The 57,671-nt window shown below is 55.4% G+C and carries 51 protein-coding genes and 2 tRNA genes (2 of these 53 cut by a window edge); 36 read left to right on the top strand and 17 right to left on the bottom strand.

Annotation, left to right across the window (positions count from 1 at the left end; all coding sequences use genetic code 11):
• The 3 genes from gpmA to ABID47_RS26825 all read left to right on the top strand — a co-directional run.
• Window positions 1–344 carry the 3' end of a 2,3-diphosphoglycerate-dependent phosphoglycerate mutase gene (gene gpmA, locus ABID47_RS26835; protein ID WP_263882113.1) on the top strand. The gene continues 406 nt to the left of window position 1, outside the view, so the window shows 344 of its 750 coding nt (coding positions 407–750); its start codon lies beyond the left edge, outside the window; it ends in the stop codon at window positions 342–344.
• A gap of 159 nt (window positions 345–503) precedes the next feature.
• The gene (locus ABID47_RS26830) at window positions 504–854 is read left to right on the top strand and encodes a DUF1904 family protein (protein ID WP_089548421.1); all 351 of its coding nucleotides are present in this window, start codon (window positions 504–506) and stop codon (window positions 852–854) included.
• A 128-nt stretch (window positions 855–982) separates the two neighbouring features.
• Entirely contained in the window at window positions 983–1,912 is a 930-nt protein-coding gene (locus ABID47_RS26825; protein WP_354501358.1) for a manganese-dependent inorganic pyrophosphatase, read from the top strand.
• A 158-nt stretch (window positions 1,913–2,070) separates the two neighbouring features.
• On the opposite strand, the gene ABID47_RS26820 is transcribed toward ABID47_RS26825, so the two are convergent.
• On the bottom strand, window positions 2,071–2,253 hold the full coding sequence (locus tag ABID47_RS26820; RefSeq protein WP_163881492.1) for a hypothetical protein: 183 nt from the start codon (window positions 2,251–2,253) through the stop codon (window positions 2,071–2,073).
• A gap of 240 nt (window positions 2,254–2,493) precedes the next feature.
• Here ABID47_RS26820 and ABID47_RS26815 point away from each other — a divergent pair, with 240 nt between their 5' ends.
• The 3 genes from ABID47_RS26815 to ABID47_RS26805 all read left to right on the top strand — a co-directional run bounded on the left by ABID47_RS26815 (window position 2,494) and on the right by ABID47_RS26805 (window position 4,962).
• Window positions 2,494–3,030, top strand: coding sequence for a GNAT family N-acetyltransferase (locus tag ABID47_RS26815; RefSeq protein WP_354501356.1), 537 nt, complete (start codon window positions 2,494–2,496; stop codon window positions 3,028–3,030).
• Window positions 3,031–3,194: 164 nt separating this feature from the next.
• Window positions 3,195–3,950 carry a class I SAM-dependent methyltransferase gene (locus ABID47_RS26810; protein ID WP_354501354.1) on the top strand — a complete coding sequence of 252 codons (756 nt, stop codon included), beginning with the start codon at window positions 3,195–3,197 and terminating at the stop codon, window positions 3,948–3,950.
• Between the two features lie 19 nt (window positions 3,951–3,969).
• Window positions 3,970–4,962 carry an MBL fold metallo-hydrolase gene (locus ABID47_RS26805; protein ID WP_354501352.1) on the top strand — a complete coding sequence of 331 codons (993 nt, stop codon included), beginning with the start codon at window positions 3,970–3,972 and terminating at the stop codon, window positions 4,960–4,962.
• A 152-nt stretch (window positions 4,963–5,114) separates the two neighbouring features.
• Here the strand turns inward: ABID47_RS26805 and ABID47_RS26800 are convergent, their stop codons facing one another.
• On the bottom strand, window positions 5,115–5,693 hold the full coding sequence (locus tag ABID47_RS26800) for a phosphatidylglycerophosphatase A family protein (RefSeq protein WP_105446124.1): 579 nt from the start codon (window positions 5,691–5,693) through the stop codon (window positions 5,115–5,117).
• Between the two features lie 223 nt (window positions 5,694–5,916).
• Between ABID47_RS26800 and ABID47_RS26795 the strand changes: the two genes are divergently transcribed.
• From ABID47_RS26795 to ABID47_RS26780, 4 genes are all read left to right on the top strand, one after another.
• A complete protein-coding gene (locus tag ABID47_RS26795; RefSeq protein WP_354501350.1) occupies window positions 5,917–6,993 on the top strand; it encodes a GerMN domain-containing protein in 1,077 nt (358 codons plus the stop codon).
• An 83-nt stretch (window positions 6,994–7,076) separates the two neighbouring features.
• The gene (gene rph / locus ABID47_RS26790) at window positions 7,077–7,838 is read left to right on the top strand and encodes a ribonuclease PH (RefSeq protein WP_354501348.1); all 762 of its coding nucleotides are present in this window, start codon (window positions 7,077–7,079) and stop codon (window positions 7,836–7,838) included.
• 1 nt (window position 7,839) lies between these two features.
• Entirely contained in the window at window positions 7,840–8,463 is a 624-nt protein-coding gene (locus ABID47_RS26785) for an XTP/dITP diphosphatase (protein WP_116234185.1), read from the top strand.
• Between the two features lie 241 nt (window positions 8,464–8,704).
• On the top strand, window positions 8,705–9,574 hold the full coding sequence (locus ABID47_RS26780) for an endonuclease/exonuclease/phosphatase family protein (protein ID WP_354501345.1): 870 nt from the start codon (window positions 8,705–8,707) through the stop codon (window positions 9,572–9,574).
• 86 nt (window positions 9,575–9,660) lie between these two features.
• On the opposite strand, the gene ABID47_RS26775 is transcribed toward ABID47_RS26780, so the two are convergent.
• A complete protein-coding gene (locus ABID47_RS26775) occupies window positions 9,661–10,866 on the bottom strand; it encodes an SLC45 family MFS transporter (protein WP_354501343.1) in 1,206 nt (401 codons plus the stop codon).
• Between the two features lie 172 nt (window positions 10,867–11,038).
• Between ABID47_RS26775 and fucU the strand changes: the two genes are divergently transcribed.
• A complete protein-coding gene (fucU, locus tag ABID47_RS26770) occupies window positions 11,039–11,467 on the top strand; it encodes an L-fucose mutarotase (protein ID WP_076174215.1) in 429 nt (142 codons plus the stop codon).
• Window positions 11,468–11,591: 124 nt separating this feature from the next.
• Here the strand turns inward: fucU and ABID47_RS26765 are convergent, their stop codons facing one another.
• Window positions 11,592–12,497: a serine hydrolase domain-containing protein gene (locus ABID47_RS26765; RefSeq protein WP_354501341.1), complete on the bottom strand. Its 906-nt coding sequence runs from the start codon at window positions 12,495–12,497 to the stop codon at window positions 11,592–11,594.
• Window positions 12,498–13,046: 549 nt separating this feature from the next.
• On the opposite strand from ABID47_RS26765, the gene ABID47_RS26760 reads away from it, so the two are divergent.
• The 7 genes from ABID47_RS26760 to ABID47_RS26730 all read left to right on the top strand — a co-directional run bounded on the left by ABID47_RS26760 (window position 13,047) and on the right by ABID47_RS26730 (window position 24,523).
• Window positions 13,047–13,811: an alpha/beta hydrolase gene (locus tag ABID47_RS26760; protein WP_354501339.1), complete on the top strand. Its 765-nt coding sequence runs from the start codon at window positions 13,047–13,049 to the stop codon at window positions 13,809–13,811.
• A gap of 14 nt (window positions 13,812–13,825) precedes the next feature.
• Entirely contained in the window at window positions 13,826–14,785 is a 960-nt protein-coding gene (locus ABID47_RS26755; RefSeq protein ID WP_116234189.1) for an ABC transporter permease, read from the top strand.
• An 18-nt stretch (window positions 14,786–14,803) separates the two neighbouring features.
• The gene (locus tag ABID47_RS26750) at window positions 14,804–15,706 is read left to right on the top strand and encodes a carbohydrate ABC transporter permease (RefSeq protein WP_076174223.1); all 903 of its coding nucleotides are present in this window, start codon (window positions 14,804–14,806) and stop codon (window positions 15,704–15,706) included.
• A 55-nt stretch (window positions 15,707–15,761) separates the two neighbouring features.
• Window positions 15,762–17,360: a type 2 periplasmic-binding domain-containing protein gene (locus tag ABID47_RS26745; protein ID WP_116234190.1), complete on the top strand. Its 1,599-nt coding sequence runs from the start codon at window positions 15,762–15,764 to the stop codon at window positions 17,358–17,360.
• A 392-nt stretch (window positions 17,361–17,752) separates the two neighbouring features.
• Entirely contained in the window at window positions 17,753–19,912 is a 2,160-nt protein-coding gene (gene bglX / locus ABID47_RS26740; protein ID WP_354501336.1) for a beta-glucosidase BglX, read from the top strand.
• 156 nt (window positions 19,913–20,068) lie between these two features.
• Window positions 20,069–23,434 carry a GH36-type glycosyl hydrolase domain-containing protein gene (locus ABID47_RS26735; protein ID WP_354501334.1) on the top strand — a complete coding sequence of 1,122 codons (3,366 nt, stop codon included), beginning with the start codon at window positions 20,069–20,071 and terminating at the stop codon, window positions 23,432–23,434.
• A gap of 99 nt (window positions 23,435–23,533) precedes the next feature.
• Complete coding sequence (locus tag ABID47_RS26730; RefSeq protein ID WP_354501332.1) at window positions 23,534–24,523, top strand: LacI family DNA-binding transcriptional regulator; 990 nt, start codon at window positions 23,534–23,536, stop codon at window positions 24,521–24,523.
• An 86-nt stretch (window positions 24,524–24,609) separates the two neighbouring features.
• On the opposite strand, the gene asnB is transcribed toward ABID47_RS26730, so the two are convergent.
• Window positions 24,610–26,454, bottom strand: coding sequence for an asparagine synthase (glutamine-hydrolyzing) (asnB, locus tag ABID47_RS26725; RefSeq protein WP_354501330.1), 1,845 nt, complete (start codon window positions 26,452–26,454; stop codon window positions 24,610–24,612).
• Between the two features lie 267 nt (window positions 26,455–26,721).
• Between asnB and ABID47_RS26720 the strand changes: the two genes are divergently transcribed.
• A complete protein-coding gene (locus tag ABID47_RS26720; protein WP_076174234.1) occupies window positions 26,722–27,036 on the top strand; it encodes a hypothetical protein in 315 nt (104 codons plus the stop codon).
• A gap of 37 nt (window positions 27,037–27,073) precedes the next feature.
• Window positions 27,074–27,421 carry a hypothetical protein gene (locus ABID47_RS26715; protein WP_116234196.1) on the top strand — a complete coding sequence of 116 codons (348 nt, stop codon included), beginning with the start codon at window positions 27,074–27,076 and terminating at the stop codon, window positions 27,419–27,421.
• A gap of 278 nt (window positions 27,422–27,699) precedes the next feature.
• On the opposite strand, the gene ABID47_RS26710 is transcribed toward ABID47_RS26715, so the two are convergent.
• Window positions 27,700–27,993: a DUF4870 domain-containing protein gene (locus ABID47_RS26710; protein ID WP_076174239.1), complete on the bottom strand. Its 294-nt coding sequence runs from the start codon at window positions 27,991–27,993 to the stop codon at window positions 27,700–27,702.
• 141 nt (window positions 27,994–28,134) lie between these two features.
• On the opposite strand from ABID47_RS26710, the gene ABID47_RS26705 reads away from it, so the two are divergent.
• Window positions 28,135–28,208 (top strand) — tRNA-Arg (locus tag ABID47_RS26705).
• 73 nt (window positions 28,209–28,281) lie between these two features.
• Complete coding sequence (locus tag ABID47_RS26700) at window positions 28,282–28,746, top strand: hypothetical protein (RefSeq protein WP_145029180.1); 465 nt, start codon at window positions 28,282–28,284, stop codon at window positions 28,744–28,746.
• Window positions 28,747–28,913: 167 nt separating this feature from the next.
• Here the strand turns inward: ABID47_RS26700 and ABID47_RS26695 are convergent, their stop codons facing one another.
• From ABID47_RS26695 to ABID47_RS26665, 7 genes are all read right to left on the bottom strand, one after another.
• Complete coding sequence (locus ABID47_RS26695) at window positions 28,914–29,906, bottom strand: MraY family glycosyltransferase (protein WP_116234197.1); 993 nt, start codon at window positions 29,904–29,906, stop codon at window positions 28,914–28,916.
• A gap of 455 nt (window positions 29,907–30,361) precedes the next feature.
• Window positions 30,362–31,180 (bottom strand): sugar phosphate isomerase/epimerase family protein, encoded by an 819-nt coding sequence (locus ABID47_RS26690; RefSeq protein ID WP_354501326.1) that lies wholly within the window; start codon window positions 31,178–31,180, stop codon window positions 30,362–30,364.
• Window positions 31,181–31,211: 31 nt separating this feature from the next.
• A complete protein-coding gene (locus ABID47_RS26685) occupies window positions 31,212–32,195 on the bottom strand; it encodes a Gfo/Idh/MocA family protein (RefSeq protein ID WP_354501324.1) in 984 nt (327 codons plus the stop codon).
• A complete protein-coding gene (locus ABID47_RS26680) occupies window positions 32,192–33,226 on the bottom strand; it encodes a Gfo/Idh/MocA family protein (protein ID WP_354501322.1) in 1,035 nt (344 codons plus the stop codon). The genes ABID47_RS26685 and ABID47_RS26680 overlap by 4 nt, the downstream gene beginning before the upstream one ends.
• A 61-nt stretch (window positions 33,227–33,287) precedes the next feature.
• Window positions 33,288–34,121 (bottom strand): carbohydrate ABC transporter permease, encoded by an 834-nt coding sequence (locus ABID47_RS26675; RefSeq protein ID WP_145163120.1) that lies wholly within the window; start codon window positions 34,119–34,121, stop codon window positions 33,288–33,290.
• A gap of 24 nt (window positions 34,122–34,145) precedes the next feature.
• Window positions 34,146–35,093: a carbohydrate ABC transporter permease gene (locus tag ABID47_RS26670; protein ID WP_145029706.1), complete on the bottom strand. Its 948-nt coding sequence runs from the start codon at window positions 35,091–35,093 to the stop codon at window positions 34,146–34,148.
• A 55-nt stretch (window positions 35,094–35,148) separates the two neighbouring features.
• On the bottom strand, window positions 35,149–36,408 hold the full coding sequence (locus ABID47_RS26665; RefSeq protein WP_076174264.1) for an ABC transporter substrate-binding protein: 1,260 nt from the start codon (window positions 36,406–36,408) through the stop codon (window positions 35,149–35,151).
• A 424-nt stretch (window positions 36,409–36,832) separates the two neighbouring features.
• On the opposite strand from ABID47_RS26665, the gene ABID47_RS26660 reads away from it, so the two are divergent.
• From ABID47_RS26660 to ABID47_RS26645, 4 genes are all read left to right on the top strand, one after another.
• Window positions 36,833–38,035, top strand: a complete 1,203-nt coding sequence (locus ABID47_RS26660; protein WP_354501947.1) for an ROK family transcriptional regulator — start codon at window positions 36,833–36,835, stop codon at window positions 38,033–38,035.
• Between the two features lie 163 nt (window positions 38,036–38,198).
• Window positions 38,199–38,870 (top strand): phosphatase PAP2 family protein, encoded by a 672-nt coding sequence (locus tag ABID47_RS26655; protein WP_354501319.1) that lies wholly within the window; start codon window positions 38,199–38,201, stop codon window positions 38,868–38,870.
• Between the two features lie 169 nt (window positions 38,871–39,039).
• Complete coding sequence (locus ABID47_RS26650; protein ID WP_354501317.1) at window positions 39,040–39,720, top strand: FadR/GntR family transcriptional regulator; 681 nt, start codon at window positions 39,040–39,042, stop codon at window positions 39,718–39,720.
• A 25-nt stretch (window positions 39,721–39,745) separates the two neighbouring features.
• Complete coding sequence (locus ABID47_RS26645; protein ID WP_435530673.1) at window positions 39,746–40,963, top strand: CynX/NimT family MFS transporter; 1,218 nt, start codon at window positions 39,746–39,748, stop codon at window positions 40,961–40,963.
• Between the two features lie 55 nt (window positions 40,964–41,018).
• Here the strand turns inward: ABID47_RS26645 and ABID47_RS26640 are convergent, their stop codons facing one another.
• Window positions 41,019–42,101: a glycosyltransferase family 8 protein gene (locus tag ABID47_RS26640; protein WP_354501315.1), complete on the bottom strand. Its 1,083-nt coding sequence runs from the start codon at window positions 42,099–42,101 to the stop codon at window positions 41,019–41,021.
• A gap of 79 nt (window positions 42,102–42,180) precedes the next feature.
• Window positions 42,181–43,089 (bottom strand): UTP--glucose-1-phosphate uridylyltransferase GalU, encoded by a 909-nt coding sequence (gene galU / locus ABID47_RS26635; protein ID WP_354501313.1) that lies wholly within the window; start codon window positions 43,087–43,089, stop codon window positions 42,181–42,183.
• A gap of 284 nt (window positions 43,090–43,373) precedes the next feature.
• Between galU and ABID47_RS26630 the strand changes: the two genes are divergently transcribed.
• The 7 genes from ABID47_RS26630 (at window position 43,374) to ABID47_RS26600 (ending at window position 53,927) form a co-directional block, all read left to right on the top strand.
• Complete coding sequence (locus ABID47_RS26630; RefSeq protein WP_435530672.1) at window positions 43,374–45,128, top strand: ABC transporter ATP-binding protein; 1,755 nt, start codon at window positions 43,374–43,376, stop codon at window positions 45,126–45,128.
• A complete protein-coding gene (locus ABID47_RS26625; protein ID WP_145141973.1) occupies window positions 45,121–46,941 on the top strand; it encodes an ABC transporter ATP-binding protein in 1,821 nt (606 codons plus the stop codon). Before ABID47_RS26630 ends, ABID47_RS26625 begins: the two co-directional genes overlap by 8 nt.
• Before the next feature lie 382 nt (window positions 46,942–47,323).
• Entirely contained in the window at window positions 47,324–49,153 is a 1,830-nt protein-coding gene (locus tag ABID47_RS26620) for a sensor histidine kinase (RefSeq protein WP_354501309.1), read from the top strand.
• On the top strand, window positions 49,134–50,708 hold the full coding sequence (locus tag ABID47_RS26615; protein ID WP_354501307.1) for a response regulator transcription factor: 1,575 nt from the start codon (window positions 49,134–49,136) through the stop codon (window positions 50,706–50,708). The genes ABID47_RS26620 and ABID47_RS26615 overlap by 20 nt, the downstream gene beginning before the upstream one ends.
• A gap of 97 nt (window positions 50,709–50,805) precedes the next feature.
• Entirely contained in the window at window positions 50,806–52,131 is a 1,326-nt protein-coding gene (locus ABID47_RS26610; RefSeq protein ID WP_354501305.1) for an extracellular solute-binding protein, read from the top strand.
• 30 nt (window positions 52,132–52,161) lie between these two features.
• Window positions 52,162–53,037: a carbohydrate ABC transporter permease gene (locus tag ABID47_RS26605; protein ID WP_354501303.1), complete on the top strand. Its 876-nt coding sequence runs from the start codon at window positions 52,162–52,164 to the stop codon at window positions 53,035–53,037.
• A gap of 17 nt (window positions 53,038–53,054) precedes the next feature.
• Window positions 53,055–53,927 carry a carbohydrate ABC transporter permease gene (locus ABID47_RS26600; protein ID WP_354501301.1) on the top strand — a complete coding sequence of 291 codons (873 nt, stop codon included), beginning with the start codon at window positions 53,055–53,057 and terminating at the stop codon, window positions 53,925–53,927.
• A 96-nt stretch (window positions 53,928–54,023) separates the two neighbouring features.
• Here ABID47_RS26600 and ABID47_RS26595 read toward each other — a convergent pair whose 3' ends face one another.
• Complete coding sequence (locus tag ABID47_RS26595; protein ID WP_105446150.1) at window positions 54,024–54,842, bottom strand: helix-turn-helix domain-containing protein; 819 nt, start codon at window positions 54,840–54,842, stop codon at window positions 54,024–54,026.
• Window positions 54,843–54,980: 138 nt separating this feature from the next.
• Here ABID47_RS26595 and ABID47_RS26590 point away from each other — a divergent pair, with 138 nt between their 5' ends.
• Window positions 54,981–55,754: a sugar phosphate isomerase/epimerase family protein gene (locus tag ABID47_RS26590; protein WP_116234211.1), complete on the top strand. Its 774-nt coding sequence runs from the start codon at window positions 54,981–54,983 to the stop codon at window positions 55,752–55,754.
• 41 nt (window positions 55,755–55,795) lie between these two features.
• Complete coding sequence (locus ABID47_RS26585; protein ID WP_076174298.1) at window positions 55,796–56,815, top strand: Gfo/Idh/MocA family protein; 1,020 nt, start codon at window positions 55,796–55,798, stop codon at window positions 56,813–56,815.
• A 430-nt stretch (window positions 56,816–57,245) separates the two neighbouring features.
• Here ABID47_RS26585 and ABID47_RS26580 read toward each other — a convergent pair.
• A tRNA-Arg gene (locus ABID47_RS26580) sits at window positions 57,246–57,319 on the bottom strand.
• Window positions 57,320–57,580: 261 nt separating this feature from the next.
• Between ABID47_RS26580 and ABID47_RS26575 the strand changes: the two genes are divergently transcribed.
• Window positions 57,581–57,671 carry the start of a hypothetical protein gene (locus ABID47_RS26575; RefSeq protein WP_354501941.1) on the top strand. 851 nt of this gene lie beyond the right edge of the window, so the window shows 91 of its 942 coding nt (coding positions 1–91); it begins with the start codon at window positions 57,581–57,583; its stop codon lies beyond the right edge, outside the window.

The following is a 57,671-nucleotide window of genomic DNA, read 5'->3' as shown; positions in this document are numbered from 1 at the left end:
AGCGCTACGGCAACTTGACGAAGCAGGAGATTCCGCTGGGAGAAAGCCTGAAGGACACGATCGCACGCGTGCTCCCTTACTGGGAAGCGGAGATCGTGCCGCAGATCAAGGCGGGCAAGAAGGTGCTCGTCGTCGCGCACGGGAACAGCCTGCGGGCCTTGATGAAGGTGCTGGAAAATATCAGCGAGGAGGACATCGTGGATCTGAACATCCCGACCGCGGTGCCGATTCTGTACGAGCTGGACGACGATTTGAAGCCGCTGAACCGCCATTTTCTGGGGAGCCCGGAGCGCGTGCAGGAGAAAATCGACGTCGTCGCCAACCCGGCAAAAATTATGGAATAACGGCGTCAGGCATCGGATTTGGGTATCAGCAATATCCATTGGCATTGAGGAGTGATCTCTTGGGGAGGTGACTCCTTTGCCGTTTTTATGGTAGGTTAGTAATGCCGATATATTAGATCGGGCACAGCTTTAGAAAGAAAGAGAAAGAAGGGAACGGCTTTGCCTTTTGTCAGATTTACAGGTTTTGAAAAGAATGTGGTGGAGACCGCCGCACCGGCCATTATCGAATGCATTTCAGGAATCGCCAACATCCCGGAAGAAATCGTCAAAATTGAGCTTTTACATGTGGAAAAAATCACAAACAGCCCCCGGTCCGTGGAAATTTTCATGTTCCCGCGCGAGGAAGAGAAGCATCATGCGATCGCCGAGAACATCAACCGGATCCTCGAGAACCTCGGATGCCCGCATACCCATATTTTCTATGTGCTGCTGAATCCGTCGCTGTATTATAAAGAGGGCCAGCCGCTGAAGCGGATTCCGGCCAAGACGCCTCCCGAAATCAGGCTGTAATCAAGCCTTCAGGAATAAATCTCTGTAAAGGAATTGGAATATAGCCCAATTCCCGCTATAATCGTATGTAGATTACGGCATGAACCAAGTCTTCATTTATTCCAAACGATAAAGGAGCAGTTGAAACCATGGCAAAAACATTGATTTTCGGGCATAAAAACCCGGACACGGACACGATCACATCGGCGATCGTATACTCTTACCTCAAAAATAAGCTCGGCCATAATACGGAGCCGGTTCGTTTGGGCGCCGTCAACGGCGAAACGCAGTTTGCGCTGGATTACTTCAAAGCCGAGGCCCCTCGCCAAGTGGAAACCGTGGCTAACGAAGCAAGCGAGGTTATTCTCGTTGACCATAATGAGCGTCAGCAAAGCGCTAGCGACATCGATCAGGTGCGCGTGAGCGAGGTCATCGACCACCACCGCATCGCGAATTTCGAGACAAGCCATCCGCTGTACTACCGCGCAGAGCCTGTAGGCTGCACGGCAACGATCCTGAACAAGCTGTTCAAGGAAAAGGGCGTTGAAGTTACGCCGCAAATCGCCGGTCTGATGGTATCCGCGATCGTATCCGATACGCTCCTGCTGAAATCCCCGACCTGCACCGAGGAGGACGTAGCTGCTGCGCGCGAGCTCGCCGACATCGCCGGAGTCAACCTGGAGCAGTACGGACTGGACATGCTTAAAGCGGGTGCCGATGTCAGCAGCAAGACGATTGCCGAGCTGATCTCCCTGGACGCCAAAGAATTCCAAATGGGCAGCAGCAAAGTGGAAATCGCCCAAGTGAACACGGTAGATCCTAACGACGTCCTGAACCGTCAGGCTGAACTGGAGGACGCCCTGAACGCGATCATCAGCGAGAAAGGTCTCGATCTGTTCGTGTTTGTCGTAACGGATATCCTGAACAACGATTCCGTGGCGCTGGCTCTCGGAAAATCCGCTGCTGCGGTTGAATCGGCTTATAACGTGAAGCTTGAGAACAATACGGCCGTATTGAAAGGCGTTGTGTCGCGTAAATCGCAAATCGTTCCGGTGCTGACCGAAACGCTGAGCAAATAATTACATTGAATGGCTGAACAGGAGCAGGCTGATTCCTTGAAATGGGAGGACGGCCTGCTCGTTCTATTTTTGCGATCGAAATCAAAAAACCTGTTCATCGCTGAACAGGTCTGTTGGATTAGCTTCTGTGTATCTGGGAGAAGGGATTGTGTTGCCAGTTAAGCTTCTTCGTCGTCTTCTTCATCGTCGGCTTCTTCGTCTTCGTCCTCATCCGCCTCTTCTACGAATTCGGATTCTTCCTCGTCTTCCGCCTCTTCATCTTCTTCTTCGATGTCGTCGATCTGCTCTTCCTGTTCTGCTTCTTCGTCAGCCATCAAGATGTCCAATTCCAAATGTTCCATATCTAATCCCTCCAATTTTTAAAACACTATGATTAGTGCATATTTACTATATCACCAGTCTGGTAAAAGGTTTGTCGCAATATGGGCCGGGTTCCGCATTATTTTCCGCTATATTTCGGCAAATGATGCCGGCTGTGGCAGCTCTCCTAATGCTCTTCATTTAAGGGGGTCGACACCGAAAGGCAGATGGATTAATCTGGATTCAATTCATTCAATTCGGTTCGAAGGAGGAGACATAAAATGAGGCTGGAGACAAACAGGCTGGTCATCCGCGAATTTGTGCCGGAAGACTGGGAGAGCGTACACCGTTACGCATCAGATCCCAAAGTTACCCGTTATACCCTTTGGGGTCCGAATACCGAGGAAGAAACGAAGGACTACGTCGCAGGCATGAAGGCGATGCAGCAGAAAGAGCCCAGGACCCATTACGAGTGGGCGGTAACCCGCAAATTGGACGGAGAGCTGATCGGCGGCTGCGGAATCAACGTCTCGGGCTCGAACGGAGAAATCGGCTATTGCTTCCATGCGGATCATTGGGGCCAAGGCTATGCTTCGGAATGCGCGAAGGCGATGCTGGAATTCGGCTTCCGGCAGCTGGGAGTACACCGGATTTATGCGACCTGCCGTCCGGAAAATATCGGGTCCGAGCGGGTCATGCAGAAGATCGGCATGCAAAAAGAAGGCTATCTCCGCGAGCATTTGCCGACGAATAAAGGAGGCTTTGCGAATTCCTGGCTGTATTCGATTCTGTCGCATGAATATGTGCCTGAGTCGTAAACCGGACCAGTCCTATATCGGCTCGATTCATACAAACCCATGGCGCGTCGAATCCTATACTGCATACGGCGGGCACAGGCTGCCAGCGGGCTGGTTTCAACCGTCCTTTTTGAATGTAATAATTCATGGAACCGACTCACATACACAGGAGGATGACGCAGAGGATGAAGGATTGGTATGAAAAAAGCTTTGGAGAGGATTATCTCCTGGTATATAAGCACCGTGACATCGAAGGGGCAGCCCGGGAGGTCAAGACGATGATCTCCTGGCTGGACCTGCCGCCAGGGGCGCAGGTGCTCGACTTGTGCTGCGGAACAGGCAGGCACTCCCTCGCGCTGGTGGACGCGGGCTACCGCGTCACCGGGGTTGACCTCTCCGACGTACTGCTGCGGGAAGCCCGGAAGCTGGACACGAAGGAGCGGGTGGACTGGCGGCAGGCTGATATGCGCGAACTTCCGCTGAAAGGCGGGTTTGATGCGGTCGTTAATCTGTTTACGTCGTTCGGGTACTTCCGCGAGGACGGGGAGCAGCTCAAGGTACTCCGGGAGATTCGCCGAATGCTGAAACCCGGAGGATGGTTTATTATCGATTTCATGAACTCCCCTTATGTCCGGAGACATCTGGTTCCGGCATCGGAGCGGGAGGAAGAGGGGCAGCGGATCGTGGAGAAGCGCCGAATCGAAGGGGATTTTGTAATCAAGGACATCTCCATATCGGATATGCACGGCACCAAGGGCACACGGGAGTATCACGAGCGGGTGAAGCTGTACACGCGCGGCCGGCTGGAGGAAATGCTGCAGGAAGCCGGGCTCATGACAGACGAAGTGTACGGCGGCTATAATGAGGAAGTCGAATATGACGAGGGGCGCTCACAGCGGATGATTTTTGTGGGACGGCGCCCGCAGGAAGAGAAAGCATAAATGAAAGAAGGACGGGTCATTGAATATACCCGAGATTACGCACTATGAAGACGGCATCATTCAGGTAAAGATGGCAATGTCATACCCTTTGCGCTGGGTAAACAGCTATCTGCTGCAGGGGCCTTCCGGCGGGGTTACGGTGATCGATCCGGGACCGCGGACCGCGGAGAATGAAGCTGCCTGGAACAAGGTATTGGACGAACTGGGCATCCCTTTCGGGAACGTGGAGTCAGTCGTGCTTACGCACCATCATCCCGATCATTTGGGATTGTCGGGGTGGTTTCAGGAAAAGGCGGGCTGCCCGGTCCGGATGTCCGCGCGGGCGGCGGAGGAAATGCAGCGGATGTGGGGCGAGGCATCCACGATGAATGACGACCTGCCGCTATTGTTTCGGCAGCACGGCATGCCGGAGGCGTGGACAAGCCAGCTTCCCGCCCATTTGGAGAGCTTCTTCCCGCAGGTGGAGCCGCTGCCTTCGGCGCTGCCGCTGACCGAAGGGGAACCGCTGGAGATGGGCGGGCGGCGATGGACCCCCATCGAAACGTGGGGCCATGCGCCAGGCCATATGTCGCTGCTGCATGAGGAGAGCGGGGTCATGCTGTGCGGAGATGCGGTGCTGCCGCAGATCTCCCCGAACGTCAGCCTGCTGCCCGGAAGCGATCCCGAGCCGCTGCATTCGTTTATGAACGGGCTCAGGAAGCTGCAGGCCTTCCAGGTAAAACGGGCCTATCCGGGACACCGGAATCCGTTTGACCACTTTGAGGCCCGGCTTGAAGCCCTTCTTCAGCATCATGAAGAGCGGCTGGTGCGGTTGCTGGGACGGATTCAGGCAAGACCGGCGACCGGATTTGAGCTGTGCGCCGCCCTGTTCGGCACCGCGCTCGGCATTCACCAGATGCGCTTCGCCATGTGCGAGACGCTTGCGCATACGCAGGAGCTGGAGCGGCGCGGCCAGGTGAAGAAGGTGCCGGGTCATGACGGCACCTTCCGATATGAAGCCGCCGTTACATAGCGGCAGGAAGAGCAGGAAGGACGGCCAAGAGGCCGTCCTTGTTTGCGTTCGGAGCGTTGCATTAGTCCGGCTCCGAACCTTCTGCGTTATTTCCTCGCCAAATGACAAGAGGAGGGCTGACGAATCAGCCCTCCTCGATGATGAAAGATGTTTTAGTGATCCTCGGGTAGCCGAACCTCATCGGGTCCGTCGCCCGTTTCCTTCTCCGCCTGCTTGCCGTGCGCGATCCGGCTGCTGGCCGCCGCGGCGACCGCACCGACGATATCGTCCAGGAACGTATGGGTTTCCCCGGTGCTTTTGTCATTCAAGCGCTCCAGCACGCCGGGCTTGAGCTTATCGATATAACCGTAATTCGTAAAGCCGATGCTGCCGTATACGTTCACGATGGAAAAGGCCAGCACTTCGTCGACGCCATACAGGCTCTCGTCATTTTCCAGCATGTCCTGCAGCGGGGAGAGCAGCTTGCCCTGCTCGGCCAGCATATCGAGCTGGATGCCGGTCAGCACCGCGTTTTGCACCTCGCGCTTGCTCAGCACTTTTTCCACGTTCAGGATGCATTCCTCCATCGTCAGGTTCGGATAGTACTTTTTCTGCAGCAGCATAACGAGCTCGGCGATCTCCTCCACCCTCACGCCCCGGTTATGAAGCCATTCCCGCGTCGCTTCGGATACCTTTTTACTGTTTAAGCTGTATGGAATTTTTGCTTGTTTTGCCTCATTTGCTTCACTCATTACGTCACCCCGTCATCCAAGTAGTATGTAACTTCACGCAATTTGATTGTATGTTTTGCAGTATATCTTTGTCCAGTTATGCCCATTTTGACGCATTCTCAAGCAGCAGGGAAGGCGCAGGGGCCTGAATAAAATTAATATGGACCGGCTGTTATTTTTTCGGAAGGGGGCTCGTATACATGGTAGTACAAACTGTACAAAATGATTAGGAGGAACCAGACTTATGACCAAGCTTAACAAAATTCGCGGCATTTCCGCCGCCGGATTGCTGGCCGTTCCCGTTATCCTGTCCGGCTGCGGTTTGTTCGGGACCCATTCGGCTTCGGAAGACATCGATGCGCCGCCGAAGGCGGTCGAGGAGCAGATGCTCAATATGTCGGACGGCACAGGCACCACAGGCGCCAAGGCTAAGGCCGAGCTCACCGGCACCCCGACGACCGTGTATTTGGCGGACGGGAACGGGATGCTTGCCCCCGTCACCCTCGGTCTGCCGGAAGTAAAGGATAAAACTTCGGTTCAGCTGTCGGTGGAAACGCTCGTCTCCGGCGGAGCCTATTCCAAATATATTCCGGAAGGCTTCACGGGCGTTCTGCCTGCAGGAACCGAGGTCAAGAAGGTCACGGTGGACAAGGATAACAAGCTGGCTGTTGTCGAGTTTAACAGTGCATTCACGAAATACAAAGCGCCGGATGAGCGCAAAATTCTCGAATCGCTGGCCTGGACCCTGACCGGTAATGCGGATGTGCAAAAGGTCCAGCTGTGGGTTGACGGCAAAAAGCTGTCGGAAATGCCTGTAGGGGGCACTCCGCTGGATCAGCCGCTCAGCCGGAGCATGGGCATCAATCTGGAAGTCGGGCAGGGGGCCACGCTGACGAATTCGTCGCCAGTCACCGTTTACTTCTCGGCGGCATCGCCGGCAGGCATCCAGTATTACGTTCCGGTAACGCGGCTTGTCAAACCGGGACAGGACGCGCTGCAGTCGGCACTTGCCGAATTGATTCGTGGCCCGCAGGAGACAGACGGCCTGGAACAAGTCATGACCGACGAGACGCAGCTGCAGTCCGTGAAGAAGGAGAAGGACGGCACGGTAACGGTATCCTTGAAGGAAGACATGTTCGCCGAAGGCGATGCGGTACCGACCGAAATGCTCCAGTCTGTCGTGCTGACGGTGGCGGAAAACGCGGGGAATCCAAAGGTCAAAATCGAGCTGAACGGGGAGTCCAAGGTCGTCGGAACCGACAATCTGGACTACAGCCAGCCGGTTACACGCCCCGATTATATTAACGAAATCCCGCTTTAAGGGCAGCTCAGGGTGTTTTTATCCCTCCATTTTGGTAAAATAAAGGTTGCTTAAACAGGATGCGAACGAAGTAGGAGGCAGAAATGATGAGATCAAACGGACGCAGCAGCCATCAGCTTAGGCCGATGAATTTGACAGTGAACGTAAACAAGTACGCGGAAGGCTCCGTGTTCATTGAAATGGGGGACACCAAAGTCCTTTGCACCGCCACGGTGGACGAGAAGGTTCCTCCTTTTTTGAAAGGACAGGGGAAAGGCTGGGTAACGGCGGAGTATTCGATGCTGCCCCGGGCGACGCAATCCCGCAACCAGCGGGAAGCCGCGCGCGGTAAACTCAGCGGACGTACGATGGAAATTCAGCGGCTGATCGGCAGAGCGCTACGCTCCGTTGTGAATTTGCAGGCGCTGGGCGAGCGGACTATCACGCTGGATTGCGACGTCATTCAGGCAGACGGAGGTACGCGCACGACGTCGATTACCGGATCGTTTGTGGCGATGGCCATTGCGATCAACAAAATCGCCCAGCAGCACAAGCTGCCGGTGTTCCCGATCAGCGACTTTCTGGCTTCGGTCAGCGTCGGAGTGGTCGGTGAAGAGCCGCTGCTCGATTTGAATTATGAGGAAGATTCGAAGGCGAAGGTGGACATGAACCTCGTCATGACCGGCAGCAGTGCGTTCGTCGAGCTGCAGGGAACCGGCGAGGAAAGCCCGTTCACGCGGCAGGAGCTTGATGAGCTCCTGAAGCTTGGAGAGCAGGGCATCCGCGAGCTGATCGCCAAGCAGAAGGAAGCCCTTGGCCCCATTGCGCTGATGATCGGCTCGGGACAAGCCGGAAGAGAGGCCTAGCATGATTCCGGCGGGCGATACGATTATTGTGGCGACGAAGAACAAAGGGAAGGTCAAGGAGTTTGAGCATGCCTTCGCCCCGCTGGGCAAACAGGTGAAAAGCATGTTCGACTATCCCGGCATCCCGGATGTAGTAGAGGACGGGAGCACGTTTGCGGAGAATGCGCTGAAGAAAGCCAAAACCGTAGGCGATGCCCTTGGGCTTCCGGTGCTGGCCGACGATTCCGGCTTATGCGTTGACGAGCTGGAAGGCCGTCCGGGCGTGTACTCCGCCAGGTTTGCGGGTGAGCATGCCACGGATGAGCAGAACAACGAGAAGCTGCTGCAAATGCTGGAGGACAAAAAGATGGGCGCGGACGTTCAGGATTCGCTGCTCAGCCCGGCGAGCTTTGTCTGTACGCTGATACTGTATGATCCGGCAACGGGCGGCTTCATTGAGGCCTCCGGCTCGGTTCAGGGCTGGATTACCGCCGACCGCGCCGGCTCGGGCGGTTTCGGGTACGACCCGCTTTTCTATCTTCCCGAATACGGGAAAACGATGGCCGAGCTGACGATGGAGGAGAAGCAGGCGATCAGCCACCGGGGAGCGGCGCTCCGCAGCCTGATGGCCAAGCTGGCCCCATAAATAAAGATGATTCCGATGAAGGCTGCTCCTTTGGATCTACCCGATCCAAGGGGGCGGCCTTTTCGCTGTGTCCCGTATCGGGCGTCCCACACGGAGTTCCCATAGGGAAGAGCATGGTCATATCAAAGCTGAGAACCCGCCTGGAGGGGGTTATTCGTGCCTTTAACCAAATTTTGTGATCGCTTTCCGGCGGATTATGATAGAATGGGCGTGCGCAAACTTTGAGAAATGAGGTGTTGATGTGAGCAACACAGCCATACCGGAGATGGAGCTCCGGTTCATGTCGTATAACATCAAAAACGACTATGACAAGGAAGGCGAGAATACATGGAACAGCCGGCGGGACCTGGTTGCCGGAATTGTCCGCTTCCATCGCGCCGACTTGGTCGGCATGCAGGAGGTGCTGCATAACCAGCTGACGGATCTGGAAGAGCGTCTGCCGGAGTACGGCTGGATCGGAGCCGGCCGGGAGGACGGGAAGCAAGACGGCGAATACGCCTGCATCTTTTACCTGAAGCAGCGGCTGGAGCCGCTGGAGCATGGACATTTCTGGCTGTCCGAAGAGCCGGAGAAGCCGGGCAAATTGGGCTGGGACGCAGCCTGCACCCGGATGGTAACCTGGTGCCGGTTCAAGGATACATATACGGGAAAAGAATTTATCCATCTGAACACTCATTTTGACCACATCGGCGTCGAGGCGGTTAAGCAGAGCGCGCATTTGATCAAAATCCGGATCCGGGACTTGGTGGAAAAGGGCGCCGCGGTGCTGACCGGGGATTTCAACGTCACCAGCGATTCGGAAGCCTACCGCGTCCTCTGCGGCGAAGAAGAGGGCGGGGCTCTGCTGCGTGATGCGGCGGTCAGCGCGGATTACAAGCATTTCGGCCCGGCATTCACCTTCCAGGGCTTTGACTCCCGGGAAACGGCCGCGCGGCTGTTCCCTGCGTATTTGAGCTCGGGCGAGGAGCATGGTCTCGAGTTTGAGAGCGCCATCGATTTTATTTTCGTGACCGGCGGGGTACGGGTGCGCAATTTTGGCGTGATCACCGACCACCGCCAGGGCAAAATGCCGTCCGACCATTTTCCGGTGGTCGCCGACCTGCTGGTGTAGCAGGCATTGGCAATTCGCATGTCAGCCAAAAAACATCCGCTTGGCTTCGTCAGCCGCGGATGTTTTTTTGTAATACGCCCATCTGTTTATCCGTTTAGCGTCGCCGTCTCGGACCCTGCGCCGGCCGTTTTGCCGTCATGGCGGACCATCGTCAGGAACAGCAGGGCGATCAGCAGGCTGGCCGACGCGACGACAAACAAGGAGGCGTAGCCGAACTGGTCGATGATCAGCCCGAGCAGCGGCGGCGAGGTGATTGCGGCCAGGGAGGACACGAGGTAATACAGTCCGGTTCGGGTTCCGATGCTCGCTTCGCTTCCGGTCGATACGATGAACGGATAGGAATTAATATTGATGCACGCCCAGAAGATGCCGCCGAGGGCAAGCAGCACGCGGAGCGGTCCCACGGTCCCGATGAACGGAACAGCAGCGAACACGAGAAACAGGCCGGCGACGCCCGTCAGGATGATCTTCTTCTTCCCGTAACGGTTGCCAAGCCAGCCGCTCGGGATGGCAAACAGGACGAAGAAAAGCGAAAAGAAGGTCAGGGAGAAGGAAGCGGCGCTTTCCTGCAGCCCCATATGATGCTTGCCGTAAAGCGTAAACAACGATTCGACGCCCTGATACCCGACGAACCAGAAAAAGATGGCGATCAGCAGCAGCACGGTCGTCCGGTCCAGCTCGCCGCGCAGCTTGATCCGGCTTCCTTCCTGCGGCGCGGAGGAAGGTGTGGAACCGCTTCCCCGCACGGGGACGAAGCGGTACAGAATCCACAGCGACAGCAGGGTGATGACCGCCGCGGCGATAAACGGGAAGGAGCGGTTCTGGTTGTACAGCAGCGATCCGCCGGCAAATGCGAGAATGCCGCCTACGCCGCCCATGAAGTTGATGACGCCGTTGGCTTTGGTCCGCTTCCCTTCCGGCGTGATGTCCGGCATGAGCGCGATCGTTGGCGAGCGGTAGAGGCTCATCGCCAGGTTCATCAGCATCATGAACAGGACCAGCGTCAGCAGACTGGTGTGAAAGGGGATCAGGATGACGAACAGGGCAGCGAGCGGCATCCCGATGAGCAGGTAGGGCATCCGCTTGCCGAAACGGGAGACGGTCCGGTCGCTCCGGTTGCCGATCCATGGCTGCAGGAACAGGGCGAAATAGTTGTCGATGGTCATCATGAAGCCGATCCACGCGGCGCTCTTCAGATACGGATCGAGGAAAAACGGAACAAACGCATTGTAGAGCGCCCAGGTAATGCTGATGCTGAAAAATCCGAAGCCGAGCAGCCAGGTCTTTTTCATGGACGACAAATCCTCCGTTTCGTGTTAGGGGTCATTTTCCACTATTATACAACGGCAGTGTATCCGGTAGCTTCATGCGATTGTAAAAATTAATTCAGGAAGGATATTCCTGCCGCGTGTCGTATTATGTTTCAGGACACCCCGAGTGGGAACATAATAGGAGGTTTTTGTCATGTTGAAAGGAATTTCTGCATTGCTGTCTCCTGAGCTGTTGAAAATATTAAGCGAAATGGGGCACGGGGACGAGATCGTATTTGCCGACGGAAATTTCCCTTCCGCCAGTCTGGCCAAGCGGCTGGTCCGGGCGGACGGCCACGGCATTCCCGAGCTGCTCCAGGCTGCGCTTGAGCTGCTGCCCCTGAACAGGTACGTGGAGTACCCCGTCATGCTGATGCAGGTGGTGCCGGGAGATCCGGTGGAAACGCCGGTGTGGGAAGTATATCGCAAGATCGTGCATGAGACGGAAGGGGAAGACATCAAGTTCACCGAATTGGAACGTTTCGAATTTTATGAACGCGCGAAGAAAGCCTATGCGGTCGTGGCGACCGGAGAACGTGCGTTGTACGGCAACCTGATTTTGTCCAAAGGGGTCATTTCTTAAGAGAATGACAGATAAGAAAGGTCCAGAATCCTCACCCCCAAGCAAGCAAAAACGGTGCTCTCCTCGCCTAAGAGGACGCACCGTTTTGTTGTATTTTCTGACATGTCACGAAAATGTAACACGCTTAGAGCTGGGGCAAAATATCCGCCCAGACGGCGTCGAGAATGCCCTGCATATCATCCTCGTCACTGTTGATGGCGATCACGGCCTCTTTGTCCGGGATGACGACGCAAAACTGTCCACGCATGCCGTCAGCGCGGTATGCTCCGTGCGTGCACATCCAGAATTGGCCGCCGTAACCCGCACCCCAGTCGGCCGTTCCCGGCGTGTCGATTTGCTTCCGCGTAACCTCGCCGATCCATGCCTCCGGGATCAGCTGGACGCCCTGCCACCGCCCCTTCTGCAGCAGCATCTGGCCGAACCGGCTCAGCTCTTCGCAGCTGATCCACAGCCCGGTGCAGCCGAGCGTGACGCCGAGCGGCGACGTGTCCCACCGGACATCCCGGATACCGAGCGGCTCGAACAGCCGCGGCACCAAATAATCGCGCACCGTCTCTAGGGCGGCTGCCTGAACCATGGCCGAGATCATAAACGTGTCGCCGCTGCTGTACGTGAAGGTCTCTCCGGGCATCCGGTCCAAGGGCAGAGACATATAGTATTTTGCCCAATCCTTCTCCTGCAGCGTTTCCCGCTCTTCCGCCCAGAGCGGCGGGTCATCGTGGCCGGAGGCCATCCGGAGCAGATGACCGAGGGTCAGCTCTCCCGGTGGATAGGCCGAATCCTTCACCGATTTTCCATAGTCCGGGAAAAAATCGTTTAACCGTGCATGCAATGTCAGCTTTCCTTCGGCGATGGCAAGTCCGACCGCCATGCTTGTAAAAGACTTACTGACCGAATGCTGAAGCCGGCGGGCGTCGCCATTCCGGTCCCAGAGCCCCAGCAGCCGCCCCTTTTGCAGCACCCGGACTGATAAAACGTTCAGTTTCCTGCTGCCTACGTTATCAACAAAACCGCCGATTTGAAATGTCATCGTTAAGCCTTCCTTCCGCTTAATCCTATGGCTGAAACGGGTTACAGCATGTGCCGTTCCGCTACGGCCGTCAGGAATAGGATGAAATCTATAGAAACGTTTCCACATTGACTCGTTAATCTTGAGATTATTACAGATTACTTTATCTTGTCAACTCCATTTTGTAAGCGGTTACCATTTGTTATCCGATAGGGATTTTGTCGCATTAACGTAAGTGAGATCAGGGATTTGCACAAAAATACAGTTCGCTGGGCCTTTGTAAAAAAGGTTGTTGACAGGTTTAGACAACGGGCTTATGATGTTAATCGAAACGATTCGAAAAAATCGCTTTCATCGCTTTTGACGCTCCTGCGGCAGCTACCGATAATGCCCGATAAGGCTGAATCGGATCTTGCTTAGGCGGGAACGCAATCGGCGATCAGAAGAACCAATGACGGGCCGAAACTGTCCGTTATCGGCTCAGCCGGGCCGGCTTCCCGAAAGGGGGCTGCCGCTGACTAAGGCGGACAACACGATAGAGCAGTCGAACTGAAATGAAAGGGGTTACATATGGCGCATCTAACGATCGATACCGGCTCGCCAACACTGCGGATGACGACCAGCATCCATGTGATCTCTCCGGTGGATACCGGCGTCCCCACTTCAAGCACGCTGTATCTTCTGCACGGAGCGGGGGACAACGCCAGCACCTGGCACCGCCTGACGACCGTGGAAATGTTCGCGGCGAGGTACGGCTGTACGGTGATCATGCCGGAAGCAGGGCGAAGCTTTTATACCGACATGGTTTACGGGCTGGACTATTTTCACTACATCACGGAGGAGCTACCCGAGCTGTGCGGGCGCCTGTTGCATTTGAATACCGATCCCGAAAGAACGTTTGTGGCGGGATTGTCGATGGGCGGCTACGGAGCGCTCAAATGCGCGCTCACCTACCCGGAGCGGTACGCCAAAGCCGTATCTTTCTCGGGCGTGACCGACATCCGTCAGCGTCTGAATGACCCGGCGATGCCGGAAGGGATGCGCAGGGAGATGCAGGCCGTCTTCGGACCGGGGCTTGAGGTGAAGCCGGATCAGGATGTGTATGCGCTGTCCGCGAAATTGATCGAAGAGGGCCGAAGGCTGCCGCCGGTGCTGTGCTGCTGCGGATCGGAGGATCCGTTCGTCGGAATGAACCGGCAGTTTGCCGCCAGTATGGAAAACAGCCCGTTCGATTTCCGGTACGTTGAGGGACCGGGAACGCATGACTGGCTCTTTTGGGAAGAGCATTTAAAGACCGCTTTTGATTTTCTGTTTGAAGACAAGACCCAAGAATAGTGAGGAGATGCCAATTGAAACCCGCAGCCTTAGGGCCGAACAAAAATGCAAAGGGGCGTTCCAAAACCGGTAATCTGTTTACGGAAATTTGGAAGCACCGGATGACGTATACGCTGCTTATTCCCGGCATCATCTGGCTGATCCTGTTTGCTTATCTGCCGATGGGCGGCTTGTCGCTCGCGTTTAAGCATTACAAAGCCAACATGGGAATTTGGGGCAGCCCTTGGGTCGGCCTGGAGAACTTCAAGTATGTATTCCGCGACCCGACGTTTGCCCAAGCGGTGTGGAGAACACTGTACATCAACATTATCAAGCTGATTATCACCTTCCCGTTCCCGATTCTGCTGGCGCTCCTGCTGAACGAGCTCCGGATGCGGAAGACGAAGAAGCTGTTCCAGACGATCTTTACGTTTCCGCAGTTCCTGTCGTGGATCATTGTTTCGGGGATCGTGATCAACGTCCTTTCCTATGACGGCCTGCTGAACAGCGCGCTGCAGCTTCTTGGACTTCCGACGATCAACTTCCTCGGCTCCGAACCCATGTTCCTGCCGATGCTGATTTTGACGGACATCTGGAAATCCACCGGATGGGGGGCCATCATCTTCCTGGCTGCTATCTCGGGGATCGACCAAGACCAATACGAATCGGCGCAGATCGACGGCGCTTCGCGGATGCAGCAAATTTTCAAAATTACGCTGCCGAACATTTTGCCGACCGTCACGGTCATGTTCATCCTGAACGTGGGCGGCCTGATGTCCGCCGGCTTTGACCAGATTTTCAACTTGGCGAATGCGGCGACGCAGAACGTGTCCCAGGTGCTCGACGTGTACATTTACCGGATCACGTTCCAGTCCTCGACGGACTTCTCGTTCTCGACGGCGGTCAGCTTGTTCCGTTCGCTCGTGAACATGATTCTGCTGCTTGCTGCAGACCGCGTGGCCAAACTGATGGGCGGAGACGGATTGTTCCGTTAGGAAAGGAGTGTTAGAGAGATGAGTACGCATGCTGAGAAACGGCATAAATACCGGGTCGGTAAAATGACGCTTCTCGATTACATCATGTTTATCGTGCTGATTGTGTTGGCATTAATTATTTTGATTCCGTTCCTGAACGTGATCGCGATTTCGCTCGCCTCACAGAAGGAGTATGCCGATAATCCGATGATGCTGTGGCCGAAGCATCCGACGCTGGACGCCTACCGTGCGCTGTTCGAAGACGGCAGGCTGCTGACGGGCTTCTGGAACACCATTAAAATTCTGGTGGTCGGCCTGCCGCTGAGCTTGTTCCTGACGAGCACGATGGCTTACGGCCTCAGCCGCAACAAGTTCCCGGGGAAAAAGTTTATCTTCTTCCTCGTCCTGTTCACCATGATCTTTAACGGCGGGATTGTGCCGCTGTACCTGGTCATGAAATCGCTGCACCTCACCGGTTCCCTGTGGTCTGTCATCCTGGTTGGAAGCTTCAGTGCCTTCAATATGATCCTGATGATGAACTACTTCCAGGGCCTGCCGGAGTCCTTGATGGAATCCGCGAGGCTCGACGGGGCGGGCGAATGGCGCATCTTGTTCTCCGTCGTCCTTCCGCTCGCGGCGCCGATTATGGCGACCATTACGCTGTTCTACGGCGTGGCCTTCTGGAACGGATGGTATGATGCGATGATCTTCCTGCGAAAAGCGGAAATGCTTCCGCTGCAAAACGTCCTGCGGACCATTATCGTCGAATCGTCGACAAACGTTTCGAATGCGGCCAGCGTAGACGCCCTGAACAAATCCGGTTTTTCCACGGGAATGAAGATGGCTTCGGTCTTCGTATCGATGGTGCCGATCATGTGCTTCTTCCCGATGCTGCAAAAGCACTTCGCCAAAGGGGTGTTAACAGGGGCTATCAAGACCTGATTACACAATAGATTTTTTTTACCACAAAAAATCTGATCAAAAGAGGGGAAAAAACATGAACACCAAAAAGCTGTTCAAACCGCTTCTGGCCGTTGCGCTGTCGGCGGTGATGCTGACGGTGACTGCCTGCGGGAAAGACACGGCATCATCCGGCGGCAACGAAAAAGACGCGGACGGGAACTACAAGGACAAATTAAAAATTTCCGTCGCGCAGACCACGGAAGTAAAAGACGGTGTGCTCGACAACGAGTTCCACAAGTACTGGATGGACAAATTCAACGTCGAGTGGGATTACAACTACGTACAGTGGGATTCATGGCCGGAAAAACTCCGCCTGTGGATCAACTCCGGCGACCTGCCTGACGTGGCCAGCTGGAACTACGTGCACGGCGATTTCATGAACTATGTCGATCAAGGACTGCTCTACAAATTCCCGGATGACTGGAAAGAGCGCTGGCCGAACGTAGCGGCGGCCTACAAGCTGACCGGCCTCGGCGACAAGCTGGAAGAGCTGACAGGCGGTACTTACATTCTGCCGAAACCGGTGTACTACCAGAACAAACCGGCTGATCCGCTTGTGAACCAAATCGGCGTCATTGCGATCCGCAAAGACTGGGCCAAAGCTGTCGGGTTTGAACTGAAGGATGCATACACCACAAGCGAACTGATCCATTATGCGGAACTGGTCAAAGAGAAAGACCCAGGGAAGCTGGGCTCCAAGCTCGTTCCGATCTCATACACAGCGGATGACGCTTTGACCAACATCATCATGGCCAACAGTGAGCACTCCCGCGTGGAATCGGCGTTCTATAAAGGAGAAGACGGCAAGTTCCATTGGGGACCAGCCGATCCGGAGACGCTGACCGGTCTGAAGCTGATGCAGAAAGCGTACAAAGAAGGCCTGCTTAATCCGGAATTCTACACATGGAAAAACAACGAAGGCAGCGACAACTTCAGAGTTAAAGGCGTTGCTGCGATGATGTCGCTGGGCGGTCTGGCTTCGTACAGACAAGACATGGACAAGAACATGCAGAAGAACCTGGGCGTAAGCAGCGACGACCTCGTCCATACGGCGATCGTTCTGGGTGACGACGGCAAATACCGCAACCTGGAGCAGCCGAACTTCTGGTCTGCGCTGATCTTCTCGCCAAACATCAGCAAAGAGAAGTTCGAACGCATCATGGATATTATCGACTACTCGACGACCAAAGAAGGACAAATGCTCCTGAACATGGGCTTTGAGGGCAAGGATTGGAAGTACGACGAGAACAAAGAGCCGGTCAGCCTGCTTCCGGAAGGAACGACCTTGGAAGACAAATATCCGGCACGTTTTGAAGGACTGTACATTTTGGGTGACGACTTCAGTATCGTGAACCCTGCGATCAAGAAGGAATACCGTGACCGCGCCGTTGAGCTGTTTAAAGAGAAAGCGAAACTGGGCAGCGAAGGCGGCAAGCTGGCAACTTACGACTGGGATGTGCAGCTGTACGATTCCAAAGCGAAGAGCCAGGCATCCTTCGATTACCAGAACGAGTACGCCAACCTGATCCTGCAAGGCGGCGATCTGGAAGCGAACTGGAAGAAGTGGGTACAAAGCAAGCAGTCCCTCGTTCAACCGGTTCTGGATGAACTGAACAGCAAATTTGCCAAGTAACAGATCGTTCTGAAATAAGGATAAGAACTGAGCATTATACGCAGTCCGAGTCTAAGGAACCCGGTGTGCAGCACATTTTGATGCAGCCGGGTTCTTCTCTTCCACGGTGGTGCCGGGCCGGGTTTCTTCTATTATAAATAGGCCGGCCTGGCCACGGGGAGGAGACATAGATTCTAATAACGATTAAAGAATGCAAATGTATATCGATAGACGCTTTTCTTCATGAGGAATTTGCACAAAAGATAAGCGCCAAGGACGGGTTTCATCCTTGCTGCCCTTGTCAGCCAGGTTTTGTGCAAGCTCCTGAGAAAGGAGAAAGGGTCTGAAAGCGCCGGACCATTCGTGTCCGGAAGGCCTGGATCATCATACGACTTTGTTGTGGAGGGAATGGAATGGACAACCGGCAGTTAATCGAACTGTTACATCAGATGACGCTGGAAGAGAAAATTGCGCAGCTGCTCCAGCTGACCGCCAATTTTCATGAAGGCGGCGAAAGCCAAATTACCGGACCGCTTGAGGAAATGGGGATCACCGAATCGATGGTGACCGCCAGCGGCTCCGTTCTGGGGTTATCGGGAGCGCAGTCGGTCATCGATGTGCAGAAATCATATTTAAGCAAAAGCCGGCTCGGCATTCCGCTGATGTTTATGGCCGATGTGGTGCATGGCTTCAAAACGATCTTTCCGATCCCGCTGGCGATCGGATGCTCCTGGGATACGGAGCTGGCCGAGAAGAGCGCCGAAATTGCCGCGAGAGAGTCGGCGGTGTCCGGCATTCACGTAACTTTTGCCCCGATGGTCGATCTGGTGCGCGATCCGCGGTGGGGACGCGTCATGGAGACGACCGGCGAAGATCCGTACCTGAACAGCCTGTTTGCCCGGGCTTTTGTCCGCGGCTATCAAGGCGGGAGCCTGAAGGAAGAGCCGGAGCGGCTGGCTGCCTGCGTTAAGCACTTCGCCGCCTATGGCGCTCCTGAAGGGGGACGCGACTACAACACGGTCAACATGTCGGAACGCAATCTGCGGGAGCAGTATCTGCCGGCCTATAAAGCGGCACTGGACGAAGGCTGCGAGATGGTCATGACGTCGTTCAATACCGTGGACGGCATTCCAGCTACCGGCAATGAGAAGCTGATGCGCGGCATCCTCCGCGATGAGTGGGGTTTTGACGGCGTCCTGATTTCGGACTGGGCATCGATCCGCGAAATGATCGCGCACGGCGCGGCGGAGGACGATGGCGAGGCCGCTTACCGGGCGATCCGGGCCGGCGTGGATATCGAGATGATGACACCTTGTTACGTACAGCATCTGCCGGGCCTCATCGAGAGCGGACGCGTGGACGAAGCCTTGGTCGACGAAGCGGTGATGCGGATATTGCGGCTGAAAGACAAGCTCGGGTTATTCGACAATCCGCTGCGAGGAGCCGATCCGGAGCGTGAGCGCGAAGTGCTGTTCTGTCAGGAACATCGAAACGTTTCTTACGAGTTGGCAACCAAGTCGAGCGTACTGCTGAAAAACGAAGGCGGCCTGCTGCCGCTTGCGCCTGGAAAGAAGGTTGCCCTGATTGGGCCGTTCGCCCAGAGCGACGACATCCTCGGCTGGTGGTCCTGCGTCGGCGTGAAGGAAGACGCCGTGAAGCTGGGAACCGCGCTGCAGGAGCGGCTGGCTGAGGGGCAGCTGGTCATTGCCGAAGGCTCCGGCGTCGTAAGCGTGGAGCAATCGCAGATTGACGCTGCCATCGCCGCGGCTCAAGACGCGGACGTGATCGTGCTCGCCCTTGGCGAAGATTCGGCCATGAGCGGGGAAGGCGGGTCCCGAACGAACATCCGCCTGCCGGAAGCCCAGCTGGAGCTGGTGCGGCAGCTGAAGAAGGTTGGCAAGCCAATGGCTGCGGTGATCTTCAACGGCCGTCCGCTGGACCTGCACGGAATCATTGACGAAGCGGACGCCGTCCTGGAAGCCTGGTTCCCGGGCAGCGAAGGCGGAGCCGCGATCGCCGACATCCTGATCGGGCGCGTGAATCCTTCGGCCCGGCTGACGATGTCCTTCCCGCATTCGGTGGGTCAAATTCCGGTCTATTACAACCATTACAATACCGGCCGTCCGATGAATCCGGACAAAACGGAAGAGCGGTATGTGTCCAAATATATCGACAGTCCGAATGATCCGCTGCTTCCGTTCGGATACGGCCTATCCTATACGACGTTTGAATACGGCGAGCTGAAATTGTCCGGAAACGAGATAACGGCCAATCAGCCGCTGCAGGTCAGCGTGAACGTAACGAACACCGGGGATCGCGCAGGCATCGAAACGGTTCAGCTGTATATCCGCGACGTGGCCGGTGAAGTGGTCCGTCCGATGCGCGAGCTGAAAGGCTTCGTACGTCTCGAGCTTGCTCCCGGGGAAAGCGCGGATGCGGTCTTTACGATCACGGAGGAACAGCTTCGTTATTATCATTCCGACCTTACGCAAGCCAGCGATCCGGGAACGTTCCAGGTGTTTGTCGGTCCGAACAGCCGGGACACCCTTGCTGAGTCGTTCCGGCTGGTTTAGATGAACAGACGGCCATGCGTGTACACAAAGAACAGCGCATGGTCTTGGAGAGAGCTGACCAACAAGACGATGCAGGATGAAAAATACTGTAAAAGCTGCCTCGAAGCCGTACCGGACAGGTTCCGGCCGGCTTCCGGGATAGGAGGATGAACAACTATGACAACCATTACGAATTCCAAGCTTCAAGTCCAGGCCGGCGATCTGTCCTTTACGTTCTGGGAAAGCGGCGACCTGTTCCAAGCCGTCAGCGGCAAGACGATGATCAACCAGCTGATGAGCAGCCCGCTCGATGGGGCTTTAAATAATCTGTATCTCCGCTTCCATGACGATTCCGCCATCCGCTTCTACCCGCTGCTCGGCATCCGTTCGGACAGCCGGGTCAGCACAGGCGAGGGACGTATCGTCTGGACAGGCGAAGCCGAAGGGGTAGCGTACAGCGTAACGTTTGCGCTCAGTCCGCTCGGCGTGTGGTTCTGGGACGTCCGGGCGACCGGGCATGGTTTCAAGATCGACGTCGTTTACGGCCAGGATATCGGGGACGCGGATCCGGGCGCCGTTCGCAGCAACGAGGCGTACCTGTCCCAATATATCGACCATACCGTCTTCGAAGACAAAGACCACGGCTATGTGGTGTGCTCGCGCCAGAACCAGCCGCAGGGCGGAGCGTTCCCTTACATACAGCAGGGTTCGCTGACGCGTGCCGCGGGGTTCTCTACGGACGGCTTCCAGTTCTTCGGCCTGTCTTATAAAGAAACGAACGTGCCGGCATGCCTCAGCCAGCCTCAATTGGCGAACGAGGTCTATCAATACGAGTTCGCCTACACGGCGCTTCAGTCCGAAGCGGTAACGCTGGACGGGGAAGCACGCTTCGTGTTCTACGGCTTGTTCAAGCCGGATCATGCGGCTGCGGTAACCGAGCTGGAATTCAAGGACGAGGTGCTGAAAGCCTGGGATCAGGTGCAGGCAAATCTGGCCGCTGCGGCCGGTCCGCTGCATGAACTGCCGCGGGTCCGCCTGAATCCGGAGATCGGTGAACCGCTGCGTACCCTGCCGCTTACTGCGGAGGAGCTCGAAGCCCTTTTCCCGGCAGCTGGAAGACAGGAGGAGGAAACCGAGAACGGACAGCTTCTTGCGTTCTTTACCGACACCTATGAGCATGTCGTACTGAAAGAGAAGGAGCTGCGGGTGGAGCGTCCGCACGGGCATATTCTGATGAGCGGCGGCAGCGTGAAGCTGGGCGCCAAAGTCGTGACGACGACTTCTTATATGTACGGCATTTTCAACTCTCATCTGGTGGTGGGCAATACCAACTTCAACAAAATGATGAGCAATGCCCGCAGCGCCTTGAACGTGCCGAAGACGGCGGGACAGCGGATATACGTAAACATCGAGGGAGTGTACCGTCTCCTGACGATGCCGTCGCTGTTCGAGATCGGCTTCAACTATGTGCGCTGGTACTACAAAACGGCGGATGACATGCTGGTGATCACCAATTTCGCGGCGGCGGATGCGCCTGAAGTACGCCTTCATGTGCGCTCGGAGAGCGGCAAAGCGTATGAATTCCTGGTGACCAGCCAGGTCACTATGGACGTCAACGAGTTCGAAGCACCGGTCCGCATGACGGAATCGGCGGGTGTGCTGACGTTCCACGGCGCCCAGGATGCACTCCGGAAGGAAGCCTATCCGCACCTGAAATACACCATGCGGATCGACGGCGCCAAGGCGGCTGTTAGCGATGAAACGGCACTCGCAAGCGGCGTTAAGGCTGGGGAAGCATCAGTAGTGACGCTCAAGCTGGATGCTGCCCCGGAGTGGACTTTGACGATGCAGGGGCTGCTGGACGGGGAAGACCTTCCTGAAGCTAACCGCAGCGCAGAAGATGAAATCGCGAAATATCGGGAGTTCTTCCGGGACGTGATGAACGGATTCCGCTTAACCGGCGGGGATGGCACCGAAGGCAAGGACTTCTTCAAAGTGAATGCGCTGGCCTGGTGGTACACCCATAATATGCTGGTGCATTATTCGGTGCCGCATGGCTTGGAACAGTACGGAGGCGCAGCTTGGGGAACGCGGGACGTCTGCCAGGGGCCGACCGAGTACTTTATGGCGACGCAAAAATTCGAACAGGTGCGCGACATTCTGACAATGGTGTATTCCCACCAGTACGAAGACGACGGCAACTGGCCGCAGTGGTTTATGTTCGACAACTACTTTACCGTCCAGCAGGAGGAGAGCCACGGCGATATCATCGTATGGCCGCTGAAGGTGCTCAGCGATTACCTGCGGGCGACCGAAGACTTCGGCATTCTCGAGGAGAAGGTTCCATATACGGTCAAGCACAAGTTCCATTTTACCGAAGAAACCGCCACGATTCTGGATCACGTGTACAAGGAGATCGGTTACATTCGCAGCCACTTCCTGCACGATACCAACCTGTCCTCCTATGGGGATGGAGATTGGGACGATACGCTGCAGCCGGCCAACGCCCAGCTGAAGCAGTATATGGTCAGCAGCTGGACCGTCGCCCTGACGTACCAGACGATGACACAGCTCTCAGGCGCCCTGAAATCCGCCAAGCCGGAATTGGCTTCGGAGCTTCATGATATGGCGCAGGGAATCAAGCGCGATTACGAAAAATACATGCTCGGAACAGAAGTCATTCCTGGGTTCCTCTATATGGAGAATCCGGACGAGGTGAAGCTGATGCTCCATCCGACCGACAAGGAGACCGGCATTCAGTATCGCCTGCTGCCGATGACCCGGAGCATGATTGCGGAGCTGCTGGATCCGGAGCGCGCGAAGGCGCATTATGAGCTGATCAAAGAGAAGCTCTTCTTCCCGGACGGCGTCCGTCTCATGAACCGTCCGGCCCAGTATGCCGGCGGCGTCAGCACGCACTTCAAACGGGCGGAGCAGGCGTCGAATTTCGGGCGCGAAGTGGGCCTGCAGTATGTTCACGCCCATATCCGCTTCATTGAAGCGATGGCGAAGCTCGGGCATGCGGATGATGTATGGAACGGCCTGAACGTGATCAACCCGGTCGGCATCCGCAATGTCGTGCCGAATGCCGAGCTGCGTCAAAGCAACGCTTATTTCAGCAGCTCCGACGGCAAGTTCAACACGCGTTATGACGCGCAGGCGCATTTTGATGAGCTGCGCAGCGGCAGCGTGCAGGTGAAGGGCGGATGGCGTATTTACTCCAGCGGTCCGGGGATCTACATGAATCAGCTGATCTCGAACGCGCTGGGCATCCGCCAGGAGCAGCAGGATCTCATCGTGGATCCGGTGCTGCCGCAGAAGCTGGACGGACTGCGCTTCGACTTCCGCTACGACGGTCAGGACGTGGCCTTCATTTACCATTTGAGCGGCACCGGCGAGCGCCGCGTGAAGCTGAACGGCCGGGAGCTGGAAGCTTCGGCGGTGAGCAATCCGTACCGCGAGGGCGGATTGCGGATTTCGAAGGACGTGTTCGAGCAGGGAATGAAGCCGGACGGCCACAATGTGGTTGAGATTTTTATGTAGCAGTTTAAGGCGATCTTCACGGATCGCCCTTTTCCATGAGAACTGGAATATGGATAATTTTGGACCTAGCAATGGTTTGATACGGGGGAGCGAGGAACATTGGTTAGTATTAAGGATATCGCTAAAAAAGCCGGGGTTTCCATATCGACGGTATCATATGCCCTAAACGGCAGCAGCAAGGTGACGGATGAAACCCGCTCGAAAATTTTGGCGATCGCCAAGGAACTGAACTATGTGCCGAACGCGGCCGCGAGATCGCTGAAGAAGCGGGAATCCCGGATCATCGGGGTATTTCTGACGGATTTTAAAGGGGATGTGTATGGCGATCTGCTCGACGGGATGAAGGAGGTCTGCAACGCCCAGGGCTACGACCTGATCGTATGCAGCGGCAAGCAGGCCCACCGGATGCTTCCGGAGCGGATGATCGACGGAGCCATTATTCTGGACCATGCGTTTACGAACGCCGAGCTGCTCAAATATGCCGAGCGGAACCACAAAATCGTCGTGCTGGACCGGGAGCTCGAGCATCCCAACATCAATCAGGTGCTGCTGGATAATAAGGCAGGGGCTACGCTGGCCACCGAATTTTTGGTCGAGCAGGGCCACAAGAAGATTTACATCGTGACGGGGCCAGATGACTCGTTTGACTCCATTCAGCGCATGAAGGCGGTCAAAATGGTTGCGGACCGCACGGAAGATGTGGAGTGGATCGAGATCCCCGGCGACTTCAAGAAAAGCGGAGGGGAACGCGCCGCCGAACGGGTCATCGGTGAGTATACCGGCCCGGCGGCCGTGTTCTGCCTCAATGACGAAATGGCCATCGGTTTTTGCAACCGGCTGGCGGAGACCGATTACCGGATCGGGGAGCATGTGCATTTGATCGGCTTCGATAATATTGAGCTGACGAGCTACATGCAGCCGCGCCTGGCGACCATTAACTACTCCAAACGGAAATGGGGGGCGCTGGCGTCGGAGCAGCTGATCAAAATTTTATCCGGCGAGGAAGTGGAGCATGAGCGCATCTACGTCACGCTGATCAAAGGGGAATCTGTCGGAAAAAGCGCCCGGCAGGTTAATGTGACTAGATGAAGCACGCATGCACCGCGGTGAACAAACAGAAGGGTATCCGGCTGACTAGAGCCTGTCGGATACCCTTTTTGCATGTTCATTTTACGTTAACGAATGGCCACATTGTAGGTTTTCAACCAGTTGTTGACCTGGGCCAGGTAAGCAAACAGCTGCGGCCCCGACATCAGCTGGCCGAACCATGGCAGATTCGAGGATGCCTCGGGGGAAGCGGCGATCTCGAGAATTTTGTTCTTGTCGATCAGCGGCAGGATCGGGGCAGACGGATCGTCCAGAATGTCGAGCATCTGCTGCTTGACGGCGGCAAGGAAATCCGGATTGTGGGTTTTCGGATACGGGCTCTTCTTGCGGTAGAGTACGTCGTCCGGCAGCACGCCTTCCAGTGCTTTGCGTAGAATGCCCTTTTCCCGACCGCCGGTCATTTTGATGTCCCAAGGGATATTCCATACGTACTGGACCAGCCGGTGATCACAATAAGGCACGCGTACTTCGAGGCCGACGCCCATGCTCATGCGGTCCTTGCGGTCCAGCAGCGTCGGCATGAAGCGGGTGATGTTCAGGTAGGACATGACCCGCATTTTGGCCTGCTGGCCGGTCTCGCCGCGCAGCTTGGGAACTTCCCGTACCGCATCGGCGTAACGGTCCCCCAGGTAATCCAGCGGACGGATCCATTCGCGGATTTCGGGTGACAGCAGGCTGGCTCTCATGTCGGGTGCGACCGACCAAGGGAACGTGCCGGAATTCAGCATTTCCTCGCGGTGAAACCAAGGATAGCCGCCGAAAATTTCGTCGGCCGCTTCGCCGGAGACGGCTACCGTCGCCCCTTTTTTGATCTCACGGCAAAATAAATAGAGCGAGCCGTCCACGTCCGCCATGCCGGGCAGGTCCCGGGTCAGGGTAGAGGCATTCAGCGATTCCACGAGCTCGGGGGTATCAAATTCGATGTAATGGTGCTGTGTCCCGAGTTCCTCCACCATCCGCTGGATAAACGGAGCGTCGGCCCCCGGCTGGAAGGCATGCGATTTGAAATGCTTCTCATTGCCGACGTAATCGACGGAGTAGGTGTGGACCTGCCCTTGGTTGGTCCGGTTATAATACTGAACGGCAAGGGCCGTCAGGGCGCTGGAATCCAGCCCTCCGGACAGCAGCGTGCAGACCGGAACGTCCGAAACCAGCTGCCGTTCCAGCGTATCCTGCAGCAGCTCGCGCAGCTTCGCCGCCGTTTCCTCCACGCTGTCTTCGTGGATGTGGCTGTCCAGACGCCAGTAGGCGTAACTGCGCAGCCCGTCGCGGCTGAAGATCATCGCGTGGCCTGCCCGCAGCTCCTTCATGTCTTTATAGACGCCCTGTCCCGGCGTCCGCGCCGGGCCGATAATGAACACTTCGGCGAGCCCTTCCGGGCCGACCACAGGCTCCATCTTGGGGTGCTGCAGCAGCGCTTTGGGTTCGGAGCCGAATATTAAAGTGCCGTCGATGTAGGCGTAGAACAGGGGCTTAACGCCCAGGCGGTCCCGCGCCATAAACACCTGCTCCCGGACGCTGTCCCAGATGGCAAAGGCAAAAATGCCGTTGAACCGGTCCACGCAGGCCGGCCCCCACTCGATGTATGAAACCAAAAGAACTTCCGTATCGCAATGGGTCCGGAAGTGATGTCCTCTTTTGACCAATTCGCTCCGCAGCTCGGCCGCGTTATATAGCTCCCCGTTATAACAAATCGCATACACATCATCATCATCATGAACGATCATGGGCTGTGCGCCGTTTTCGGGGTCAATGACGCTCAGACGGCGGTGGCCGAAGGCGCATGGATTGGAGATCCATGTTCCCGAAGCGTCCGGTCCGCGATCCGACATCGTTTCCGTCATTTTGACAAGGATCTGCGAATCCTGGGTTAAGTCGCCGCTCCATTGTATAAAACCGGTTATTCCGCACATGATGGGTCATCCTCTCTTTGTCGTTTGTCCACTCGCTGTCCTTTCTGTTTGCCAAAGTGATACAGTTATATGCCGAATCGGGGCATAAAATGTCTGTCCTTTAACGAAAACTATAGGAAAGGCAGTGTAAGAAAAACGTGTCTGTCGACGTACTTCTACAGCAGGCAGGCCGCATTTAGCGGATGTTTTTCTTGCGATCATGGAATGGTTCAGCTCCGCTGAAAACTTATACATTTCTATGATCTTTACAAAGGAGAGTAATGAGACATGGATAAGCAGCATTTTTATGTATCGGTACACGGCAGAAGCGTTCTTGCCGAACAAGGCGCCGCTCCTTATGAGCTGGTGATGTACTGCACGGTGGGGCAGGCCAGGGAAGTGCAGCAGATGATGGAGGATATGCAGGAGCATGCCGAAGACTCCTTCCTGGCCTATACGTTTCCATGGCCGGATACGCCGGAGGATGACGTCAATTCGCAGTACACGGAGAGCCTGAACAAGCTGTACCGGAAAATATACGAATATGGTACGGCAGAAACGCGCCAGCATCTAACGGAGAACAAAATGCTGGGTTATACTTGATTTCTGAATTCCGGCTGACCAGGGAGAGGAGGAAAGCATGTATTATATTAAGGATGCCAAGGTGCGGCGGATGACGGAGCTGGACGGGGTCCGCTGCGCCGAAATCGGCGTGCTGCCAGGAGCGGTAGACGATCCCGCGCTTTTGGCTTATGTGGCCGAATCGTCGCCGGGCTGTTACGGCCTGATCCGGCTGATCCGCAACGATGCCGACACAGAGCTCGACTGGTACGACAACAGTATGCATCAGGCGTATACCGATGTGACGATGCAGGCGTTCGAAGGCAGCTTCTTTCTGACGGCCGACGAGGAGCGGGACCTGTTCCTGCGCGATCTGATCTCTTTTGGGAACGTAGAGGAGGATCTGCGGAGCAGGTTCGCAAAGTAAACGCAGCCATAATTTTAGGAACATAGCCGGCAGACTCCCGCCCCATACTATGGTTTAGGGGAGGTGAGCTAAATGGCGGACTTCACGAACAAAAAAGGCAAGAGAAGTAAATACGCCCGACAAAACGCTTTTGCGGGTGGAGTGACGAGCAGAAATTCGAGAAATTTGGCTGTGCCCCATAACCCAAGACGTTTTGGCAACCAGTAACCTCCTTGAACCATGCAAACCTCCGGGGATATCCCCGGAGGTTTGTTCAGCTATTCTTAGCTGTTCACGCTTTACGCATATTCGCGAAGCACCTGAATGCCTTTAACGATGTTGTACACAAACGTGCCGAAGTAAATAACGCAGAACAGCAGGATATATCCCAGGATCGAGCCGGCATGGTGGGCTGCCAAAGTAAAAAACAGCAGCGGTACGGCCGCAATGAATGGCAGCAGATGCGAGAGCAGCGCTCGCTTGGCATGCCTGGCGACGTATTCGTCCCGGACGGCGATCCATACGATCACCGGCAGGATAAACGGGGCGAAAAATATGCTGAAGTAGGAAAGTGAAGATAACAACTGTCGCATGGGAAGTGCTCCTTTACAACGTATTTTGTTATGATATTACCCATAGTATTTCCCGCCAATCGGCTTTCTCATTTTCCTCTTGAAAAATTGGCTAAATGCGGTATAATAAATAACGCATTCGCTTTTTTTATTACATAGCAAGTCCCAGTAGCTCAGCTGGATAGAGCAACGGCCTTCTAAGCCGTCGGTCGGGGGTTCGAATCCCTCCTGGGACGTACAAGGAAAGCCCTCACTCGAGGGCTTTTTCTTTAGATATAAGCAACTGGAGCGAGAAGGGAGAGAGACCGGATGAATCAGGATATTAAAGTATCACAGTGGACCGCACTGCTGATCGAGCAGGCGAAGCGGGCCGGACTGTCCGCGGCCGCCATCGCTGAGGCTGTCCATAACAAGGACGCTGAGCCGTTTATCCAGGCTGGGCTTGAGGGCGAGCGTTATGCCAACCTGTTCGGCTACTCGGAGGAACACGGGGAGCCGCTGGCCCAGGCGGCAACGGAAGGCTACCGCATGACGTTTAACACGCGGAACGGGCTGAAAAACTGGCTGGTGCAGCGTTTTGGACTGGATGAGGAAAAGGACTTTGAGGTTGGCGAGGGCGTGATTCACGGGCTGCGGCTCACCTTGGAACAACTGGCTGCATTGCAAAAAGCACTGGCCGTAAATTGGGTGATTGCCGGATCGCGCGACCTTCCGGGCGGCATGGTGGAGCTGGATTTGTCCATTCGTGCCCTTCAATCCGCTTCTCAAGCCTAATTCGATCTAAATAGGCGTATGCCGGTTATTCATAATTAAAGGGGCTGTCCCATGCTGTCGTGTCATGCACGACGGTGGGCAGCCCCTTTGTCATTTCGTTTCAATAGCTCCCATAGAACGATTCCTGCTTTCTTCCTTGTTAACCACGCCTAGCCGGAAGTTCCCCGCTAACTGATCAACATCAGGATGATCGAGGACAATGACAGGCAGGCACTGAGCAAATAGATGAACACGACCGCCTGCTTCGGGCTCAGCCCCCAGGACAGCAGCCGGTAATGGAGCTGGCTTCGGTCGGCCTTGTACACCGGCTTGCCGTCCCGATACCGTTTGATTACAACGTAAATGTTATCGAAGATCGGCACGCCAAGCGCCAGCACAGGAACGAGAATGGAAATGACGGTCACCTGTTTAAAGGCTCCGTCCAGGGCGATGATGCCGAGCATGAACCCGATAAACGTCGCGCCTGCATCCCCCATGTAAATTTTGGCGGGCGGCTTGTTGTATCTCAGATAACCGAGCGTCACCCCGACCAGCAGCACCGCCATAATCGCGGAATGGGACTGGCCTTTGGCAATAGCAACGATAAACAGCGTAAAGGCCGAAATGGCGGCCACGCCTCCGGACAGCCCGTCCAGCCCGTCCATAAAATTAATGACCGTCGTGACGCCGAAGATCCACAGAATCGTCAAAATAAACTGCAGCCACTCCGGAAACACGACCATATGGCCGGCGAACGGAACGGTGATCCCTTCGAATGAGATCCCTGAATAATAGACGATCACCGCAGCGCCTACCTGCACGAGCGTTTTGGGCAGAGCGGCAAAATCCTTGCCTTTCGTCTTGTACCAGTCATCGATCATGCCGATGCCGAGGATGAGCAGCGAGCCGGCCACAATGCCGGCCATTTCCTTGTCCCAGTGTCCGGTCAGAACGATGTAGGGAACCATAAAGCCGAGAAAGATGGCGATGCTTGCCAGATGCGGTACGGGTTCCTTATGTATTTTGCGAGTGGTGGGCCGGTCGACGAAATCAACCCGGATCGCGAGCTTCCTTAAAGGAGGGATCAAAGCCAAAACGATAACAAGCGATACAATAAATCCAATTACATACACAATGGTCAGGCCTCCAATACTTAGCTTTGCAATTTGCTGTCGTTTCATTCAAAGTCTCTGGTTGGGTTTCGGATACAGTTAAATGTAGCATTTGTATTTTTAACTAGAATAATCGCTATTTTTGCAAAATACAACGATAAAATATTTAATATTTCCATAACATTCCAATCAACCGCTTTTTGCGATTCTAGTAGAAAATAGGTCTATAGCACTTATGCTAATAGAAGAAGGGTGAGCCGATGTTGTCATCCTGCTGACCGCCGGGCTACATCGGAAACATAAGCTTCGGTGCTGAAAACCGACCTTTTGGAACATGCACTTATATGTATTCATACCGAAATAAGCTTTGAACTAGGAAAAAAGGGCTGTCTTTCGGCATAATGACTCTGCCGGCGAGACAGCCCTTTAAGGTTGACTGATTTATCAGCTTATTCAGCGAAACTGAACGCTTGAGATGACTGCAAGCCAATACCATTGGCTGAAGGTGGTCAGGATGTTTGCCCTCAACGGCCTGTAATGATATCCAGCTGTGCGGAAGTATCATACACCATCTGATAAGGGTCGGCGCTGTACGGAGTGAGCTCGGCCGTGACGGTATCCGTGTAGCCGATCTCGTTCAACGCCCGACGTACTTCGTTCCAGTTGACGCTGCCCGACAGCAGCGGGACGAAGCCGTTCGGTCCGGCTGCCGGATTAAAGTCCTTCACGTGGACTTTGCGGATCCGCTCGCCCAGCGTCCGGATCCAATGCTCGGGATAGCCGAAGAGAAGGACGTTTCCGATGTCAAAATAGGCTCCGACCCAGGGCGAATCGAGCTCGTCGATATACCGGGCCATCTCCATCGGGGAGAGCAGGAATTTGTTCCAGACGTTCTCGATGCCGATATGAACGCCGTGTTGTTCGGCCAGCGGAATGAGTTCCCGCAGTTCTTCCTGGCTGCGGCTATAACATTCCTCATAGGTGACGGAAGGCGTCACCGCCCCGGGAACGACCAGCACGGTGTCCATCCTGAGCAGGGATGCAAGCTCCAGCTGCCGGGTGACGATCTCCCGTCCGCCGGCGCGGACATCCGGATCCGCCGCGGACAGGGGGGATTTCCACAGCATGCCGGTCGAAAGGCTGCGCAGCTGAATGTTGTGACGGGAAGCCAGGGCCAGTACGGCCTCCGCCTCCTGTGCAGTGGTGTCCATGGTCAGCCCGGTTCCGCCGGACGGATACAGGTTCAGCTCGACGGCATCGTAACCCGCCTGCTCCGCATGAAGAAAAATCATCTCGAGCGGGGTTCCCTCCGGAAATCCCCATTGATTTATCGACTTCAGCATCGCTTCATACACCCCTTTGTCAGGTTTAGGTTCAGAGCTCTGCAGGCGAAACGGCTGCCAATCGCTCCGCCGAGCGGTATGCAGCCAGGGCCACTTCGAGCGCCTTGAGCCCGTCGACGCCCGTCACGTTCGCCTCGGTCCTGCCTTCCGCGATCGAGGCTACAAAATCCCGGACCAGGCCGAAGTCCATATCGTCGCCCCAGAAATGGTGCCGGTAGCCGCGCTCTTCGCTGAATACATTCAGCTTCTGTCCGAAGGCGTCGATCGTCAGGGTGCCGGCCGTCCCGACGATTTCCAGCGTCACGTCGCCCCAGGTCGGGAAGGAAGGATTCCTGGACCAGCTGCAGTCCAGCGTGGCAAACACGCCGTTGTCAAATTCGATCGACAGAATTCCGCAGTCATCGATGGGGGCGGCGGACATGAGCTGCCCGATTTCCGCGTACACCTCTTTTACCTCCGCGCCGGTGAACCAGCGCATAATATCGGCGACATGAACGGTGTGGTCAATGACCGCTCCGCCGCCGGACAGGGCGGGGTCGACGAACCATCCGCCCGGATTTTGCCCGCGGTTGGTCCCTTTCATGGCGAGGATCCGGCCGAGCTTGCCTTCGTCGATCATTTGCTTGGCCCGGATGACGGACCGGTTATACCGGACCGGAAAGGCCGTCTGCAGCATGACGCCGGCGGCTTTGCAGGCCTCGATCATGTCCCGGGCGTCCGCGGCATTGGTCGATATGGGCTTTTCGCACAGCACATGAACCCCCGCCTTGGCGGCCGCAAGGACATGCTCCTTATGGTTTGCGTTCTCCGACGTAACGACGATCCCGCTGAGGCCTTGCGACAGAAGCTCGGCATAATCGCCGTAATAGCTGGTGCCAAGGATGCCGGCGAACTTTTGACCCCGCTGCTCATCGGGATCGTAAATGCCGGCGAGCTCCACTCCTTCCAATTGGATCAGTGCTTTCGCATAACTGTAAGCGTGCATATGGGCAAAACTGGCGATGCCGATTTTCATGAACCGATCACTCCTTTGCTGCTCGGGTCGGCTGTACCGGTTCCGAGATGAACCGGCCGCCCGGTCTCCATCGATTTCAGCGCCGAGAGCGCAATCTGGAGCGCCTCATAGGCGTCTTCCGCGGTTACGATCGGCTCTTTATCCTGCTCGATGCAATTCAGGAAATGGCGAAGCTCCTGGAAATACGGGTTTTCCTCGACCGGGCTTTCCGGAACGGGGACGCCGCCGCCTCCGGCTGCATGACCGCCGCGCTGAAAAGACAGCAGCGGCTGATCCCGGGCGCTGTCATAGCCGATGATCCCCTGCGTGCCGGCCATCTCCAGGTTCATGGAGAAGCCTTCATGCGACCAGGTTCCCTCGACGTGGGCGATGGCGCCGCTTTGAAAGCGGAGGGTCACGAGCGAATAGTCCAGCTGGGCGTGAACTCTCCCATGAAGCCCCTTGGCATACACACGTTCCACTTCGCCGAAGCACCAGCGAAGAAAATCGAAATCGTGGATCATGGCGTCCAGCGTAATGCCGCCGCTGGCCCCGAAATCGCTGTACCAGTGCTGCCAGCCGATCGGATACCCTCCACCGCGGCCCGCGCGGATGACGGCCGGCTTGCCGATGACGCCATCATCCAGCAGCTGCTTGGCATGCGCATATTCGTGGAAGAAGCGGAGAACATGCCCGACAAACAGCCGGACGCCACGCGAACAGCAGTGGTCGATCATTTCCCTGGCGTCGGCCAGACTGCGCGCCAGCGGTTTCTCGCAGATGACGTGCTTGCCGTCGTCGGCCGCTTGAAGAACAAACTTCTTGTGAAGCGGCGTCGGCAGGCAAACATCGACGACATCGACGCGGTCAAGCGCTTCCATCGCCTCTGTGTAGGAAGTGAACGAAGAGGTGCCGAATGCCTCGGCAAGCCGCGCTCCCTTGCCGGCGTCGGTGTCGACGATACCGGCCAAGTGGGCGTTCGGCATATCGGCATAGGCTGCGGCATGGGTGCTCCCCATCGCCCCCGCGCCTATAACGAGTACGTGAATCATAACGGTTTTCAGCTCCTTTTATGATGGACCGGTTACACTTGTAAAAGGTCTATTCGTTTCCTTATCCTTTGATGCCATTCATAGCGATTCCTTCTATAAAATAGCGCTGCAGGAAAATAAACAGGATGATGATCGGCAGCGTAGCCATCACGGCACCCGCCATCAGCAGCGGATAATCGGTCGAATGCTGTCCCTGGAAGGAAGAGATGCCGATCGATAGCACGCGCATATCCTCCGAGCTGGTCATGATGAGCGGCCACAGCAGGTCGTTCCATGCCGCAAGAATCGTAAAGATAGCCAAAGAGACGAGAGCGGATTTCGACAGCGGCAGGTAGATGTTCCAATAAATCCGGAAATAGCTGCAGCCGTCGATTTTGGCCGCCTCCTCCAGATCTTTCGGCAGCGTCATGAAAAATTGCCTCAGCAAAAAGGTGCCGAATGCGCTGAAGATGCCTGGGATAATCAGAACATAGAAGGTATCCAGCCAGTTCAGCTGCCGCATGATGACAAAGCTCGGGATCATGACGACTTGGGACGGCACCATGAGCACGGCCAGAAGGGCGAGAAAAATGACGTTTTTCCCCGGGAATTTCAGGCAGGCGAAGGAGTATGCGGCCAGGGAACACAGCAGCAGCTGTCCGGCCGTGCGGCCCAGCGTCACCAGAATCGTATTGAGGTAGTAAGTGCCGAAGTCGATGGTCGTCAGCACCTTGGCGTAATTTTCAAAATGCCATTCCGACGGCAGCAGCGTAGGGGGCACCTTCATGGAATCCGCAAAGGACTTTAACGATGTGGACAGCATCCAGACAAAAGGGGTCACCATCAGGACGGCTCCTGCGATCAGCAGAATATGAACGGCCAGCCGTCTTCCGCGGTCGGAAGTTCGGGTTATCATGACAGCCTCTCCTCCTCATGAAGGTTATTGATAATGAACCCAGCGTTTTTGGAAATACATCTGAAACGCGGTGATGATCAGGATGACGATAAACAGGATGAACGCCTCCGCCGAAGCGTAGCCCATGTTGAAGTATTTGAAGCCGTCCTCCCAAATGCTGTACACGACGGTTCGCGTGGAATCGAGCAGGGAGGTCTGCTGCCCCATCATGATGAAGACGAGGTCGAATACCTGGAAAGAGTTGATGAAGGACATGACGAGCACGAAAAACAAGCTCGGCGTCAGCAGCGGCAGCGTAATCCGGAAAAAGCGGTAGACCGTGCCGGCGCCGTCCAGCGACGCCGCTTCGTAATAGCTCGACGGAATTCCCTGCAGCCCTGACAGCAGGATGACGGCGTTGTAACCGACGCTCGTCCAGACGCTGACAATGACGATCGACATGAGCGCAAACTTTTCGTCGAACAGCCAGTTCGGCTGGGGCAGATGCATCGCCCCGAGCACGTAATTGATCAGGCCGAACTCGGAGTTATACAGCCATTTCCACACCATGCCGACCGCGATCGGCATGGTGATGACCGGGATGAAATAGAACGTGCGGTATACGACCATCCCTTTGATATGCTGATTGAGCAGCACGGCGAGCAGCGTGGCAAAGACGATGGACAGCGGGACGGTCGCAACGGTGTAGAGCAGCGTATTCAGCAGGGAACGCGTAAACTTCTCGTCCTGCATCAGCTGGGTAAAATTGTCGATCCCGTTGAACGCCGGAGCGGACATGCCGTCCCAGTTCGTAAAGGACAGAATCAGGGAAGCGGCGGAAGGCACCATATAAAAGAGGGCCAGACCCAGTGCGACGGGGAGGATAAATACGTACCCCCAGACCGCCTCCTGGATGGCCAGCTTGGAAGTTTTCCGCTTCCGGGCTGCAGGCAGGTTCGGGTCTTTCGACTTGACGGCCAGCGGCGTATTCACCGGCAGCACCATCCTTTCTCTCGAAGGTTAAGTGGATACAAGCAAAGGCTCTTCTTTAATCCTTCTTCTCTTCCGCGAGAATCTCGTTCATTTTATCGGCTATCGTCTTCAGCGCTTCCTCAAACGACTTTTTCCCGAGGTAGGCGTCCTGAAGCTCCTTGGTCTCCACGTCCTGCCACTCGGCCGTCCGCTCGGACACCGGATACGGCACAGCAAAGTCCAGACTGTCCACGAATACCTTCAGGTCAAGGGAAGGGATCGACTTCAGCCAGCCTTCCTCCGTTCCTTTATAAGCGGGAATGCTGAAGCCCGATTCGGCCAGGTACTGCTCGCCTTCTTTGCCGGAAAGCACCTGGATCAGGTCCCATGCTTCCTGCTGATGCTTCGTTTTTTCGTTCATCGCCCAGCTCAGGCCGTGAACGATCGTCGCTTTCTGTTTGCCTGCGGGCAGCGGGGCAACCCCCAGCTTGTCTCCCAGCAATTTGTACAGCTCGGGCGCGCTGACGGAAATGGCGGGGAACATGGCGGCTTTGCCGGAGCCGAACAGTTGGAGCGGCTTGGTCTCAAGCTGCTGCTGGGCGTTCGGGGAATAGCCCTGGTCCATCAGCTTTTTCTCCCACTGAAAAGCGGACAGCGCCTCGGGCGAATCGAAGCCGGATTTCGTTTTATCTTCGGAGATGATGTAACCGCCGGCCTGGTGGATCAGATCGTAATATCCGGACTGGCTGTCAATCAAAGCGGTGTAGCCGTACACGCCGTTCTGCTTGTCCGTCAGCTTGGCGGCATTCTGCTCGATCGTATCCCAGGTCCAGCTGCCGTCCGGGTAAGACACGCCGGCTTTGTCGAAAAGTTCTTTATTGTAGTAGAGTCCAACCGCATCGAGGAAATAAGGAAGTCCATAAAGATGATCGTTGTAGGTGTACAGATTGACGAGGGCGTCGGTGTAAACGGAGGTATCGAGCTTGCTTTCATCAATAAGCGGCTGCAGATCTTTGATCCAGCCTTTGGAGGCATAAGCGTAGAAGTTGGGGCCGTTCATCCAGAAAACATCGGGCCCACTGTTGCCGGCGAGACTTGTTTTCAATTTGGTCCAATAGTCGGCCCAAGGGGTGTAAGTTACTTTGACTTCCACGTCGGGGTGGTTTTTCTTGTACAGCTCAATCGATTTGTTGACGGTGTCCTTCACGTTCTCATCCCATAGAGCTACGTTGATTACTTTTTTGCCGCCGGCTTCTCCGGAAGAGCCGCCGCAGCCCGTCATTACAGCAGTGAACAGAAACAGGAACACGAGGATGATCGACATTTTTCTAGCCATTCCAATAACCTCCTCTAAATATGGTTCTTGCACTCATTCTTGATCTGCCGCAGTTCCAATGATGTACGAATTTCCCCCCCTTATCTTGCGAAAATCCATCGCCATACTTATTCCAATATTCAAAATAAGTAGATGCCAGCCGACCATTCGATGTAAGGTATCAGGAAAAGAATGGCATCTATTTGCGTAAGATTATATATTTGGTGATTGTTATTTTCAATAGTTTGATAAATATTTGCACAAAAACTTTTGGAAGGCAGGAAAACGGCGTTTTCAAGTGGAAAGTATCGGTTTCCGCATATTTTGGTCATTGGAATATGTTACATGGAATGGAGCATTGGGAACTATATTTTACTGTAAATATGGAATAAGATGGAATATATTGATGCATTTTGCCGAAGAAAGGGGAAGATGGTTGAAAACGATGAGAAAAGGCGATTGGAAACTGATTCAGGAGCTGAACCGGTCGATCATTTTAAATAAAATCCGCCTGGACGGCCCGATCTCCCGGATCGAGCTGGCCAAAGGAAACCGGATTAGCCCCTCCACCGTAGCTGCGGCGGTTCAGGAGCTGATCCGGGAAGGCTATGTGACCGAAATCGGCAGAGGAGAGTCCAGCGGCGGGCGCAAGCCCATTTTGCTGCGATTTGCGCCGGATAACCATTTTTTGTTTGCCGCATCGATCTCAAACACAGTCATCGAGGTTGCTCAATTAAACCTGGAGGCGAACATCCTGCGTAAAGAATCCGCCCCTGTCGGAACGCGGCAGGGAGAAGGCGTCATCGAGCTGATGCTCGGCATGATCGACCGCTTCGTCACCGAAACCGGCAGCCTGGACGCTTGCATCGGCATAGCCGTCACGACACCGGGCGTGGTTAATGTTGAGCAGGGGGTTGTCTACTATAATTCCAAGCTCCGCCTGAATGACGTTCCGGTCAAGCAGCTCGTGGAAAGCCGCTATGGGATAAAAACCTGGGTCGAGAACGATACCAACTCGCTCGTGCTTGCAGAGCGGCGGTTCGGGAGCTACAGCTCTTTTGCCAATCTGATCTATATTATGGTCGGCAATGGGATTGGGGCGGGCATCCTTGTCGACGACATGATCCTCCGGGGAAAGCTGGGAGGAGCGGGCGAATTCGGCCATACGAGCGTCAACCGGAGCGGAATCCGCTGCGAATGCGGAAACGTCGGCTGCCTGGAGAACTCGGTAAGCTGGCCTGCGGTGCACTCCCGAATGATGGCGGCGATGGCTTCGGGCCGGCAGACGCTTATCCACGATCTGACAGACGGCGACTTCAGCCGGATCGAGCCTGCGGTGTATAAAGAGGCACTGTCCAGAGAGGATCGGCTGGCCATGGACATCACCGAGGAGATCGCCGAGCATCTGGGTGCAGGCATCGTCAACCTGGTGAACCTGTTTAATCCGGGAGCGATCGTGTTAGGCGGGAACGTGGCTCAGGACAATCCTATTCTGCTTCATAAGGTTGAGGAGCATATTTCAAGGTATGCCATGCGTATTTTGAAGGACGATCTGGTTGTGGGGCAGTCTTCGCTTGGGGATGACGGCAAATTAATCGGTGCGGCCGCTGTCGTGCTGCAGGATCTGTTTCAGTTTTCGTTAACATAGCCGTCATCCTTCGGTGAGGAGACTGTGAGGAAATGAAAAAGAAACTGGAAAAGGCTTCATACATAAATATGGTTGATGGAAACCGGTTCTAGCAGTACAATAAGGCAGCGGTTCTCGAAGGAATCCCTTAACATCTTTTGCAACCGGCAGAGAAAGGTTTGATATGGTGACGAAGGTAAATGCAATGATGCAGAGGCTGCGTCCTCTCGCCCCACTAGTACTGATGCTCGTTTTTCCCGTTCTGGGGTCGATTTACCAGCTGGTGAACCACCCGAATGACCGCGTGTATTCCCTTGTCACGCAAGCGGATCTGGCTATTCCATTTATCAAATATTTTGCGCTCCCTTACGGCGTATGGATCTTCTATATCTATGCCTGCCTGGTCTACCTTTTCTTTAAGGACCGGAATTTGTATTACCGGGGTATTATACTGTACACGTTATGCGCAATGACATGCTACGGCATTTATCTTGTGTTTCAAACGACGGTGCCAAGGCCGGTCGTGACCGGCAGCGATCCGTTCAGTGAGCTTGTCCGATTTATTTATAAACGGGATCAGCCCTACAATTGTTTTCCGAGCATTCACTGCTTCTCGAGTTACATGGTTATGCGGCTCTTTCTGACAAGCAAGGCCCGGAGCCGCATGATCATGATTCTCGTCAGCACGATGTCGATTCTCATCATCGCCTCGACACAGTTCGTGAAACAGCATGTCCTCTGGGACGCCGTTTCGGCGATCGCGATGGTTGAAATCTACTACTTCTTGATCTATGTCCTGCCCGGTGCACACCGTAGCCGGGAGAAAGTACGGCAGCAGAAGGAACTTCAAGCATAAGGCAGCATGCTCTAAAAGAGCCCGGCTGCACCAGATCGGCAGTCTTCCGAGTGAAGGCTGCCGTTGCTGCGTTTCAGGGCCGAGGATGGTGCAAAAACGAAAAAATTGTGCAGGAAACCGAAGTTCTATGCTACAATGAACCAAACATCCTATGTTTGGAGGTATTCGAATGAACTTGCAGCGTCCAACGCGTTCAACGCTTGTCGAGCAGGTCGCTTCTCAGCTGGAGAAGCTGATTGAAGAAGGGCAGTGGCCCGTTGGGGAACGCATCCCTCCGGAACCGGAGCTGGTGGAGAAGCTGGGCGTCAGCCGAAACACGATCCGTGAAGCGATACGTGCCCTGATTCATGCAGGACTGCTCCGGACGCGGCAGGGGGACGGGACGTACGTCGTCGCGTCGAGCAGCCTCGGTCCCGTCCTTCAGCGGCGGATGGAGCGCTCCAAGCTGAGCGAGACGCTGGAGGTTCGCGCTGCGCTGGAGCAGGAAGCCGCCCGGCTCGCCGCCCAGCGGAGCACGGAGGATGATATCAAGCAGATCCGGCTTACGCTTGCGGCCTGCAGCGCCGCTGAACAGTCCGGAGATATGGAAGCTTACATCATCGCCGATTTGGCCTTTCACAAGCAGGTGATCGCCGCTGCGCATAACCGGCTGCTCAGCGAATTGTATGACAGCATTAGCGAATCCGTGACGAGTTCCCTCTCGCTGGGCAGCTTGCGCTGGGATCTGGTGCTTGTGCACTGCCGGCTCAATGAGCGTCTGCTTGAAGCCATCATCCGCCGGGACGCGGCGGAGGCGGGCGAAATTGTCCGGTCGTATATCCAGGCATCCCAAGATGCCTTGCTTGATTAGTCTGAAGGAGGAAATACAGAACATCATGAATAAAACATACGAAATGTCTACGCAGCCGGCGGAGAATCCCCAGGTTTCCACAGGGATGAAGGCGCTGCTGCTGGTTCTTGGAATTATCCTGATCGCGACGACGCTGCGGGCGCCGATCACTTCGGTGGGTCCGCTCGTTGAAACGATCCGGCTCGATACGGGAATGTCGCATACCCTTGCAGGGCTGCTGACGACGTTCCCGCTGCTGGCCTTTGCCGTCGTCTCCCCGATTGCTCCGAAGCTGGCCCGGAGATGGGGCATGGAGAAGACGCTGTTTAGCGGAGTGGCCGCTGTAACGCTGGGCATTGTCCTGCGGTTCGTTCCTTCGGTCGCCGCTTTATTTGCCGGCACGATTCTGCTCGGCCTCGGCATCGCGGTCAGCAATGTGCTGCTGCCGAGCCTGATTAAGCGGGATTTTCCGCTGCGGGTGGGTGTCATGACGGGAATCTATTCCGTTTCGATGAACATCTTTGCGGCTATCGCCTCCGGCGTCAGCCTTCCGGTGTCGAATCATCTCGCTTCCGGGTGGCGGGGATCCCTGCTCATCTGGGGAATCCTGTCGTTGATCGCGCTCATCGTCTGGCTGCCGCAGCTCCGGTACCGGCATCGGACCGGCGAGGTGCGGATTTCATCGAAAAGCAGCATCTGGCGCTCGAAACTGGCGTGGCAGGTCACGATTGTTATGGGTTTGCAATCCTTCGTATTTTACTCGGTCGTGTCCTGGCTGCCTGAAATTTTGACCGATCGGGGCATGAGCGGTTCGACGGCAGGCTGGATGCTGTCGCTGATGCAATTTTTCAGCGTGCCGGTCACGTTCTTCGTGCCGATTCTGGCGGGACGCTTTAAGAATCAGCGCGGACTGGTCATCGGGACGTTCCTCTGCTTTGTTCTGGGCTTTGTGCTGCTGCTTAGCGGATGGAATGCGATCGTTCCGGTCGCGGTCGTATTGGTCGGAATCGGCACCGGTGCGGCCTTCGGCCTCGTAACGATGTTCTTCATGCTCCGCACCCGCCGGACCGAACAGGCTGCGGAATTGTCCGGTATGGCCCAGTCGGTCGGGTACCTGCTGGCCGCTGTCGGACCTCTGCTGATTGGACTTATCCATGACCTGAGCGGAAGCTGGACGACCGCGACCTCGGTCCTGCTGATCGTGGCCATCGTCTATATGCTGGCCGGATGGGGCGCCGGGAACAACACTTACATTGAAGAATAAAGCACAACCTCCGCCGGAAGGGCGGAGGTTGTTTGCATTTTTCTTGAGACAGCCGTTACAAATAGATGCCGCTGCTGAAGCCCTGAATGTACATGGCATGCTTTCTGCGGGAGCTGCGGCGCATCGTAAGGATGCGGGACTTGCTGCCGCTGCCGGTTGCAGATTTGCGCCGGGAGTACCTGGAGTGTCTGGAGGCTTTTCTCCGCTTCCTCATGACGACCCTTTCACTCTGTTCCCTTTCGCTCCGGTGGCGGGAGGATGGTTTTCTAGGCGAGTGTTTGCGGGTTTTGCGTTTCATAAGCAGATGCCGGGCTTTTCTGTCCGCGCTTCTTTTGATGGGCGCCGGGAGGATCGGCTCCTTGCTCCATGGCGTTAATCTCAGATTATCCTGATAGAGGACATATCCTGGGGAAAGCGGGTCCCAGCACTTCATGTCACCGGCAAAGTGAACGATTTTTTGCTGGAGGTCCATTTCGGAACCCGGGACGTAAAACCAGTTGAACCGTTGATCCAGCAGCAGGCAGTTTCCCCCGAATACGTGGTTCAGGCAGTCCTGGTCCGGCATCGAGGTGCCGGGAAAGGCGCGGAAAAAGTTCAGCATTTCTTCAAACCACGTCACGTGCTGCCGAATGGCATTGAGGTCAAATACAAGGACCCCGGAGTTAAAATAGGTTTCGGGGTTTAAACCCTGGACGGCCACGACTTCTGCGATGCCGAGGATGCCTTGGTCGTGGATAGCCCCAAGGTAGCCGCCGTTCAGGTCAATCTCCCACAGCTCGGTAATGTCCATATTGACCATCACGTCGCAGTCGAGATAGATTACCCGTTCAGCAGGTACCACGGCTGGCAGCAGCAGCCGATAAAGACTGCCCCACGTCCATCGGTCGATGGAGCCGGTTCCCGAGAGAACATTCATCATCTCCACCGGCAGGGTCACAGGATAGAAGTGGATCGGATGCTTGAAATCCGCCGCCAGCTGGGCGAGCTTGTTCCTGTTTTCTTCCAGGAGCGAATCGTCATGGAGGATGTGAACCTGAAGCTCGGAGGAAGTATTACGGAACACCGAAGCCAACGCGGCGGCAGCGTGCTCGGAATAGCTTCCGTCCTTATCCGTAAAAGCTAAAGCCAATTCAATCATTTGCGGGGACACCTCTCTTTAGAATTGGTTTTCCGTTACATACCTGCATCACGAGAAGGCAGGCGGGTGAAGCTTGGGCTTACGGCGCAGGGTCACCGGAATCGGAATCCGGTGATTGAGGGTCCTCTTTTAACAGCTCGCTCATTTCGTCCTGCAGGTGTTGCTTCAGTTGCGCTCTTTGTTTCGTCAGTGCCAAAATGGCCTTCACATAACCCAGCGGATCACCGACGTCATGCCAACGGCCTTTGATCTCGCAGGTATAAATCGCTTCTTTGGCAAGTAATTGATTCAATGCGTCCGTCAGCTGGATTTCGCCGCCGACTCCCGGGGATTGGTTTTCCAGGATATCGAAAATGGATGCAGTCAAAATGTAACGGCCCACCATGGCCAACCTTGAAGGAGAGGCATCGACCGTGGGTTTTTCCACCAACCGGTTCACATACGCAAACGAATCGACCAGCGGTTTGGCGTCGACGATGCCGTAACTCGATACCTTGTCAGCGGCCACGCTCTGCACGCCTACGATGGACGTCTGCAGCCGGTCATACCCATCCATAAGCTGTTTTAGCGACGGCGGATCAGCGTCAAAAAACGTGTCTCCAAGCAGGACGGCAAAGGGCTCGTTTCCGATAAACTTGCGCCCTACCCCGATGGCGTGCCCCAGACCTTTACGCTCTGATTGGCGAATATAGTGGATGTCGACAATGCCGGTAAATTCCCGGATTTTGCGGAGTTCCTCGAACTTGCCTTTTTGCTCCAAATAATATTCGAGCTCCAGCGCCGAGTCGAAGTGATCCTCGATCACCTTTTTGCCTTTGCCGGTCACGATCAAAATTTCCTCAATCCCGGAAGCCGCGGCTTCTTCGATAATAAACTGGATGGTGGGCTTATCGATAATCGGCAGCATCTCTTTGGGCATTGCTTTGGTGGCGGGAAGAAACCGCGTTCCGTAACCGGCTGCCGGAATGATCGCTTTACGAATCTTCAAGCGGTCCTCCTCCTTTGCTGATAGCAATTTCGCATACTGTCATCTTATGCCGAAGAGAGCTGCGGATCGTGGACATTTATCCAGTGAGGCAAAATTAATGGATGGCCGTTTTTTTGCAGGCAGAAGTAAACCCCAAAAAAAATTTATCCGTTCCGGGACACGGTTTTTTCGCTGCTCTGCCAGGTTGGGAAAAGCCCAATCTTTTTTTTCTGTGGTATATTTTAATGGATGGGTCGGAAGCGGGTAATGATGAAATATCAATTCAATTGAAACCAAAGGAGGGAATGGAACTCTTGAAAAGCTTCGAACTGCTCACCAATTATTTGAAGAAAAACGCGCTTCTCTACCTGACCGCCGTCATCCTGATCATCCTGTCCAACGTGGATCAGGCGCTGCTGCCGCAGATTCTCGGTAAGGTGACGGATGGACTGAAGGAACGTTCGATCGGTCGCGAGGACATCATCCGCTACAGCCTGATCCTGCTGGGGATCGCCGTGTCCTATGGCGTGCTGTTCGGCTTAGGGCAGTTTACGATTATGCGTCTCGGCCGGCGGTTCGAGTTTTTGACAAGGGGACAGATCTTTGCCCAGTTTTCCCGCCTCAGTGAGGACTTTTTTTCCAAACAGGGGACCGGCAAGCTGCTCAGCTATGTCATGAACGACGTGACTTCGGTTCGGGAAGCGATTTCATTCGGAGTCACGCAGACGACCAACGCCGTGTTCATGGTCATCTCCTGTGTTGTCATGATGCTGGTTACAGGTATACCGGTCACTCTGATTCTGGTCAGCGTGTGCCCGCTGGTCGCCATTCCGTTTCTGGTCATTTATTTCGGTCCCCGCATCCGGAACCGGTCGATGGATGTGCAGGAAGGGTTGGCCACGATGACGGAATCCGCCGATGAGCAAATCGGGGGCATCCGCGTCACGAAGACGTTCGCTATCGAGGAGACGGCGCAGCGCCGGTTTGACGAGACGGTCGACGGGGTGCGCAGCGCGCAGCTGCATCTGGTGAGGATGTCATCCTTGTTCCAGGCGCTGCTTCCTTTTCTGGGGGCGTTATCCCTGGTCGTTTCACTGCTGGTCGGCGGATATATGACGATTCAGGGCCGGATGACCCTTGGAAGCTTCGTTGCGCTGACGTTCTACCTCCGGATGCTGACGGGACCACTGCAGCAGATCGGCAACGTGATTAACATGATGCAGCGCTCGGGAGCCTCCCTGGAACGCGTCAACCGGCTGCTGGCCCGGGTGCCGAGCGTGAGGGACAAGGACGACGCTTCGGACCTTGCCCGCATCGGGGATATCGCCGTGGACCACTTGACGTTCTCTTATCCGGGGACGTCGGAACAAGCGCTTAAGGACGTCAGCTTCACCATTCCGGAAGGCCGCACCGTCGGGCTCATCGGCCGCACCGGCAGCGGCAAGTCGACGCTGGCAAAGCTGCTTCTGCGCATTTATGAACCCCCGGCCGGCAGCATTAAGGTAAACGGTCAAGATATTACCCGCGTGACCCTGGAGTCGCTGCGCCGCAAGATCGGCTATGTGCCGCAGGACGGGTTTTTGTTCAGCACGGATATCGCCGACAATATCGCCTTCAGCGACCGCTCCGCCAGCATCGAGCAAATCCGCGAGGCAGCGGCCCAGGCTTTGCTGCTGGAAAGCGTCAACTCCTTTGAAGCGGGATTTGAGACCCGGCTCGGCGAGCGGGGCCTTACGCTGTCCGGCGGTCAAAGACAGCGCGCGAGTCTGGCGAGAGGGCTGATGAAAAAGCCCGAGCTCTTGATTCTCGACGACAGCATGAGCGCCGTCGACGCGATGACGGAATCGGGCATCCTCGGCAATTTGATCCGGGAGCGCAGCGGCAAATCGACGCTCATTATCGCGCACCGGATCAGCAGCGTCCAGCATGCCGATGAAATCATCGTGCTGGATCAAGGCCGCATTGTCCAGCGGGGCAGCCATGAGGAATTGATGGCCTGGCCGGAAGGGCCATATGCATCTTTATACCGGATTCAACAGGAGGGACTGCAGCATGCCTAATTCTTCAGCCGCTGCCCTCAAGGCAACGCAAGCAAAGGATGCAGCGGAAAAGAAAAGATCATTTGAAGCCTTCAGGGCGATACTGGCTTACGGCAAACCGCACAAGTGGGCTTTTGCCGGCGTATTTGTCTGCGCGATCCTCGGCATTTCCGCCGATCTGCTGCAGCCGTATCTGGTCAAGATCGTGATCGACGATCATTTGGCTGTCGGCGGCAGGGATATGGGGTATATCGCCACGATCGCCGGCATTTATCTCGGCATTTCGATCGTCAGCTTCTTATTCACGTATTTGCAGAATAACCTGCTGCAGTACGCGGGTCAAAGCATCGTGGCACGGATCCGGAAGGACCTGTTCCAGCATATTTCCAAGCTGTCAATGTCCTATTTCGACCGCGTGCACCGCGGCAGTCTGGTGACCAATGTGTCCAGCGACACGGAGACGATCAGCCAGTTTTTCACACAGGTGCTGCTCAGCTTGATCCGCGACGGCATGACCCTCGTACTGATCATTGTCTTTATGTTTCAGCTCGATACGACGCTCGCCTGGTATTCGATGATCGTCCTGCCCGTCATCGGCCTCGTGGCCTTCCTGTTCCGCCGCTATCTACGCCAGGCGTACCAGGTAACCCGGAGCCGCTTGTCGCGGTTAATCGGATTCATTGCGGAGAATTTGTCCGGGATGGGGCTGATTCAGGCGTTCCGCCAGGAAGAGGAGCAGACCCGGCGTTTTAACGAAAATAACCAGAGCTACTGGGAAGCGAACATGAGGGAGGTCCGCGCCAACGTGCTGTTTAACCGGACCTTCGACATTCTGGGCAACGTCGCCCTCGTTACGGTCGTCTGGCTGGGCGGACTGGCGGTATTCCATGAGCATATGGCCGTCGGCGTTCTGTACGCGTTTACGAGCTACATCCGGCAGTTTTTCCAGCCGATCAACCAGATCACGATGCAGTGGAACACGTTCCAGTCGACGACCGTATCGATGGACCGGATCTGGAAAATATTCAGCACCGAGCCCGAAGTGAAGGACCCGGAGCCTGACAAAACGTGCCGGCTGCGCTTGTCCGAAGCCCGCGGACGGGTCGACTTCAATCACATTTCTTTCGGCTATTCGGAATCCAAGCCGGTCATTCCCCATCTCGACCTCCATTTGAAGCCCGGGGAGATGGTCGGCATCGTCGGCACAACGGGAGCGGGGAAGAGCACGATGATCAGCCTTTTGAACCGGTTCTATGACGTTAATTCCGGCAGCATCAAAATCGACGGGGCGGATATCCGCGACATTCCGCAGCAGCAGCTCCACCGTCTCGTCGGACTGATCCAGCAGGAGCCCTATCTGTTCGCGGGAACCGTCCTCGATAACGTCCGGCTGTTTCAGGAGGACATCTCCCGAGAAAAGGTGATGGATGCCTGCCGGTTCGTCGGCGCGCACGACATGATCATGCGGATGTCCGGCGGATACGACACGCTCCTATCGGAGCGGGGCAGCGGCCTGTCAGCCGGGGAGCGGCAGCTGATCTCCTTCGCGCGGATCATGGTCTTTGAGCCGCGGATCCTCATCCTGGATGAGGCGACCGCCAACCTGGATTCGCATACGGAGCAGCTGGTGCAAAGCGCGCTGGCGAACGTGTCCACCGGGCGGACGACGCTGGTGATCGCCCACCGGCTGTCCACGGTCATGCACGCCGACCGCATTCTGGTCATGAAAGACGGCCGGGCGATTGAGGAAGGCACCCATGACGAACTGCTGGCCATGCACGGATACTATGAGCAGCTGTACAATCATGCAAGACAGGCGGCCGATGAAGAGTAGCCCGGGATGCAGGGGCCGGTTGGAGGCCGGCTGAGCCGGATGTATAGAAACGGGGAGAGAGCGATGCTCTTTCCCCGTTTTATTTTGCAAACAGGAAAACGAGGCTTCCAGCGTAACGGGATCGGATCATAACTGTAGTAACGGCGTTCCTCCGGGCGCAGGCTCTGACGCGTGAAATACTCCCTCAACCGACGAGTTTTTAGAGGCGAAACGGATTCTACTGCGACTTTTTAACCATTTACTTAAGACCTAGTGATCTTCTAAGATAGTGAATAAACCTAACATGAATCTCTGTAATAAAACCAATTGGTTTATTGGCAAGCGTTTTCAATGTTATGTAATATTACATAATCATTTCATAGACCGACGTAGGAGGGATCATATGCAGCATTGGTTCGGAACATCCTTGAAGCATAAGCTGTCTCTGCTCACTATTCTGGCCGCGCTGGTTCCGCTGCTGTTCCTCGGCATTTTCTCCTACAAAATGGCCGAGAGCCTGACCGAGGAAAAAGCCAAAACCTCCGGGATGAACAATCTCAGGCAGCTGGATGTCTATCTGGAGACGATGGTCAAGGACGTTGAGAACATTTCGCTTTTTCTGATCGGCAACGAAGGCGTGCAGTCTTATTTAAAAAGCTCCGAAAGCAATTATGTGCAGCAGACCGCCGTCATCAACTTTCTGACAAGCCTCGCCTTTTCCAAAGATTATATCGCGAACATCATCGTCGAGCCGCTTGGGGCCAAGGACTCGATCTCCTACAAGTCGCTGGTGCGGTCGGAGTTCCGGGATGTCACGGAGAGGGATCCTGGTTTTTATGCCGAGCATCCCAAATGGTGGTCTTCGGTCCACCGGCAGTGGACCTTTGAAGGGGTGAGAAAGATGATCACGCTGGCAAGACCGATCCGCAGCACTGATAAATACAAGCCGATCGGAAACCTGCAGATCAATCTGGATCAGGGGGTCATCGCCAGCCAGGTCCGGCAGGTGGCATTGGAAAAAACGGGCTTCGTGCTGCTGCTGGACGAGAACAACCGGATTCTCGCAGGCCCCCCGGATATGGAAACGAATCTTGCGCTCGACGCTTATTATCCTTCGATTGGCCCTTTTGAGGGACAGAGCGGGGATTTGGTCTACGGGCAGGGGAGCGGCAAGAAGACGATTTTATATAAAAAGATGTCCAGCGTGGGCTGGAAGCTGGTGGGGATCATACCGGCTGCGGAATACAGCTCGCAAAACCAGTATTTTCTAAGGCTTACGGCTATCGCTGTCACCGCTGCGATCCTATTTGTCATCATTCTGGTTCTTTTTCTGATTCAAAAAATTACTAACCCGCTCTCCGCGCTCACCAAATTCCTCAGAAACGCCAGGCCGGAAGAACCTCTGCCTGCACTGCCGGTCAAAACGATAGACGAGGTAGGTCAGCTGATCATCAGCTATAACCGGCTTACTTCGCGGATCGTGAAGCTCACCGATGAGGTCAAGCGCAATGAATCACTGAAGAAGGAAGCCGATATGCATGCGCTGCAGGTGCAGATTAACCCGCATTTTTTGTATAACACCCTCTCCTCGGTGCAATGGCTGGCGCTGATGAATCAGGACGGTGCCAAGATCGCCGAGATGGTCGGCTCGCTGAGTGATTTTCTGCGGTTCAGCTTAAATGCCGGCCAGGAATACTGCACGGTGCTGCAGGAGATCACGCATGTCCGTCATTACATGAATATCCAGTCGATCCGGTATCCCGACAAATTCGATTTTCGGGTCGATGCGGCTGAGAGTTTGCACCATCTAACGATGCTTAAGCTGCTGCTTCAGCCGCTGGTGGAGAATGCGATCCTTCACGGCCTGCTCGGCCGAGACGGGCGGGGCATGATCCGGATCGCGGTGGAGCGCAGCGGGGGGTTCCTCGATTTCGCCGTTGAGGACGACGGGATCGGAATGCCCGAAGAGAGGCTTCAGTGGCTCCGGAACCGGCTGGCGGAGCATCCGGCGGCCTACGGGCAGGAGCCTGACGCCCGCGGGAGCTACGGGCTGCGCAATGTCAACAAGCGGCTGGCGCTGCATTACGGCAGGGATGCCGGACTTGAGGTAGAGAGTGTGGAAGGAGCGGGCACGCGGATTACATTCAGGATCCCGATCGTGCAGGAGCCAAAGGAATGGACTCGGGAACAATCAAGCAAAGGGGAGAACCAAGATGAAGGTTATGATCGTTGATGACGAAGTGATTATCCGAAACGGGCTAAGCACGGTGGTCAATTGGGAGGAGAACGGTTTTACGGTGCTAAAGCCGGCCGCTTCCGCCGAAGAAGCGCTGCAGCGGATTCCGGATGAGCAGCCCGAAATTATATTTACCGATATCCGGATGACGGGGCTCAGCGGTATCGATATGGCGCGGGAGGTGAAAAAGCAGTTCCCGGATACCGAAATCATCATCATTTCCGGATTCGACGAGTTTGCCTATGCCCAGCAGGCGATGCGCGAAGGAGTCAGCGACTATTTGCTGAAGACGAGCAGACCGGGGGAAATCATCCAGTCCGCGGCCAAGGCCAGGGAGCGGCTGGAGGTTCGCCGGCGGAACGAGGAGGGCGGCAGGGTCCAGCAGACGATCGTGAACCGCGGTTTCTTAAGGAGACTGTTGGCTTCGGGATCCGCACCCGATGCCACGACCGAAGCCGAGTTTTGGGACCGGTTCCCCGACCTTCGGCCCGATGCTGACGGGGGCACGGTGCTCCGGATTTGGCTGCTGTGGGTCCATTCCTCCAGCTCGGGGAAGAGAGGCAGCCGCCCGGACGGCGATGTATACCGCATCGTCGGCAGCTGGCTGGCTGAACGATTGCCATGCGCATGGCTCGAATGGAACGGTGCACTGCTTCTTCTGGTAAAAAGCCGGGGCGAGGACGACTGGAGCCGCATGAGGCCGGTGCTGGGCCATGCGGAGGCTGAGCTGGGCTGCCGGGTCACGGCTGCCGGCGGGCTGCCGTTCACCCAGCTTCAGGACCTGCCCGCCGCCTTAGCTGCCGCAGCGGAGGCCGGCTCCTATGCATGGCTGCTGCGTGCAGAACGGCGCATCCGGTATGAAGAGGTAGTCTCCCGCCGGGGCATCCGGACGGTATGCACGGTGGAGGAAGAAACCGAGCTGTTTGCCCTGCTCCGGGCGGGCGACACGTCCCGCCTGCAGTCCTGGATTACGGATTTGCTTGAACGGATCATACTGGACCCCGAGGCTACGCCAGGATCGATGCAGGCTTACCTTCATTCCATTCTTGTTTCGGCCCGTCGGTGGCTGGAGCGGGCTGCCGCTTCGATCGGTTACTCCAGTCCGCTTCCTTCAGGGACTCCATTCGATATCTACGAGCTGGCCAAGTGGCCAGAACGAATCATGGTTCATGAATTGAAACAGATCATGCAGCAGTACAGGGGGATGGTATCGGCGTCCAGTCCGGTAGAACGGGCCATTGCTTACATTCACGACCACTTGGACCAAAGCCTGTCGCTGCAGCAGGTGGCGAAGCACGTCCATATGAACCCGAACTATTTCAGCGAGTTGTTCAAGCGGGAGACCGGCCGCAACTATCTCGAATACGTCACGCAGGCGAAACTTCGCAAGGCGATGAGGCTCCTGCGGGAAACGCCGGCCAAAATCAGCGAGGTCGCCGGCGAGATCGGTTACGAAGACCTGAAGTATTTTAATCGCCTGTTCAAGAAATTCACCGGTCTGACCCCTTCGGAATATCGGGCAAGTGCTGAAGTTTGTCCCTCCCTTGACTGAATTCTATCCCCTGTGGGAGACGTTCATCCTCTTTTATACTTGGGCTAATCATCGCAAGGCTGATTGAACTTAACATTTATATCAGAGGGGGATGACCATGAAAACTACACGCAAATTAGGCATTGTTCTGCTGCTCATGACGATGCTCCTTGCTGCCTGCGGCAGCGGCGAGAGCGGCAAGCAGGCAGAGGGAAGCGCGGACGGTCAGGAGAAAGTGAAAATGACGATCTGGCACAATTTTGCAGGGGATGATTTGCGGGCCAAATCGGTCCGGAGCTTCATCGAGCAGTTCGCCAAAGACCATCCGGAGGTAGAGCTCGACGCCCAGGCCATCCCGCCTGACGGTTACCGCCAGCGACTGAGCACGGTTGCCGCAGCGAATGAGATGCCGGACGTATTTTTCGTCTACGCGGGCAGCCAGTCCTCCGAGCTGTATCAGGCCAAGCTGCTTCAGCCGATTACGGAGGTGCTTGACGCGCATTCGGATTGGAAAGACAAGTTCCTGCCGGGCGCTTTTGAACCGTATGAGTTCGAGCAAGGACAGATCTATTCGGCTCCGCTGGGCATGTCGGCCACCTCAATCCTGTACTATAACAAGGCCTTGTTCGAAAAAAACAACGTCAAAGTTCCGACCACGTGGGATGAGATGATGACGGCCGTCACCGCATTTAACGCCAAGGGCATCACCCCGATTGCGCTGGGCAACAAAGCCCCGTGGGTAGCGCAGTCCACGATTCTCGGTTCGCTCGCCGACCGGGTAACGGGAACGGAATGGTTCAAGAACGCCGCTGCGCAGAAAGGGGCCAAATTCACTGATCCGGAATTCATCCAGGCGCTAGGTCATTTTAAGGAGCTGGTGGATCACAAGGCGTTCCAGGACGGCGCCAACAGCATCGACAATACGCAGGCTGAGCAGTATTTCATACAGGGGAACGCGGCGATGATGATCAGCGGCGCCTGGACGCTCACGAACCTGGCGGCATCCTCTACGGAAGATCAGATGAAGGATATCGAAGTGACGGTGCTGCCGCCAATCCCTGGAGGGAAAGGGAAGGCAGGCACGATTTCCGGCGGTGCCGGCGGCGGACTTGCGCTCAGCAGCCGGACGGAAGGCAAAGCAAGGGAATTGGCGTTGGAGCTGATTTATGCGGTCAGCGGACCGGATGCCCAGAAAGCGATCGCCGAGAGCAACTCCATGGTGATGTACGACACCGATATCGACAAGTCTAAGGTGACTTCCCTCTATTATAAAGCCTTCAACCTCGTCAAATCGACCGAAGTTACGCCGGTCTATGATGCTTATTTGTCGGCTGAAGCGGCCGAGGTCATTAATAACGGCCTTCAGGAAATCATGATGGGCGGCTCCGTAGAAGGCGTCGCACAGAAGCTGCAGGACGCGCAGGCCCGGTCGGCCACGCCTTAATGACGGACATGAGAAAGGGAGGAAGCTGCCATGCCAACAGCGATGCGAAGTAAAGGATTCATAGCGCTAGCTCTTCTTCCGGCGCTCCTGCTGTTTTTGATCTTCGTCATTATTCCGGTGTTCTGGTCGGCGTATTACGGGTTTTTCAGCTGGAAAGGCTTTGGCGACGCCAAATTCATCGGGCTGGACAATTATAAGGAGATGTTCCGGGATCCGATTTTCTGGCGGGCGCTGCGCAACAATCTGATCTTGGTCGTATCGTCGATTGTCGGCCAGGTTCCGGTCGCGCTCGTTTTGGCCATCGTATTGTTCAAGAACTCGCTGTTCTCCCGGTTTGTCCGTTCGGCCGTTTTTATGCCGATGGTGCTGTCAACCGTTGTAGTCGGCCTCATCTGGGGATACATTTATCACCCGCAGTTCGGGGTTGCGAACCATGTGCTGGATCTGCTCGGCCTCCACTCCTGGACCCGGGCCTGGCTGTCCGACCCGAAGGTCAACATGCTGGCCATATCCATTCCCATCAACTGGGCGAACATCGGCCCTTACCTGGTTATTTTCGTCGCAGCGCTGCAAAATATTTCACCCGAAATCCACGACGCGGCCAAAATTGACGGCTCCTCCGGCTGGAACAAGCTGATTCACGTCACTCTCCCCATCATTTGGGGGACGGTGGTCGTCACGATCGTACTATGCATCTCCGGAAGCCTGAAAGCCTTCGACCATGTCATCGTCATGACAGGCGGGGGGCCGGCGCGGTCAACCGAGCTGCTGGCGACGTACATGTACAACAGCACGTTCAGCGTTTACCGGTACGGTTACGGCTCGGCCGTGTCCACCATGATCATGATCGTCAGCGCAGTGCTGATCGCCTTGAACTATTTGGCGACACGCCGTAAAAGCAGCTGAGGGGAGGAGGAGCAAGGATGAATGCATCGATTACGGCCGCTTCCCGGAGCGGCACGGGCAAAAGAGCCGTCTTCAAAGGGCTGGCCGGCTTCGGCAAGCTGATCCTGCTGGCGTATGCCGTCGTTACGCTGTATCCGCTGTACTGGTTGTTTACGAGCGCTTTTAAAACAAACCAGGATTTCTTTGCCAATCCGTATGGACTGCCGAAACAGTGGATGGCTGAAAACCTGGTAAGGGCGTGGGATCTGGGGAATATGGGAAGGGCGATGCTGAACTCCGCGGTCGTGACGGTCTCGGCGGTCATCCTGACCGTCCTGCTCAGCGTGCTTGCGGGGTATGTGCTGTCGAGATTTTCGTTCCCGTTTAAAAAAGTCGTCGTCGTGCTGTTTACGATGGGTCTTCTGATTCCGATCCACAGCACGCTGGTTCCCTTGTTTATCATGATGAAAAACTTGGGTCTCCTCGACACCTACGGTGCGCTCATTCTGCCCTATACAGCGTTTGAGCTGCCGATCGCCGTGTTTCTGTCCATGGCCTACATGTCCTCGATTCCGAAAGAGATTGAAGAGGCGGCGATGATCGACGGCAGCGGATGGTGGGGAATATTCGGCAGGATGATCCTGCCGCTCTGCACGCCGATCGTGGCGACGATTTCGATTCTGGCGTTTCTGCGGTTCTGGAACGACTTTTCCTTTGCGCTCGTCTTTATCAACACGCAGGCGCTGAAGACGCTGCCTCTCAGCCTGTCCCTCTTCTCGGACGGTTTCGGCACAGATTACAGCTTGACGATGGGGGCGATGGCCATCGCGGTGCTTCCAACGATCGTCATCTATCTGATCCTTCAGGAGAAAATCATGAAGGGCATGGTGGCCGGCTCCACCAAAGGATAGGGTGGATGCTCAATGATCGAAAACAATCTGCTCGCGTAAAATCAGGCAATCCGTCAACGGTTCATACCGGGCGGGTTGCTTTTTGGTTATGACCGTTTATTTGTCCGGCTGTGGCTTGGCATCAGGCGCGAAGCTCTCCCTGTATTGGGCCGGCGACATCCCGTAGGTGCTGCGGAACACGCGGTGATAGTAAGAATAACTGGCAAAACCGCAGGTTTCAGCGATCTCCTCCTGGGTCATGGTGCTGTATTTCATCCGTTCGATGGCGGCGTTCAGCCGGATTTCCAAGGCGTATTGGATCATCGTTTTGCCATATTGCTCCTTGAAGATTTTCACGGCTCTGGACAGGCTCAGCCCGACATGGGCGGCGGCTTCTTCCAATTTAAAGGTAACGGTGGCATGCTCCTCAACAAAACGCTTCAGCCTCAGCGCGGTATACGCGGTGCGGTTCGCCGGCTTCGTCTCCGTGATGGCCCGGTCCAGGCAAAGGCACAAGCTTCGCAGCAGGTAACCGGTGAGCTCCACGTTCTCCCCCTCCAGGCCGCGCCTTTTTTCTAGCAGCAGCTGCCTCCACAGACCGAGCAGGCGATCGTCGCTGCCAATCCGGCTGACGACCGGCCGGCTCATCCGGCTCCACCAGGCATCGATCCAGCCGCCTTCGCAAAACAGAAAATAATCCCCGCTCGAGACGCGTCCCCCGCCGGCATCTTCATGCACCATAAGCTCGTATTCGTCTCCCGGTTTCAGCAGCAGCAGGTCCCCGCCTTCGACATGGTAATCGGTGCCGTTGCAGAATACGGTGCAGGATCCTTCCGTCTGCAGCCGGAACAGATAGGTCGTCAAGCCCGCGCGGTGGCTGTTGCTGAACTGCTGGAAATGGTAGGAGTAATCGCAAATCAGCAGTCTGGCTTCCATCAAGTGCTCCCCTTTCTCAAAAAAACAAGCAAATAGTTCATGTTGCAATCATATTGTTTATGTTCATTTTAGCTTACTTGCATGTATGATAGTAGCAGATAGAGCAATCATTTTATTGGGAAACGAGGTGCCCTTTTTATGAAAAAATTGAACATTGGCTTGCAATTGTATACGCTTCGTGATGAAACGGCTAAGGATTTCCGAGGAACGCTTCGCAAAGTGGCTGAGCTTGGGTATGAAGGTGTGGAGTTTGCCGGATACGGTGACATTCCTGCTGAAGAAATGAAAACGCTTCTTCAAGAGCTCGGTCTTCAAGCGATCGGCGCTCATGTGGGCCTGCATCTGCTTCGGGCCGACCTGCAGAAAGAGATCGATTACCTGAAAACGATCGGCGCGACAACCATGATGTGTCCTTACGTTGCACCGGAAGACCGGGAGAACATCGAGCAGTGGAAGGAACTGTTTGCTTTCCTGGAGGAAGTGGGTACCGAGGCGCGCAAACAAGGATTGACCTTCGGATATCACAACCACGATTTTGAATTCGCGGACAAGATTGACGGCGAGTTTGTATTCGACGCCATGTATTCCTCCACTTCGCCTGAAGCCGTTCAAGTGGAAATGGACGTATGCTGGGTACAGTTTGCCGGACAGGATCCGCTCACCTATATCCCAAAATATGCCGGACGCCTGCCGCTCCTTCACCTGAAGGACTTCAGCAGGGATGCCGAAGGCAACATGAAGACGCTTGAGCTTGGTCAAGGGGACGTGAATTTGCCGGGCGTCATTCAGGCCGCTACCGATGCTGGTACGCAGTGGCTGATCGTCGAGCAGGACGTGTGCCAGAATCCTCCGCTGCAAAGCGTGGAGAACAGCATGAACTGGCTGAAACAGAACTACCTGAACCAATTTTAATTTAATGAAGATCAGAGCCGAAGAAAGGGAGATTTGTATCCATGAGTAAAATTAGAGTAGCGGTTTTTGGCTGCGGCGCCATCGCCCAGCGCAGACATATTCCTGAATACGCAGCGAACCCGAATGTGGAACTGGTTGCTTTCGCGGATCCGCTCAAGGAGCGCGCTGAAGAAGTGGCGGCACAGTATGGTGCCAAAGCATACACCGACTACAAGGAACTGCTGAAGAACGAGAAGCTTGACGCCGTCAGCGTATGTACGCCGAACTACCTTCACGCTTCGATGAGCATCGATGCAGCGAATGCCGGGCTGCACGTCCTGGTGGAAAAGCCGATGGCGACCACGAAGGAAGAAGGGGAGCAGATGATCGAAGCGGCCCGCAAAAACGGCGTCTTCCTGATGGTGGGCCACAATCAGCGCCTCATGCCTCCTCACGTGAAGGCAAAAGAAATTCTGGATTCCGGCAAGCTCGGCAGAGTGCTGACGTTCCGCACGTCTTTCGGCCACGGCGGTCCGGAAAGCTGGAGCGTCGACGGACGCGACAGCTGGTTCTTCCGCAAAGATGAAGCGATCATGGGCGCTATGGGCGACCTCGGCGTGCACAAATCCGACTTCATCCGCTATTTGCTGAACGATGAAATCGTGGAAGTCGCCGGCTTTATCGGTACCGTACATAAAGAAGGTACGGACGTAGACGACAATGCGACCTGCATCGTGCGCATGAAGAGCGGAGCTGTGGGCACGCTGATGGCGAGCTGGACGCACTACCGTTCCGGCGACAACGGTACGGTGCTCTGGTGCGAAAACGGCTGCATGAAGATCGGAACCGTTGAAGGCGACGAGGTTATCGTCGAGCTGACCAACGGCACTGTGGAAACGTACAAGGTCGGCGCCATGGCGACGAACGAAAAGCAAGTACCGAGCGGCGTCATCGACGCGTTCGTGGAATCGATCCTGACCAACACGCCGCCGCAAATTTCCGGCGAAGAAGGTCTGCGCTCCCTGAATGTCATCCTGGGCGCGTTTGAATCGCAGGACACAGGCAAAATCGTGAAGCTGTAACAAGCATGGAATAGAGAGGACCTTGGGGTAAAACTTGGGGTCCTCTTTTTTGTGTTCAGGTGAGCGAATGGGTGGCGAAAGAGGAGATTATCGGTGCGTATGCTCCGACGAACCCCTTGAGGGGTTCTCATCCCTATGGACGCAAAAACACGTCCCAGCTCGGGATACCGCCCTAACGGGCGGACTGCGAAGCTGATGCTACCGAAGCGTATGCTCCGACGAACCCCCTAAGGGGTTCTCAATTCCCTCGTGGAACTAAAAAAAGCTCTCCAATAAGGAGAGCTTTCTTACGTCCCAGCTCGGGATACCGCCCTAACGGGCGGACTGCGAAGCGGATGCTATCGAAGCTTATGCTCCGACGAACCGCCTAAGGGGTTCTCATAACCCCTCCTGGAACTAAAAAAGCTCTCCAATAAGGAGAGCTTCTATACGTCCCAGGAGGGATTCGAACCCCCGACCGACGGCTTAGAAGGCCGTTGCTCTATCCAGCTGAGCTACTGGGACATGAAAAAATTCAAGCAAGAAAGATCATAACATATATTTTTGATAATATCAATATGTTTTTCTTTCCTTTCTCATAGTCCCCCTCATCTGTTCTTAGGGCAAGATAAAAAAGTTGTTTCAATCCCCGTTTATATTATTAATGGTTTCTATACGTTTTTCATAGAACGAATGGATTCCCCGTCCATTCACATGTTTTTTTTCAAGTTGAAAGAGGTATGCTATAATCAACAATTATTTGCACAAGCACGGGGAAAGGAGGGAATACATATTAAAGAACATATTTCCCCAGCGAAGGACAACGTCATTCTTTTTCCAAAGACGCTCGACTTCTATCAGATTCAGCTGACCGTCA

It is taken from the genome of Paenibacillus favisporus (assembly GCF_040545415.1).
Lineage (GTDB): Bacteria > Bacillota > Bacilli > Paenibacillales > Paenibacillaceae > Paenibacillus_AQ > Paenibacillus_AQ favisporus.
This window is presented reverse-complemented; position numbering and strand designations above follow the sequence as displayed.

Bases quoted from the DNA above. Each gene is read 5' to 3' on its own strand.
- ABID47_RS26825 (WP_354501358.1), top strand. From the start codon at position 983: ATGGCAAAAACATTGATTTTCGGGCATAAAAACCCGGACACGGACACG.
- ABID47_RS26820 (WP_163881492.1), bottom strand. From the start codon at position 2,253: ATGGAACATTTGGAATTGGACATCTTGATGGCTGACGAAGAAGCAGAA.
- ABID47_RS26815 (WP_354501356.1), top strand. From the start codon at position 2,494: ATGAGGCTGGAGACAAACAGGCTGGTCATCCGCGAATTTGTGCCGGAA.
- ABID47_RS26810 (WP_354501354.1), top strand. From the start codon at position 3,195: ATGAAGGATTGGTATGAAAAAAGCTTTGGAGAGGATTATCTCCTGGTA.
- ABID47_RS26800 (WP_105446124.1), bottom strand. From the start codon at position 5,693: ATGAGTGAAGCAAATGAGGCAAAACAAGCAAAAATTCCATACAGCTTA.
- ABID47_RS26795 (WP_354501350.1), top strand. From the start codon at position 5,917: ATGACCAAGCTTAACAAAATTCGCGGCATTTCCGCCGCCGGATTGCTG.
- rph (WP_354501348.1), top strand. From the start codon at position 7,077: ATGATGAGATCAAACGGACGCAGCAGCCATCAGCTTAGGCCGATGAAT.
- ABID47_RS26785 (WP_116234185.1), top strand. From the start codon at position 7,840: ATGATTCCGGCGGGCGATACGATTATTGTGGCGACGAAGAACAAAGGG.
- ABID47_RS26775 (WP_354501343.1), bottom strand. From the start codon at position 10,866: ATGAAAAAGACCTGGCTGCTCGGCTTCGGATTTTTCAGCATCAGCATT.
- fucU (WP_076174215.1), top strand. From the start codon at position 11,039: ATGTTGAAAGGAATTTCTGCATTGCTGTCTCCTGAGCTGTTGAAAATA.
- ABID47_RS26765 (WP_354501341.1), bottom strand. From the start codon at position 12,497: ATGACATTTCAAATCGGCGGTTTTGTTGATAACGTAGGCAGCAGGAAA.
- ABID47_RS26760 (WP_354501339.1), top strand. From the start codon at position 13,047: ATGGCGCATCTAACGATCGATACCGGCTCGCCAACACTGCGGATGACG.
- ABID47_RS26750 (WP_076174223.1), top strand. From the start codon at position 14,804: ATGAGTACGCATGCTGAGAAACGGCATAAATACCGGGTCGGTAAAATG.
- ABID47_RS26745 (WP_116234190.1), top strand. From the start codon at position 15,762: ATGAACACCAAAAAGCTGTTCAAACCGCTTCTGGCCGTTGCGCTGTCG.
- bglX (WP_354501336.1), top strand. From the start codon at position 17,753: ATGGACAACCGGCAGTTAATCGAACTGTTACATCAGATGACGCTGGAA.
- ABID47_RS26735 (WP_354501334.1), top strand. From the start codon at position 20,069: ATGACAACCATTACGAATTCCAAGCTTCAAGTCCAGGCCGGCGATCTG.
- asnB (WP_354501330.1), bottom strand. From the start codon at position 26,454: ATGTGCGGAATAACCGGTTTTATACAATGGAGCGGCGACTTAACCCAG.
- ABID47_RS26720 (WP_076174234.1), top strand. From the start codon at position 26,722: ATGGATAAGCAGCATTTTTATGTATCGGTACACGGCAGAAGCGTTCTT.
- ABID47_RS26715 (WP_116234196.1), top strand. From the start codon at position 27,074: ATGTATTATATTAAGGATGCCAAGGTGCGGCGGATGACGGAGCTGGAC.
- ABID47_RS26710 (WP_076174239.1), bottom strand. From the start codon at position 27,993: ATGCGACAGTTGTTATCTTCACTTTCCTACTTCAGCATATTTTTCGCC.
- ABID47_RS26700 (WP_145029180.1), top strand. From the start codon at position 28,282: ATGAATCAGGATATTAAAGTATCACAGTGGACCGCACTGCTGATCGAG.
- ABID47_RS26695 (WP_116234197.1), bottom strand. From the start codon at position 29,906: ATGAAACGACAGCAAATTGCAAAGCTAAGTATTGGAGGCCTGACCATT.
- ABID47_RS26690 (WP_354501326.1), bottom strand. From the start codon at position 31,180: ATGCTGAAGTCGATAAATCAATGGGGATTTCCGGAGGGAACCCCGCTC.
- ABID47_RS26685 (WP_354501324.1), bottom strand. From the start codon at position 32,195: ATGAAAATCGGCATCGCCAGTTTTGCCCATATGCACGCTTACAGTTAT.
- ABID47_RS26680 (WP_354501322.1), bottom strand. From the start codon at position 33,226: ATGATTCACGTACTCGTTATAGGCGCGGGGGCGATGGGGAGCACCCAT.
- ABID47_RS26675 (WP_145163120.1), bottom strand. From the start codon at position 34,121: ATGATAACCCGAACTTCCGACCGCGGAAGACGGCTGGCCGTTCATATT.
- ABID47_RS26665 (WP_076174264.1), bottom strand. From the start codon at position 36,408: ATGGCTAGAAAAATGTCGATCATCCTCGTGTTCCTGTTTCTGTTCACT.
- ABID47_RS26660 (WP_354501947.1), top strand. From the start codon at position 36,833: ATGAGAAAAGGCGATTGGAAACTGATTCAGGAGCTGAACCGGTCGATC.
- ABID47_RS26655 (WP_354501319.1), top strand. From the start codon at position 38,199: ATGGTGACGAAGGTAAATGCAATGATGCAGAGGCTGCGTCCTCTCGCC.
- ABID47_RS26650 (WP_354501317.1), top strand. From the start codon at position 39,040: ATGAACTTGCAGCGTCCAACGCGTTCAACGCTTGTCGAGCAGGTCGCT.
- ABID47_RS26645 (WP_435530673.1), top strand. From the start codon at position 39,746: ATGAATAAAACATACGAAATGTCTACGCAGCCGGCGGAGAATCCCCAG.
- ABID47_RS26640 (WP_354501315.1), bottom strand. From the start codon at position 42,101: ATGATTGAATTGGCTTTAGCTTTTACGGATAAGGACGGAAGCTATTCC.
- ABID47_RS26630 (WP_435530672.1), top strand. From the start codon at position 43,374: ATGGAACTCTTGAAAAGCTTCGAACTGCTCACCAATTATTTGAAGAAA.
- ABID47_RS26625 (WP_145141973.1), top strand. From the start codon at position 45,121: ATGCCTAATTCTTCAGCCGCTGCCCTCAAGGCAACGCAAGCAAAGGAT.
- ABID47_RS26620 (WP_354501309.1), top strand. From the start codon at position 47,324: ATGCAGCATTGGTTCGGAACATCCTTGAAGCATAAGCTGTCTCTGCTC.
- ABID47_RS26615 (WP_354501307.1), top strand. From the start codon at position 49,134: ATGAAGGTTATGATCGTTGATGACGAAGTGATTATCCGAAACGGGCTA.
- ABID47_RS26610 (WP_354501305.1), top strand. From the start codon at position 50,806: ATGAAAACTACACGCAAATTAGGCATTGTTCTGCTGCTCATGACGATG.
- ABID47_RS26605 (WP_354501303.1), top strand. From the start codon at position 52,162: ATGCCAACAGCGATGCGAAGTAAAGGATTCATAGCGCTAGCTCTTCTT.
- ABID47_RS26600 (WP_354501301.1), top strand. From the start codon at position 53,055: ATGAATGCATCGATTACGGCCGCTTCCCGGAGCGGCACGGGCAAAAGA.
- ABID47_RS26595 (WP_105446150.1), bottom strand. From the start codon at position 54,842: ATGGAAGCCAGACTGCTGATTTGCGATTACTCCTACCATTTCCAGCAG.
- ABID47_RS26590 (WP_116234211.1), top strand. From the start codon at position 54,981: ATGAAAAAATTGAACATTGGCTTGCAATTGTATACGCTTCGTGATGAA.
- ABID47_RS26585 (WP_076174298.1), top strand. From the start codon at position 55,796: ATGAGTAAAATTAGAGTAGCGGTTTTTGGCTGCGGCGCCATCGCCCAG.